This is a genomic window from Streptomyces sp. NBC_00464, assembly GCF_036013915.1.
In the GTDB taxonomy this organism is placed as follows: Bacteria; Actinomycetota; Actinomycetes; order Streptomycetales; family Streptomycetaceae; genus Streptomyces.
Window position 1 is genome coordinate 5,424,414 of sequence record NZ_CP107899.1, and the last position, 57,671, is coordinate 5,482,084.

At 71.0% G+C, this 57,671-nt stretch carries 44 protein-coding genes, 3 tRNA genes and 1 pseudogene (1 of these 48 only partly in view); 30 read left to right on the forward strand and 18 right to left on the reverse strand.

The genetic code is table 11. The features are described from left to right. The 6 genes from OG912_RS24360 to OG912_RS24385 all read left to right on the forward strand — a co-directional run. On the forward strand, nt 1-644 hold the 3' portion of the coding sequence (locus OG912_RS24360; RefSeq protein WP_327713529.1) for a Cof-type HAD-IIB family hydrolase. 172 nt of this gene lie to the left of the window's left edge; 644 of the gene's 816 nt are visible here — the last part of the coding sequence; the start codon falls outside the window, past its left edge; its stop codon occupies nt 642-644. Nucleotides 645-733: 89 nt separating this feature from the next. Continuing rightward, on the forward strand, nt 734-1,675 hold the full coding sequence (locus OG912_RS24365) for a sirohydrochlorin chelatase (protein ID WP_327711238.1): 942 nt from the start codon (nt 734-736) through the stop codon (nt 1,673-1,675). A 36-nt stretch (nt 1,676-1,711) separates the two neighbouring features. Next, the gene (locus OG912_RS24370) at nt 1,712-3,040 is read left to right on the forward strand and encodes a deoxyguanosinetriphosphate triphosphohydrolase (protein ID WP_327711239.1); all 1,329 of its coding nucleotides are present in this window, start codon (nt 1,712-1,714) and stop codon (nt 3,038-3,040) included. Nucleotides 3,041-3,193: 153 nt separating this feature from the next. Then, entirely contained in the window at nt 3,194-4,453 is a 1,260-nt protein-coding gene (locus tag OG912_RS24375; protein ID WP_326736076.1) for an NAD(P)/FAD-dependent oxidoreductase, read from the forward strand. A gap of 530 nt (nt 4,454-4,983) precedes the next feature. Next, nucleotides 4,984-6,891 (forward strand): DNA primase, encoded by a 1,908-nt coding sequence (dnaG, locus tag OG912_RS24380; protein WP_327711240.1) that lies wholly within the window; start codon nt 4,984-4,986, stop codon nt 6,889-6,891. A 245-nt stretch (nt 6,892-7,136) separates the two neighbouring features. After that, nucleotides 7,137-8,261 carry an RNA polymerase sigma factor gene (locus OG912_RS24385; RefSeq protein ID WP_443061015.1) on the forward strand — a complete coding sequence of 375 codons (1,125 nt, stop codon included), beginning with the start codon at nt 7,137-7,139 and terminating at the stop codon, nt 8,259-8,261. 43 nt (nt 8,262-8,304) lie between these two features. Here the strand turns inward: OG912_RS24385 and OG912_RS24390 are convergent, their stop codons facing one another. From OG912_RS24390 to OG912_RS24405, 4 genes are all read right to left on the reverse strand, one after another. Further along, nucleotides 8,305-10,236 carry an ABC transporter ATP-binding protein gene (locus OG912_RS24390; protein WP_327711241.1) on the reverse strand — a complete coding sequence of 644 codons (1,932 nt, stop codon included), beginning with the start codon at nt 10,234-10,236 and terminating at the stop codon, nt 8,305-8,307. Next, nucleotides 10,236-11,969, reverse strand: a complete 1,734-nt coding sequence (locus OG912_RS24395) for an ABC transporter ATP-binding protein (RefSeq protein ID WP_327711242.1) — start codon at nt 11,967-11,969, stop codon at nt 10,236-10,238. Before OG912_RS24395 ends, OG912_RS24390 begins: the two co-directional genes overlap by 1 nt. A gap of 169 nt (nt 11,970-12,138) precedes the next feature. Then, nucleotides 12,139-13,587 (reverse strand): FGGY family carbohydrate kinase, encoded by a 1,449-nt coding sequence (locus tag OG912_RS24400; protein ID WP_326736072.1) that lies wholly within the window; start codon nt 13,585-13,587, stop codon nt 12,139-12,141. A gap of 66 nt (nt 13,588-13,653) precedes the next feature. Continuing rightward, nucleotides 13,654-13,953 carry a YtxH domain-containing protein gene (locus tag OG912_RS24405; RefSeq protein ID WP_326736071.1) on the reverse strand — a complete coding sequence of 100 codons (300 nt, stop codon included), beginning with the start codon at nt 13,951-13,953 and terminating at the stop codon, nt 13,654-13,656. A 193-nt stretch (nt 13,954-14,146) separates the two neighbouring features. Between OG912_RS24405 and OG912_RS24410 the strand changes: the two genes are divergently transcribed. The 5 genes and pseudogenes from OG912_RS24410 (at nt 14,147) to OG912_RS24430 (ending at nt 15,348) form a co-directional block, all read left to right on the forward strand. Further along, nucleotides 14,147-14,219: transfer RNA gene (locus OG912_RS24410), tRNA-Asn, on the forward strand. Between the two features lie 5 nt (nt 14,220-14,224). Next, nucleotides 14,225-14,297 (forward strand) — tRNA-Asn (locus OG912_RS24415). A 256-nt stretch (nt 14,298-14,553) separates the two neighbouring features. Continuing rightward, a tRNA-Ile gene (locus OG912_RS24420) sits at nt 14,554-14,630 on the forward strand. A 157-nt stretch (nt 14,631-14,787) separates the two neighbouring features. After that, a pseudogene (locus OG912_RS24425) lies at nt 14,788-14,898 on the forward strand (hypothetical protein); the annotation flags it as partial. A gap of 39 nt (nt 14,899-14,937) precedes the next feature. After that, nucleotides 14,938-15,348 (forward strand): class I adenylate-forming enzyme family protein, encoded by a 411-nt coding sequence (locus OG912_RS24430; RefSeq protein ID WP_443061101.1) that lies wholly within the window; start codon nt 14,938-14,940, stop codon nt 15,346-15,348. 7 nt (nt 15,349-15,355) lie between these two features. Here OG912_RS24430 and OG912_RS24435 read toward each other — a convergent pair whose 3' ends face one another. Further along, a complete protein-coding gene (locus OG912_RS24435) occupies nt 15,356-16,786 on the reverse strand; it encodes a phytoene desaturase family protein (protein ID WP_327711243.1) in 1,431 nt (476 codons plus the stop codon). A gap of 505 nt (nt 16,787-17,291) precedes the next feature. On the opposite strand from OG912_RS24435, the gene OG912_RS24440 reads away from it, so the two are divergent. From OG912_RS24440 to OG912_RS24460, 5 genes are all read left to right on the forward strand, one after another. After that, nucleotides 17,292-18,119, forward strand: a complete 828-nt coding sequence (locus tag OG912_RS24440; protein WP_326736046.1) for a glycoside hydrolase domain-containing protein — start codon at nt 17,292-17,294, stop codon at nt 18,117-18,119. 224 nt (nt 18,120-18,343) lie between these two features. Then, on the forward strand, nt 18,344-19,531 hold the full coding sequence (locus OG912_RS24445) for a hypothetical protein (RefSeq protein ID WP_327711244.1): 1,188 nt from the start codon (nt 18,344-18,346) through the stop codon (nt 19,529-19,531). Then, nucleotides 19,528-20,208, forward strand: a complete 681-nt coding sequence (locus tag OG912_RS24450) for a hypothetical protein (RefSeq protein WP_326736044.1) — start codon at nt 19,528-19,530, stop codon at nt 20,206-20,208. Before OG912_RS24445 ends, OG912_RS24450 begins: the two co-directional genes overlap by 4 nt. Before the next feature lie 2 nt (nt 20,209-20,210). Beyond that, nucleotides 20,211-20,879: an RES family NAD+ phosphorylase gene (locus OG912_RS24455; protein WP_326736043.1), complete on the forward strand. Its 669-nt coding sequence runs from the start codon at nt 20,211-20,213 to the stop codon at nt 20,877-20,879. A gap of 21 nt (nt 20,880-20,900) precedes the next feature. Continuing rightward, nucleotides 20,901-25,016 carry a CHAT domain-containing protein gene (locus OG912_RS24460; RefSeq protein WP_326736042.1) on the forward strand — a complete coding sequence of 1,372 codons (4,116 nt, stop codon included), beginning with the start codon at nt 20,901-20,903 and terminating at the stop codon, nt 25,014-25,016. Here the strand turns inward: OG912_RS24460 and OG912_RS24465 are convergent. After that, the gene (locus OG912_RS24465) at nt 25,013-27,058 is read right to left on the reverse strand and encodes a caspase family protein (protein WP_327711245.1); all 2,046 of its coding nucleotides are present in this window, start codon (nt 27,056-27,058) and stop codon (nt 25,013-25,015) included. The genes OG912_RS24460 and OG912_RS24465 overlap by 4 nt on opposite strands. 177 nt (nt 27,059-27,235) lie before the next feature. On the opposite strand from OG912_RS24465, the gene OG912_RS24470 reads away from it, so the two are divergent. The 5 genes from OG912_RS24470 to OG912_RS24490 all read left to right on the forward strand — a co-directional run bounded on the left by OG912_RS24470 (nt 27,236) and on the right by OG912_RS24490 (nt 33,390). After that, nucleotides 27,236-27,694, forward strand: a complete 459-nt coding sequence (locus tag OG912_RS24470; RefSeq protein WP_327711246.1) for a hypothetical protein — start codon at nt 27,236-27,238, stop codon at nt 27,692-27,694. Between the two features lie 35 nt (nt 27,695-27,729). Then, nucleotides 27,730-29,511: a hypothetical protein gene (locus OG912_RS24475; RefSeq protein ID WP_327711247.1), complete on the forward strand. Its 1,782-nt coding sequence runs from the start codon at nt 27,730-27,732 to the stop codon at nt 29,509-29,511. Between the two features lie 226 nt (nt 29,512-29,737). Continuing rightward, on the forward strand, nt 29,738-30,373 hold the full coding sequence (locus OG912_RS24480) for a hypothetical protein (RefSeq protein WP_326736038.1): 636 nt from the start codon (nt 29,738-29,740) through the stop codon (nt 30,371-30,373). A gap of 100 nt (nt 30,374-30,473) precedes the next feature. After that, on the forward strand, nt 30,474-32,042 hold the full coding sequence (locus OG912_RS24485; protein WP_327711248.1) for an AAA family ATPase: 1,569 nt from the start codon (nt 30,474-30,476) through the stop codon (nt 32,040-32,042). 55 nt (nt 32,043-32,097) lie between these two features. Further along, complete coding sequence (locus OG912_RS24490; RefSeq protein WP_443061016.1) at nt 32,098-33,390, forward strand: MFS transporter; 1,293 nt, start codon at nt 32,098-32,100, stop codon at nt 33,388-33,390. Nucleotides 33,391-33,412: 22 nt separating this feature from the next. On the opposite strand, the gene OG912_RS24495 is transcribed toward OG912_RS24490, so the two are convergent. From OG912_RS24495 to OG912_RS24510, 4 genes are all read right to left on the reverse strand, one after another. Beyond that, the gene (locus OG912_RS24495; RefSeq protein WP_327711249.1) at nt 33,413-34,210 is read right to left on the reverse strand and encodes a VOC family protein; all 798 of its coding nucleotides are present in this window, start codon (nt 34,208-34,210) and stop codon (nt 33,413-33,415) included. A gap of 115 nt (nt 34,211-34,325) precedes the next feature. Then, entirely contained in the window at nt 34,326-35,675 is a 1,350-nt protein-coding gene (locus OG912_RS24500) for a carboxyl transferase domain-containing protein (protein WP_327711250.1), read from the reverse strand. Next, nucleotides 35,668-37,125 (reverse strand): acyl-CoA synthetase, encoded by a 1,458-nt coding sequence (locus OG912_RS24505; protein WP_327711251.1) that lies wholly within the window; start codon nt 37,123-37,125, stop codon nt 35,668-35,670. The genes OG912_RS24500 and OG912_RS24505 overlap by 8 nt, the downstream gene beginning before the upstream one ends. Before the next feature lie 183 nt (nt 37,126-37,308). Continuing rightward, nucleotides 37,309-38,523 carry an MFS transporter gene (locus OG912_RS24510; protein ID WP_327711252.1) on the reverse strand — a complete coding sequence of 405 codons (1,215 nt, stop codon included), beginning with the start codon at nt 38,521-38,523 and terminating at the stop codon, nt 37,309-37,311. 133 nt (nt 38,524-38,656) lie between these two features. On the opposite strand from OG912_RS24510, the gene OG912_RS24515 reads away from it, so the two are divergent. Beyond that, nucleotides 38,657-39,088, forward strand: coding sequence for an Lrp/AsnC family transcriptional regulator (locus OG912_RS24515; RefSeq protein ID WP_326736033.1), 432 nt, complete (start codon nt 38,657-38,659; stop codon nt 39,086-39,088). Here OG912_RS24515 and OG912_RS24520 read toward each other — a convergent pair. From OG912_RS24520 to OG912_RS24535, 4 genes are all read right to left on the reverse strand, one after another. Then, complete coding sequence (locus OG912_RS24520) at nt 39,066-40,649, reverse strand: GAF domain-containing protein (RefSeq protein WP_327711253.1); 1,584 nt, start codon at nt 40,647-40,649, stop codon at nt 39,066-39,068. The genes OG912_RS24515 and OG912_RS24520 overlap by 23 nt on opposite strands. Before the next feature lie 18 nt (nt 40,650-40,667). Further along, nucleotides 40,668-41,705, reverse strand: coding sequence for a rod shape-determining protein (locus tag OG912_RS24525; protein ID WP_327711254.1), 1,038 nt, complete (start codon nt 41,703-41,705; stop codon nt 40,668-40,670). A gap of 136 nt (nt 41,706-41,841) precedes the next feature. Next, nucleotides 41,842-42,420, reverse strand: a complete 579-nt coding sequence (locus OG912_RS24530) for a hypothetical protein (RefSeq protein ID WP_327711255.1) — start codon at nt 42,418-42,420, stop codon at nt 41,842-41,844. Then, nucleotides 42,417-42,857 carry a MarR family winged helix-turn-helix transcriptional regulator gene (locus OG912_RS24535; RefSeq protein ID WP_326736029.1) on the reverse strand — a complete coding sequence of 147 codons (441 nt, stop codon included), beginning with the start codon at nt 42,855-42,857 and terminating at the stop codon, nt 42,417-42,419. The genes OG912_RS24530 and OG912_RS24535 overlap by 4 nt, the downstream gene beginning before the upstream one ends. A gap of 129 nt (nt 42,858-42,986) precedes the next feature. Between OG912_RS24535 and OG912_RS24540 the strand changes: the two genes are divergently transcribed. The 6 genes from OG912_RS24540 to arfA all read left to right on the forward strand — a co-directional run bounded on the left by OG912_RS24540 (nt 42,987) and on the right by arfA (nt 49,457). Then, nucleotides 42,987-44,006 (forward strand): NADP-dependent oxidoreductase, encoded by a 1,020-nt coding sequence (locus OG912_RS24540; protein WP_327711256.1) that lies wholly within the window; start codon nt 42,987-42,989, stop codon nt 44,004-44,006. 90 nt (nt 44,007-44,096) lie between these two features. Then, nucleotides 44,097-44,525 carry an organic hydroperoxide resistance protein gene (locus OG912_RS24545; RefSeq protein WP_326736027.1) on the forward strand — a complete coding sequence of 143 codons (429 nt, stop codon included), beginning with the start codon at nt 44,097-44,099 and terminating at the stop codon, nt 44,523-44,525. Between the two features lie 210 nt (nt 44,526-44,735). Then, nucleotides 44,736-46,094 carry an extracellular solute-binding protein gene (locus OG912_RS24550; protein WP_327711257.1) on the forward strand — a complete coding sequence of 453 codons (1,359 nt, stop codon included), beginning with the start codon at nt 44,736-44,738 and terminating at the stop codon, nt 46,092-46,094. Further along, a complete protein-coding gene (locus tag OG912_RS24555; RefSeq protein WP_327711258.1) occupies nt 46,091-47,032 on the forward strand; it encodes a carbohydrate ABC transporter permease in 942 nt (313 codons plus the stop codon). Before OG912_RS24550 ends, OG912_RS24555 begins: the two co-directional genes overlap by 4 nt. Continuing rightward, a complete protein-coding gene (locus OG912_RS24560) occupies nt 47,029-47,898 on the forward strand; it encodes a carbohydrate ABC transporter permease (RefSeq protein ID WP_327711259.1) in 870 nt (289 codons plus the stop codon). Before OG912_RS24555 ends, OG912_RS24560 begins: the two co-directional genes overlap by 4 nt. A 41-nt stretch (nt 47,899-47,939) precedes the next feature. Beyond that, entirely contained in the window at nt 47,940-49,457 is a 1,518-nt protein-coding gene (gene arfA / locus OG912_RS24565; RefSeq protein WP_327711260.1) for an arabinosylfuranosidase ArfA, read from the forward strand. 57 nt (nt 49,458-49,514) lie between these two features. Here arfA and OG912_RS24570 read toward each other — a convergent pair whose 3' ends face one another. The 3 genes from OG912_RS24570 to OG912_RS24580 all read right to left on the reverse strand — a co-directional run bounded on the left by OG912_RS24570 (nt 49,515) and on the right by OG912_RS24580 (nt 53,876). Beyond that, nucleotides 49,515-50,249 carry a hypothetical protein gene (locus tag OG912_RS24570; RefSeq protein WP_327711261.1) on the reverse strand — a complete coding sequence of 245 codons (735 nt, stop codon included), beginning with the start codon at nt 50,247-50,249 and terminating at the stop codon, nt 49,515-49,517. Nucleotides 50,250-50,319: 70 nt separating this feature from the next. Continuing rightward, nucleotides 50,320-53,373 carry a hypothetical protein gene (locus OG912_RS24575; protein WP_327711262.1) on the reverse strand — a complete coding sequence of 1,018 codons (3,054 nt, stop codon included), beginning with the start codon at nt 53,371-53,373 and terminating at the stop codon, nt 50,320-50,322. Then, nucleotides 53,364-53,876, reverse strand: a complete 513-nt coding sequence (locus OG912_RS24580; RefSeq protein WP_327711263.1) for a DUF2690 domain-containing protein — start codon at nt 53,874-53,876, stop codon at nt 53,364-53,366. Before OG912_RS24580 ends, OG912_RS24575 begins: the two co-directional genes overlap by 10 nt. 300 nt (nt 53,877-54,176) lie before the next feature. Here OG912_RS24580 and OG912_RS24585 point away from each other — a divergent pair, with 300 nt between their 5' ends. Both OG912_RS24585 and OG912_RS24590 read left to right on the forward strand, forming a co-directional pair. After that, a complete protein-coding gene (locus OG912_RS24585) occupies nt 54,177-54,992 on the forward strand; it encodes an EI24 domain-containing protein (RefSeq protein WP_327711264.1) in 816 nt (271 codons plus the stop codon). A gap of 21 nt (nt 54,993-55,013) precedes the next feature. Further along, nucleotides 55,014-55,622, forward strand: coding sequence for a LysE family translocator (locus tag OG912_RS24590; RefSeq protein WP_327711265.1), 609 nt, complete (start codon nt 55,014-55,016; stop codon nt 55,620-55,622). 15 nt (nt 55,623-55,637) lie between these two features. Here the strand turns inward: OG912_RS24590 and OG912_RS24595 are convergent, their stop codons facing one another. After that, nucleotides 55,638-57,566: a flavin monoamine oxidase family protein gene (locus OG912_RS24595; protein WP_327711266.1), complete on the reverse strand. Its 1,929-nt coding sequence runs from the start codon at nt 57,564-57,566 to the stop codon at nt 55,638-55,640. Between the last annotated feature and the right edge of the window lie 105 nt (nt 57,567-57,671).

The following is a 57,671-nucleotide window of genomic DNA, read 5'->3' on the forward strand; positions in this document are numbered from 1 at the left end:
CGGCGGTCTGCAGCAACGGGGCCCTCGTGTACGACATCGGGACCCGCACCGTCGTCTCCTCCCGCGTCCTGCCCCTGACCACCGCCCAACGGGTGGCCACCGCACTGGCGGCGGCGGTGCCCGAGGTGGGCTTCGCCCTGGAGACCGGCAACCAGGTGCTGTACGAACCCGCCTACCGGCTCCGCATGTGCGAGGACGCCGGCGCCGAACTCCCCGTACCGTCCCTCGCCGACCTCTGGCTGACCGAGGCCCCCGTGACCAAGCTGCTCGCCTGGTCGGACCGGCTCGACGCCGACACGCTGCTGGCCGCCGCCCGGCAGGGCACGGGTGACGAGGTGCAGCTCACCCACTCGGGCGGGCGCGGACTGCTGGAGATCAGCGCGCCCGGTGTCACCAAGGCCGGCACCCTGGAGGTGCTCTGCGCCGCCCGGGGCATCGACGCCACCGAGGTCATCGCCTTCGGCGACATGCCCAACGACCTCACCGTCCTCGCCTGGGCGGGCACCGGCTACGCGATGGCCAACGCCCACCCGGCCGTGCTCGCCGCCGTGCCGACGCACACCGCCACCAACGAGGAGGACGGCGTCGCCGACGTCATCGAACGGCTCTTCGCCGCGCGGGTACAGCCGGAGGCGGCGACCTGACAGCGGTCAGGGGCTCCCGGTGAGACGGCGGAAAAGGCCCGTGACAGGCGCGCAACGACCCGGCAACCTGCGCCCGGCACCATCGGTCCATGACGGAGTCGGCACCGGAACGTCCCCAGGAGTCCCTGCCCCTCGACAGCACGGCGCAACTGTTGACCCGTATCACCGCACAGCTCGGCACCCAGCTCAGCCTCGTCTCCCTGAACGGAACCCGACGGCCCATGCACCGAACCCCGCAACAGCCCCCGCACAGCAACGTGAGCCCCCTGATGCCCGCCGCCCCCGCCCTCGTCGCCGTCGCGCACGGCAGCCGGGACCCGCGGGCGCTGCACACGGTGACGGGGCTCCTGGACCGGGTGCGGGAACTGCGGCCGGGGCTCGACGTCCAGCTCGGTCACATCGAGCTCAACGCACCCCTCCTCCCGCAGACCCTGGACGCCCTGGGGAGCGGCGAGGCGGTCCTCGTACCGCTGCTGCTGGGCCGCGGCTACCACGTGAAGCAGGACATCCCGGAGGCCGTCGCCGCCGCCCCCGCCCTGCGCACCCGCACCGCCGGTCCGCTCGGGCCGCACCCGCTGCTGGTCGAGGCGCTCCACGGCCGGCTCACCGAGGCCGGCTGGCTCCCCTCGGACGACGGGAACCGCAACAGTGCCGTGGTCCTGGCCGCCGCCGGTTCGCGGGACCCCGAATCGGCCGCCGACACCCGCCGCACCGCGCACCTGCTCAGCGAACGGCTCGGCGGGGTGCCCGTCGTGCCCGCGTACGCCTCCGCCGCGACGCCCACCGTGCCGGCCGCCCTGCGCGCGCTGGCCGCCCGAGGCCGCCGACGGGTCGCCGTCGCCTCGTACTTCACCGCCCCCGGACGCTTCGCCTCGGCCGCGGCGGACCGGGCGCCCTGGATCGCCGCCGCACCGCTCGGCGCCCACCCGGCCATGGCACGCCTGCTGCTCCACCGCTACGACCAGGCACGATCGGGCGGCGCAGCCGCGCACGAAACCCTGATGAACACACGTTTCCTGGCCACCGCCTGAGCCCACCTGTCAGCGCGGCCGATTACTGTCGTTCCCATGAACGGCACGGACGGCACCGACGGTACGTACGGCACACAGGACCCCGGCACGGCTCCCTACGGCGCCGCCGACGCCGAGCGGTGGGACACCGAACCGGACAAACGGCCCGGCCGCACCGCCTTCCAGCGCGACCGCGCCCGGGTGCTGCACTCCGCGGCCCTGCGCAGGCTCGCCGGGAAGACCCAGGTCGTCACCCCGGGCACCCGCAGCCACGTCTGGGACGCCAGCCCCCGGACCCGGCTCACGCACTCGCTGGAGTGCGCCCAGGTCGGCCGCGAACTCGGCGCCGCGCTCGGCTGTGACCCCGACCTGGTCGAGACGGCCTGCCTCTCCCACGACATGGGCCACCCACCCTTCGGGCACAACGGCGAACAGGCACTCAACGACTTCGCCTCCGACTGCGGCGGCTTCGAGGGGAACGCCCAGTCGCTGCGGCTGCTGACCCGGCTCGAACCCAAGCGCTTCGTACCCGACACCCGCACCGGCGAACTCGTCAGCGTCGGGCTCAACCTCACCCGCGCCGCGCTCGACGCCGCCACCAAGTACCCCTGGCCCCGAGGGGCGCACCCGACCGATCCCGGCTCGCCGAAATTCGGGGTGTACGAGGACGACCTGCCGGTCTTCCACTGGTTCCGCAAGGGCGCCCCGCAGGACCGCAAGTGCTTCGAGGCCCAGGTGATGGACTGGTCCGACGACGTGGCGTACTCGGTCCACGACTTCGAGGACGGGCTGCACGCCGGGCACATCGACCCCAACTGCCTCGACGCCGAGCCGGAGCGGCGCGAGATCTGGGCCGTCGCCATCGGGCGGTACGTCCCCGCGGACACCGACCCCCAGGAACTGTCCGACGCCCTGGACCGGCTCACCGGCCAGGACTGGTGGCCGCACGGCTACGACGGATCGGCCGTCGCCCAGGCCCGGCTCAAGGACGCCACGAGCCAGCTGATCGGCCGGTTCTGCCTCGCCGCGGAGACCGGCACCCGGCAGGCGTACGGCACCGGCCGTCTCGGCAGATACGGCGCCGAGCTCGTCGTCCCCCGCGAGGCGCGCAACGAATGCGCGGTCCTCAAGGCGGTCGCCGACCGGTACGTCATGCAGCGCGCCGAGCAGGAGGTGATCCGCGCCGACCAGCGCGTCGTGATCGCCGAGCTGGCCGCGGCGCTCACCGCCCGCGCCCCCGAAGGACTGGAGCCACAGCTGCGGGCGCTGTACGAGGCGGCCCCCGACGACCACTCCCGCAAGCGGGTCCTGGTCGACCAGATCGCCGCGCTGACCGACGCCTCGGCCCGCTCCCTGCACCACTCGCTCACCGCACGCCGCGGCTGAGGGAACCCCTGCTCCCGGTGTGCGGGCCCCGGCCGGCCCACCGGCCCATGATCACGGGGCGTGACCTGATCGGGTCACACCCTCTTTCGCCATCACGCTGCGTGCGGGACGCTCGCAGTTGGCGCCGCGCAGCAAGCACCGAGGAGGCATCAAGTGGTCGACGCACATCGGACGTTCGTCATTGTCGGCGGAGGACTGGCCGGAGCGAAGGCAGCGGAGACGCTCCGGTCGGAGGGTTTCAGCGGCCGGGTCATCCTGATCGGCGATGAGCGGGACCACCCGTACGAACGCCCGCCGCTCTCCAAGGGGTACCTGGCAGGAAAGGAGGACCGCGACAGCGTCTTCGTCCACGAGACGGCCTGGTACGCGGGCGCAGACGTCGAGCTCCACCTCGGCCAGCCCGTCACCGCGCTGAACCGCGAAGCCCGTTCCGTGGAGCTCGGCGACGGCACCGTCATCCACTACGACAAGCTGCTCCTGGCCACCGGCGCCGAACCGCGCCGCCTGGACATCCCCGGCACGGACCTGGCGGGCGTCCACCATCTGCGCCGCCTCGCCCACGCCGACCGGCTGCGCAACGTGCTCGCCGCACTCGGCCGTGACAACGGCCATCTGGTGATCGCGGGCGCCGGCTGGATCGGCCTGGAGGTCGCGGCGGCAGCCCGCGGATACGGGGCCGAGGTCACCGTCGTCGAACCGGAGGCGACCCCGCTGCTCAAGGTGATCGGCCCCGAGCTCGGCCAGATCTTCACCGACCTGCACAGCGACCACGGCGTCCGCTTCCACTTCGGCGGCCGCCTCACCGAGATCGTCGGCCAGGACGGCATGGTCCTCGCCGTCCGTACCGACGACGGCGAGGAACACCCCGCCCACGACGTCCTCGCCGCGATCGGCGCCGCCCCGCGCGCCGCCCTCGCCGAGGCCGCGGGCCTCGACATCGCCCCGCGCGCCCAGGGCGGCGGCATCGCCGTGGACGCCTCGCTGCGCACCAGCGACCCGCACATCTTCGCGGCCGGAGACGTGGCCAACGTGGCCCATCCACTGCTCGGCGCCCGGCTGCGGGTGGAGCACTGGGCCAACGCGCTGAACAGCGGGCCTGCGGCGGCCCGCGCCATGCTCGGCCAGGACGTCTCCTACGACCGGGTGCCGTACTTCTTCTCCGACCAGTACGACCTCGGCCTCGAATACTCGGGCTGGGCGCCGCCGGGCAGCTACGACCAGGTCGTGATCCGCGGCGACGCGGGCAAGCGCGAGTTCATCGCGTTCTGGCTGAAGGACCACAAGGTGCTCGCCGGGATGAACGTGAACGTGTGGGACGTCACAGAGACCGTGCAGGAGCTGATCAAGGCCGGCCAGCCGGTCGACCCGGACGCCCTGGCCGACCCGTCGGTGCCGTTGGATTCCCTGATCTGACCGGTTACCCGGGTCCTGGGCTGGTGGTTCCGTCCTCAAGCGCCGGACGGGCTTGGGTGCGGGTGCCCCGCGTTGCGCTGTGCCCCGGTGGGTGGGGGTCCGGGGCCCCTCCGGGGCCTCTCCTCGGACGACGAACGTTCCGCGGGTACGCGAACGACCCGGGTATCTGTTCGTCGTCCTGCGGGGACTCCCCTGCACGGCCCCGAACCCGGCCGCCCCGCGTCTGCGACAGCACTATCGCCGGTGTGCAGACGCGACCGAGACCGGGTGGGGGCGTGCAGGGGAGTCCCCGCAGAAAATGGCGTACGACCCGGGTCCCCGTTCGTCGTCGGGTGCACACGCCATTTTTGAGGAGTCTCCCCGGAGGGCCCCCACCCCCACCCACCGGACAGGGGCGCCCCGCGGGGGACCCGCACACAAGCCCGTCCGGCGATTGAGGACGGAACCCCGCACCACGGAACCCCGCACCCAGGAACCCCGCACGCGCCCGCCCGGCCGAGGTTGTCGTAGCTCACCCGTAGACTTCACTCGTGGCAGGCAGGATCAATGACGACGACGTGAAGGCGGTCCGGGACGCGGTCCCGATCGACGCCGTCGTTTCCGAGTACCTCCAGCTGCGCAACGCGGGCGGTGGAAACCTCAAGGGCCTGTGCCCCTTCCACGACGAGAAGTCCCCCTCCTTCCAGGTCAGCCCGAGCAAGGGTCTCTTCCACTGCTTCGGCTGCCAGGAGGGCGGCGACACGATCGCCTTCGTGCAGAAGATCGACCACCTGACGTTCGCGGAGGTCGTCGAGCGGCTCGCCGCCAAGGCCGGCATCACCCTGCGGTACGAGGAGGGCGGGTACAACCCCTCCCACCAGCGCGGTGAGCGGATCAGGCTGGTCGAGGCGCACAAGGCGGCCGCCCAGTTCTACGTCGAGCAGCTGGACGGCCCCGAGGCCGAGATCGGACGCAAGTTCCTCGCCGAGCGCGGCTTCGACCAGGCGGCGGCCGAGCACTTCGGTGTCGGCTACAGCCCCGCGGGCTGGGACCACCTCACCCGCTATCTGCGCGGCAAGGGCTTCAGCGACAAGGAACTGATCACCTCCGGCCTCTCCCAGGACGGCAGGCGCGGCCCCATCGACCGCTTCCGCGGCCGGCTGATGTGGCCGATCAGCGACACCTCCGGCGACATCGTCGGCTTCGGCGCCCGCAAGCTGCGCGACGACGACAACGGCCCGAAGTACCTCAACACCCCCGAGACGCCGATCTACAAGAAGTCCCAGGTGCTGTACGGCATCGACCTGGCCAAGAAGGACATCGCGAAGTCCAGCCGGGCCGTCGTCGTCGAGGGTTACACGGACGTGATGGCCTGCCATCTCGCCGGGATCACCACCGCCATCGCCACCTGCGGCACGGCGTTCGGCGGCGACCACATCAAGATCCTGCGCCGCCTCCTGATGGACAACGGCAGCGCCCGGGTGATCTTCACCTTCGACGGTGACGCGGCCGGCCAGAAGGCCGCCCTGCGCGCCTTCGAGGACGACCAGAAGTTCGCCGCCGAGACCTACATCGCGATCGCCCCGGACAACATGGACCCGTGCGACCTGCGCCTCGCCAAGGGCGACGAGGCCGTCCGCGACCTGGTCGAACCCCGCACCCCGCTCTTCGAGTTCGCGCTCCGCCAGATCGTCGCCCGCTACGACCTGGAGACCCCGGCGGGCCGCGCCGCCGCACTCGACGAGGCGGCCCAGGTCGTCGCCAAGATCAAGACGGGCAGTGTGCAGCGCGAGGTCGCCGTCCAGCTGGCCGGCTTCGTCGGCATCCTGGACCAGGAGTACGTCGTGCACCGGGTCAACCAGCTCGCCCAGTGGGCCCGCGGCCGGGGCGGCGACCGGGGATCCGCGCCGTCGGGCGGGCGCGGCGGCTCCCGGCACCAGGAGATCCAGGCGCCCGCCGCCTCCTCCGGCCCCGCGCTCAACCTCCGCAGCCCGGCCCACCGCACCGAGCGCGAGCTGCTCAAGCTCGCCCTGCAGAAGCCCGCCCTGGTCTCCCCGGCCTTCGACGCCTACGGGATCGACGAGTTCACCGCCCCGCCGTACGCCGCGGTCCGCCAGTGCATCGCGGAGGCGGGCGGCGCGGAGCTCGGCGTCCCCGAGACCCGTGAGTACCTCGTCCAGGTGCTCGACGCGACCCCCAACGACACGGTGCGCAAGCTCGTCACCGAGCTCGCGGTCGAGGTCTTCCGAGGCAAGTCCATCGACGAGACCTACGCGGGCGAGCAGCTCGTCCACGTCCGCCTGCGCGCCGTCGACCGCCGGATCAACGAGGTCCAGGGCAGCCTCACCCGCCTCGGCAGCAACGTCGCCCCGGACCACCTGGCCGCCGCGCAGAACGAGGTCTGGGTCCTCCAGCAGTACGCCCAGTCCCTGCGCAACAACGGTGCTGCCGCGCTCTGACGCCGCAGCACCGCCCCCGCCCCGGTAATCACCCGGTCACGGAACGAACTCAGAAAGTCCCCGCACGCCCCTCGTGGCAGCTGTGTGTCGTACCCCACACTGGGTGGCGGTGCTGGACCGACCGGTCATGGAGGGACGCCGCCCCTCGGTTACCTGTCGGCCTGAGTCATCGGAGCGCGGCCGGCCCGCCGAACGGTGGTCCTCCATCCCCGCGTTCCGGCAGCGATCACCTGGAGGTCGCCCCCGTGCAGACCCGGACCGTGACCGAAACCGAGCGTGTCCCGGCCATCCCCGCGCAGTCCCGGGCCGTGCGTCATCCCGAGGCCGCGGCGGATCCGCCGACACCCCTGACCGCCGTGCAGAGCCCGCCCGAAGCGCCACCGGACCCGCCCGAGGCCGTCATGGAGGAGCCGGAGCGCCCCGAATCGCCGGGGCCGCGCAGCCGCCCGGACACCGGCGGACCGTCGTCCGACCTCTTCCGGCAGTACCTGCGCGAGATCGGCCGCATCCGGCTGCTCACCGCCGCCGACGAGGTGGAGCTCGCCCGCCGCGTCGAAGCCGGCCTGTTCGCCGAGGAGCGCCTGGCCCGCACCCCGGACCCCGACACCCGCCTCGCCGTCGACCTGGACCGGCTCGTGGTCATGGGACGGATGGCCAAGCGCCGCCTCATCGAGGCCAACCTCCGCCTCGTCGTCTCCGTGGCCAAGCGCTACGTCGGCCGTGGACTGACGATGCTGGACCTGGTCCAGGAGGGAAACGTCGGGCTGATCCGGGCGGTCGAGAAGTTCGACTACGCCCGCGGCTACAAGTTCTCGACGTACGCGACCTGGTGGATCCGGCAGGCCATGTCCCGCGCCCTCGCCGACCAGGCGCGGACCATCCGGGTCCCGGTCCACGTCGTCGAACTGATCAACCGCGTCGTCCGGGTCCAGCGCCGGATGCTCCAGGAGCGCGGCTACGAGCCGACGCCCGAGGAGGTCGCCGAGCAGCTCGACCTGACGCCCGAGAGGGTCGGCGAGGTCCTGCGCCTGGCCCAGGAACCCGTGTCCCTGCACGCCCCGGTCGGCGAGGAGGACGACGTCTCGCTCGGCGATCTGATCGAGGACGGGGACGCCGCGTCCCCCGTGGAGTCCGCCGCCTTCCTGCTGCTGCGCGAACACCTGGAAGCGGTGCTCTCGACCCTCAACGAGCGCGAGCGCAAAGTGGTCCAGCTGCGCTACGGGCTGGCCGACGGGCGGCCGCGCACGCTGGAGGAGATAGGGCGGATCTTCGGTGTGACCCGCGAGCGCATCCGGCAGATCGAGTCCAAGACCCTCAACAAACTGCGGGACCACGCCTTCGCCGACCAGCTCCGCGGCTACCTGGACTGACACGCACACACGGGCAGGTCCGGGCAGCCGCGGGAGCCACCGGCTAGTCGACCTCGGCGACCGCCTGCGCGAACTGGGCCGCGTACAGCCGGGCGTACGCGCCCTTGGCCTCCAGCAGCTCGTCGTGCGTGCCCTGCTCGACGATCGACCCGTTCTCCATCACCAGGATGACGTCGGCATCCCGGATGGTGGAGAGCCGGTGCGCGATCACGAAGCTCGTACGGCCGTGTGCGAGACCGGCCATCGCCTTCTGGATCAGCACCTCGGTACGGGTGTCCACCGAGCTGGTCGCCTCGTCGAGCACGAGTATCACCGGGTCGGACAGGAACGCCCGCGCGATGGTGATCAGCTGCTTCTCGCCCGCACTGACACCCGATCCCTCGTCGTCGATGCGTGTGTCGTAGCCGTCGGGCAGGGTGCGGATGAAGCGGTCGGCGTGGGCCGCCCGCGCCGCCTCCTCGATCTGTTCACGGGTGACATCGCCCGAGGCACCGTAGGCGATGTTCTCCGCGATGGTCCCGCCGAACAGCCAGGTGTCCTGCAGGACCATGCCGATTCCCGAGCGCAGGTCGTCGCGCGACATCTTCGCGATGTCGACCCCGTCGAGAGCGATCCGGCCCCCGGTCACCTCGTAGAACCGCATCAGCAGATTGACCAGCGTCGTCTTGCCGGCGCCGGTCGGGCCGACGATCGCGACCGTGTGGCCCGGCTCGACGCTCAGCGACAGGTCCTCGATGAGCGGCTTCTCCGGGTCGTAGCGGAACGACACGTTCTCCAGGGACACGCTGCCGCGCAGCTCCCCGGGGAACTCGGCCTCGCCCTTCGCCGGGTCGGCGTCCTGCTCCTCGGCGTCCAGCAGCTCGAAGATCCGCTCCGCCGAGGCGATCCCGGACTGCACCAGGTTCGCCATCGAGGCGACCTGGGTCAGCGGCATGGAGAACTGCCGCGAGTACTGGATGAAGGCCTGCACATCACCGATCGACAGGGCGCCCGATGCGACCCGCAGCCCGCCGACGACAGCGATCAGCACATAGTTCAGGTTCGACACGAACATCATCAGCGGCTGCATGATCCCGCTGTTGAACTGCGCCTTGAACCCGGCCTCGTACAGCGCGTCGTTCTGCTCGGCGAAGTCCCGCGCCGACTCCTCCTGCCGCCCGAAGACCTTCACCAGGGTGTGCCCGGTGTACATCTCCTCGATGTGGGCGTTGAGCTTGCCCGTCACCTTCCACTGCTGGACGAACTGCGGCTGGGAGCGCTTGCCGACCTTTGCCGCCACGACCACCGACAGCGGCACCGTCACCAGCGCGACCAGCGCCAGCAGCGGCGAGATCCAGAACATCATCACGAGCACGCCGACGATGGTCAGCAGCGAGTTGATGAGCTGCCCCATCGTCTGCTGCATCGTCTGCGAGATGTTGTCGATGTCGTTCGTCGCCCGGCTCAGCACCTCGCCGCGCTTCTGCCGGTCGAAGTACGACAGCGGCAGCCGTGACAGCTTCGTCTGAAGGTCCTCGCGCAGCTGGAAGACGACCCGGTTGATCACCCGGATCGACAGTCGCGTCGACACCAGCATCAGCAGCCCGGCACCGACGTACACGGCCAGCGCCACGAGCAGCACGTGGCCGATCGCGTCGAAGTCCATGCCCTGCCCCGGGGTGAAGTCCACCTTGGAGAGCATGTCGGCCAGACCGCTGTTGCTCCTGCGCAGGCCCTCGACGGCCTGCTCCTTCGTCGTCCCCGCGTCCATTCCGCGGCCGACGACACCGGCGAACACCAGGTCGGTGGCCTTGCCGAGGATCTTCGGGCCGACCACGGAGAGCGCCACGCTCAGCGCGACGGCCACCAGCATCACGTACAGGGTGGCCTTCTCCGCCGCGAAGCGCTTCAGCAGCCGCTTCGACGAGCCCTTGAAGTCCATGGACCGCTCGGTCGGCGCCCCGCCCGCCATCATGCGTCCACCAGGCCCGGCCATTACGCGGCCTCCGCTTCCGTCAGCTGCGAGAGAACGATCTCCCGGTATGTCTCATTGCCTTCCATCAGCTCGTGATGGCTGCCGGAACCGACGACGCGGCCCTCGTCCAGCACCAGGATCCGGTCGGCGTCGCGGATGGTGGACACCCGCTGCGCGACGATCACCACCGTCGCCCCCCGGGTCTCCCGCAGCAGCGCCGCGCGCAGCGCCGCGTCCGTGGCGTAGTCCAGGGCCGAGAAGGAGTCGTCGAAGAGGTAGATCTCCGGCCGCTGCACCAGCGTCCGGGCGATCGAGAGCCGCTGCCGCTGACCGCCGGAGACATTGGTGCCGCCCTGCGCGATCGGTGCGTCGAGCCCGTGCTCCAGACCCTCGACGAACTCCTTGGCCTGCGCGATCTCCAGCGCGTGCCACAGCTCCTCGTCGCTCGCGTCCGGATTCCCGTACCGCAGATTCGTCGCGACCGTGCCGGAGAAGAGATACGGCTTCTGCGGGACCAGACTCACGGTCTTCGCCAGCAGCACCGGATCCAGGGTCCGTACGTCCGTCCCGTCGACCAGCACCTGGCCGTCCGTCACATCGAACAGCCGGGGTACGAGGCCGAGCAGCGTCGACTTCCCGCTGCCCGTCGACCCGATGATCGCGGTCGTCTCGCCGGCCCGCGCCACCAGGTCCACCGAGCGCAGCACCGACTCCTCGGCACCGGGGTAGCGGAAGTCCGCACCGCGCACCTCCAGATGTCCCTGGGCGGCGAGCTCCCGCACCGGGTTCACCGGGGGCACCACGCTGGACTCGGTCTCCAGGACCTCCTGGATGCGCTCGGCGCAGACCTCGGCACGCGGCACCATCATGAACATGAAGGTGGCCATCATCACCGACATGACGATCTGCATCAGATAGGACAGGAACGCCGTCAGCGCACCGATCTCCATCCCGCCGCTGTCGATCCGGTGCGCACCGAACCAGACGACGGCGATCGACGACACGTTCACGACCGTCATCACGGTCGGGAACATCAGCGCCATCAGCCGGCCCGTGGACAGTGCCACGTCCGTCAGCTCGGTGTTGGCGCCCCGGAAGCGCTCCTCCTCGTAGTCGTCGCGCACGAAGGCGCGGATGACCCGGTTGCCGGTGATCTGCTCGCGCAGCACCCGGTTCACCGTGTCGAGCCGCTCCTGCATCGTCCGGAACAGCGGGCGCATCTTCCGCACGATGAGGCTCACCGCGATGCCGAGTACCGGCACCACCGCGAGCAGCACCGCGGACAGCGGGACGTCCTGGCCGAGCGCCATGATGATGCCGCCGACGCACATGATCGGCGCCGACACCATCAGCGTGAACGTCATCAGGGCCAGCATCTGGACCTGCTGCACGTCATTGGTCGTACGGGTGATCAGCGAGGGCGCACCGAACCGGCCGACCTCGCGCGCGGAGAACGACTGCACCCGGTCGAAGACCGAGGCCCGGACGTCACGGCCGAGCGCGGACGCGGTGCGGGCGCCGATGTAGACGGCCCCGATGTTGCAGACCACCTGGGCGATGCTGACGACGATCATCACGCCGCCGTACTGGACGATGTAGCCCGTGTCCCCCTGGACGACACCGTTGTCAATGATGTCCGCGTTCAGGGTGGGCAAGTAGAGAGTGGCGCAGGTCTGCAGCAGCTGGAAGACGACCAGCAGCGCGATCGGTTTCTTGTACGGACCGAGATAGGCCCGCAGGAGTTTTATGAGCACGCGTGTCTCTCGGAGTCGGCGAGGTCGGGAGTCGACCCATTTTCGGACACCGCCCACCGGGACCGCGAACGTTTTTATTCAAGTCCAGGTCAAAAAGCAGACCGGGTCCACAATTTCTCGGGCCCGGAGCCCGCCACAGGGCCCGGACCCGTCACCGAGGGCATTCGCCTCAGCGCGCGGCGGAGTCGAACGCCCCCGGGTGGATCTGGTCCCGCGTCGCCACGTACTGCTGGCGCACCGCCTGGCCGACCGACAGCTCGTCGCCGGGCTCCAGCACCTGCGCCGCGGCCCCCTGCCAGGCCGGGGGAGTGCGGGCGTCCAGCGACCCCTGGGAGACACCCAGCGCCCAGGCCGCCTGTCGAGCCGCACCCAGCGCCGCGTACTGCGCCGGCTGCGGTACGACCACCTGGGTGCCCAGCAACGCGGGCGCAAGCCCCTGCACGGCCGGCAGCTCGGCGGCGGCGCCCAGCAGGAACACCCGCCGCACCTCCACCCCGCGGCCGCGCAGCACGTCCAGCGCGTCGGCCAGCGAGCAGAGCATCCCCTCGAACGCCGCCCGTGCCAGATGCTCCGGCTTCATCGACTCGCGCCGCAGTCCGCTCAGCGTCCCGGCGGTGTGCGGCAGATTCGGGGTGCGCTCACCCTCCAGATACGGCAGGAGTACGAGCCCCGAGGAACCCGGCGTCGACTTCAGCGCCAGCGCCGAAAGCTCCTCCAGCCCCTCCACCCCCAGCATCTCGGCGGTGCCGCGCAGCGCACGTACCGCGTTCGACGTGTGGACCACCGGCAGATGCATCCCGGTCGCATCGGCGAAGGAGGTGATCATGCCCGTCGGATCGGCCAGCGCCTCATGGTGCACCGCCATCACCGAACCCGAGGCCCCCAGCGACACCACGGCGTCACCGACCGCGACCCCCAGTCCGAACGCCGCCGCCATCGTCTCGCCCGTACCCGCGGAGATCAGCAGCCCCTCGGGCGTCGTGCCCGCCGCGTCGGACGGGCCGAGCACCTCCGGCAGCCCGGCCTGATGGCCCAACGCGAGCTCCACCAGATCCGGCCGGTACGACTCGCTGCCCGCCGACCAGTAACCCGTACCCGACGCGGCGCCCCGGTCGGTGGTCCGCCGGGCCGGCCGGCCCAGCAGCTGCCACACCAGCCAGTCGTGCGGCTGGAGCACGGCGGCGACCCGCTCCGCCATGTCCGGCTCGGTCCGCGCCAGCCAGCGCAGCTTCGACACGGGCTGCGCGGCCTGCGGCACCGACCCGACCGCCTCCGCCCACGCCTGCCGCCCGCCGAGCCCGTCGATCAGATCGGCCGCGGCGACCTGCGCCCGCCGGTCGTTGCCGAGCAGCGCCGGGCGCACGAGATTGCCCTGTCGGTCCAGCGGCACGAGCCCGTGCTGCTGCGCCGACACACCGATGGCCTGCACCCCTTCGAGGAGCCCGCCGCCGGCGGCCTCACCGAGGGAGAGCAGCCACGCCTGAGGGTCGACCTCGGTGGCCTTCGCGTCCACGGGATGTGCGGCGTATCCCTGGCGCAGTACGGCACCCGTGTCCGTATCGCAGACCACGATGTGCGTGAAGGCGGAAGAACTGTCCAAGCCGGCGACTATGCCCATACACAGATTCTGCCGCACCCCCGGAGGTTTCCCGACCGGTGGTGCGGCAGACATGGCGAAGGGGGCTCAGGTGTTGGTCGTTCCCCAGTCGTCCTCACCGTTCGTCCCGCGCCCGCGCAGCGACCGCACCCGGTCGGCCACCGACGCCGGCACCTTGTCGCCGACCTTCTCGCCCACCGCGTGGGCCGCCTTCCCGGCGAACTGGCGACCGCTCTGGGCCGCCGTCTCGCAGGTGTTGCGCACGGCCGGGTTCTGGGCGAACTGGCGTGCGGACTTCTTCAGCTGCTCGTAACGCTCCCGCCCGGCACGCGTGCCGAGCACGTAACCGAGGGCCACTCCGGCGATGAACGTGAGCCGGTACCGCATGGCTGCCACCCTTCCTTCGCTCCGTCTTCGCTCCGTGCGACGTGTGCTGCTCGCCTACCCGCAGGCGCCCGAGATCACCCCGGGCGATACCGATTGGCAAAGCACCCCCCTGCTTGCGCTAATGTATGTGTCGCAGCGAACGCGCGCCGCCCGGCAGCAGCCAGGGAGGTACGTTCGAGGCAAAACGCAGCAATCCCCTGTAGCTCAATTGGCAGAGCAGCCGGCTGTTAACCGGCAGGTTACTGGTTCGAGTCCAGTCGGGGGAGCGCGATCCCCTGTAGCTCAATTGGCAGAGCATTCGGCTGTTAACCGGAGGGTTACTGGTTCGAGTCCAGTCGGGGGAGCGGAACGGAAGAGGACCCCACGGGGTCCTTTTTCGTGTGCCCGGACCCGTCCCGCGAGGCGTCGGTCGGGGGTCCGCTTCGGTGGTGCGCGTGAGGCTCGTGGGACTCTTTCGCGTCAACTTCGCGTCACCCGGAACCGGGCAGCGAGCAGCGCGGTCTTCATGGTCACGAGTAGCCGGGCACCCGCAGCGAGAGATCGTATGACCGGCTATGCTGCGGCAGACGGCGCGTACACATGTACGCGCCACGCCGAAACGGGGCGGTAGCTCAGCCGGTTAGAGCAGCGGACTCATAATCCGTCGGCCGTGGGTTCGAGTCCCACCCGCCCCACCACAGCAGAAACGTCGCGACCTGTGGAAACGCCCGATTGGTGAGTCGTCGGGCAATCCCCGGCCGGCTTCAACCCCGAGTGGTGGACGACGGCCGCTGATCGCAGCGCCATCAAGTCGCCGTTGAAAACCGCCTCGCGCTCGAACATGCGGACGCCGCGGGCCACTGTCTGCCGTACACCGCGGTGCGGCTGTCCGACCCCGCCACCGGGGTTCCGGTCACCGCCCCCGGCACCGACGGTGAGATCTGGGCGCGCGGTCCGCAGGTCTTCCATGGGTACTGGAACAACGCCGAGGCGACCCGCCGGGCCATCGACGAGGCCGGATGGTTCCGCTCGGGAGACATCGGGCGCCTCGACGGGCAGGGCCTGCTGTATGCGGTCGGTCGGCTCAAGGGCGTCATCATCAGCGGCGGCGAGAACATCTACCCCGCCGAGATCGAGAACGTTCTGGCTGACTGCCCGGGCGTGCGCGAGGCGGCCGTCGTCGCCATGCCGCACTCCCGGTGGACCGAGACGCCCGTCGCCGTGGTGTGCCCCGAGGGCGATGAACCGCTCTCCACGGCGGACGTCCGCGCCTTCGCCGGCGGCCGGCCGGCCCGCTACAGGACTCCGACCGCGGTCATCCTGCGCGACACCCTGCCGCGCAACGGCAGTGGCAAGGTCGACAAGCCGGCCCTGCGCGCCCGGCTTCTCGCTTCGGGAGCCACCACCGGGGAGTGAACCGCGCTCACCGCGTGCGGCGCCGGCCGTCCAGGTAGCGCAGGGCGGAACGGGCCGCGTGCCGCCCGCACATGCCGTGGACGCCGGCGCCGGGCGGGGTGGCCGCCGAGCACAGGAATACGCCCGGCACACCGGTGCGGTAGGGGTCGAGGGCCGGTCGCGGGCGGCACAGCGTCTGCCACGGGGTGTTGGCGCCGGTGAGGATGTCGCCACCGACGTAGTTCGCGTTGCCCTGTGCGAGCGCCTCGGGCGGCGTCACCGCCATGCCCACCACCCGCTCCCGGAACTTCGGGGCGAACCCTTCGATCTGGCTCAGCACCCTCTCGGTGGCGTCGCCGCGGTAGCCGGCCGGTACGTGTGCGTACGCGTACACCGGCTTCACGTCGCCCACGGCCCGCCCCTGGTCGGCCAGATACTGCTGGCCGACCAGTACGAACGGACGCTCGGGCATCCGACCCCGCGCCACCAGCCGCTCGGCGTCGGCGATCTCCTCCAGCGTCCCGCCCAGGTGCACGGTCCCGGCCCGGCGGCATGCCTCGCCGGCCCACGGGACACCGCCCTCCACGGCAAGGTCCACCTTGAACGCGGCCGGGCCGTGCCGCCAACGCCCGTAGGCGCGCCGCACCCGCGCCGGCATCCGGTCGCCCAGCAGGGCCGCCGCCGAGGCAGGGGCGAGGTCCAGCACGATCGCCGCGGCCGAGGGCAGCTGGGCCAGCGACGTGACGCGTACTCCCGTCTCGACCATGCCGCCGAGCTCGGCCAGCCGGGAGACCAGCGCCCGCGCGATGGACTGCGAGCCGCCCTCCGCGACCGGCCAGCCCCAACGGTGGCCCGCCGCGATGTGCACCAGCCCGATGGCGCTGCTGACCGGCCGGTCGAGCCGGGAGAAGGTGTGTGCCGCGGCGCCGGCGAACAGCGCGCGGGCCGGCGCGGTCCGCCACCGTCGGGCCAGCACCGTGGCGGGCCACAGGGCCGACAGCCCGAAGCGGGCGAGCGCGACCGGATGCGCGGGACGGTGCAGCACGGGGGCGAGGATGTCCGTCGCCAGGTCCGCGAAGGAGGCCGTGAGGGGCTCGAACAGCCTGCGCCAGGCGGGTCCGTCGGGCCCGAGGCGCGCCGCTGTGCCGGTCACCGAGCGCTCCAGCGCCGCCTCCCGGCCGCCGTCCAGCGGGTGAGCCAGGTCGATCTCGGGGAACGCCCAGCGCAGGCCGTGCCGTTCGTGGTCGAACGAGCGGAAGAAGGGCGAGCTGACCCCGATCGGATGGACGCCGGAGCAGTGGTCGTGCAGCAGCCCGGGGAGTGTCGCCTCGCCGCTGCGCATCCCGCCGCCGGCCTCCTGCCGGGCCTCCAGCACAGTGACCCGTACGCCCTGCTCCGCCAGCGTCACCGCCGCCGCGAGTCCGTTGGGGCCGGAACCGACCACCACCGCATCGACCACGCGTCAACTCCACTTTGGTCAGGGATTGCTGACGGTTCGCCAGCTGCCCGACCAGCATGGCACAACCCGTACCGGCGGCAGTCGCTACCTGCCAACTGCACCAGGCGCACCGGATCGGTGCCGGCAGACCCAGGCCTGCCGCCCGGGCTGGCCGCACCGCACCGCACTGCATCTCCATCGGAGGTTTGGCCATGCCGAGATTCCGCGCCCTCGATCCGCTGCTGCTGCGGATCGCCACGAATCCCGCAGAAGATCCGACCGCCTCCCGGCACGCGGTCCGGCTGGACGCGGGGTTCCGGCCGGCGTCCGCGGACGAGATCGTCGACCACCTGCGCGCGTCGGCTATGGTGCGATGCGCTTCGGACTTCCGGAGCGCGGATGCCGCGCGACAGTGCGCGCGTGCGCCGCACCAGGATCGCGGCGGGAACCTGTCACCTATTCCCGTCGGCCGCCGTCCGAGGGTGCGCCGGATGCGGCCGTGAGCCGCACTGAATGGGGTGGGGAATTGTCCAGACATCGGCTGTCCAGAAAGAGCCGTTACATCGCCTGGGCGACAGCGGGGGCTGTCGTCGTCGCAGGTGCCGGGATTGCGGCACAGACGTCCATGGCGGCCACCGCCTGGCCGGCACAGAAGACGTACACCGGCCGGGCTTTCGACGCCTGCACCGCGCCCTCGCTCAGCGCGATGAAGGCGTGGCACACGGGGTACTACGGCGCAGCCGCCGTCTACATCGGCGGGAAGAACCGTGGCTGCGCCCAGCCCAACCTGACCAGGTCCTGGGTGAAGTCGGTCAACGCCACCGGATGGAAGCTCATCCCGCTCTACGTCGGCGCGCAGCCGCCCTGCCAGAAGAGCGCGAACCGGGAGAGGTTCACCTCGGCCACGGCCGCCTCCGTCGGAGCGAGCAACGCCAAGGACGCGATTGCCAAGGCATCGGCGCTCGGCATGAAGGCCGGCAGCCCCGTCTACCTGGACATGGAGCCGTACAGCATCACCGACAAGGCGTGCAACGACGCTGTCCTGACGTACGTGCGCTCCTTCACCAGGACACTGCGCAACGCCACCTACCGTGGCGGCTTCTACGGATTCAGCAGTTCCAGCGCCAAGGCCATCGCCACCGCCACGAACAAGACGGACCTGCCGGGCAACCTCTGGTACGCGCTGTGGGACAAGAAGAACACGACGACCACGGACTGGCCGTGGAAGCCGACCCAGTTCACCAACCACAGCCGCGGCCACCAGTACATGGTCAACAGCAAGGAAACCCGCGGCGGCTACACCATCACCGTCGACCGTGACGCATGGGACGCCCCGGTCGCGATCATCGGCTGATGGTCCGGCCGGCCTGCGGGTGCCACGTGTGGTTGTTCTGTGTACGTCCAGGAGTCGCCGTCCTCCGGTAAGTCGTGCCGTCGATCAGCGAGAACGTGGCGCCCCAGGCGGGCCCCTGCCCGGAAGTGACCGGCGAACGACCAGGGTGCGCCCAGCCCGGTCTGTCCAATGGAGGGAGCGAACGGGCTTGTGATGCGGTGAGCGCCGGTGACACTGTTGCCGCCATGGCGCCCTCCCTTCCCTTACCCGAACACGATGCGGTACTCGCGGAGGTGCGGATGGTGAGGCGGGCCGGGGTCGTCGGGCTGCGCTCGCTCAGCATCCCCGAGCTCTCCCGAATAGTGGGCGGGCAACGCTCCGACGGGGCTGCGACGAGTCCCGCCACGGTCGAGCAGCTGCTGCGCACCGCCGTCGCGGGCATCGGCGGGGGCTCCTTGCAGACCGCGGCCGAGTACAGCCTCGGACTTGCCGGTGGCACGAGGGACTGGCCGGCGGCCGACCGCCGCCGCCGGGCCGCGCAGGTGTACGGGGTCAGCATCGAACGGTTTCGCAAGCACCACGAGTTGATGGTGCTGGGACAGGTTGTCGAACGGATACTCCTCATCGCCGGTGCGGCCGGGAACGCAGGGGTACCCGCTGGCGGAAGCCGCTCCGATGCCGATGCCGATGCCGATGCCGATGCCCGGCCGGTGGGGCTCGCCGCCACGCACCGCACGCTTCATCCGCTCGTGCACGGCCGTCGCGTCACCGTGACGGTGCACGCCCACTCCGTCGAGCTGCTGCGGGACATCGACGTCGTGGTCTCCCCGTCCAACACCCACTTCGAGCTGCCCGCCCCATTCAAGTCGTCGGTCGCTGCCACCCTGCGACGCGCGGGAGCACGCAAGGACCCTGCGGGGGGACTCGTCGAGGACTGCGTGCACGACGAGTTGCGGGGGTGGGCCGCCCGGAACGGAATGCTGGGCCGGGCGGCCCTGCCGGGAACCGTGGCCGGCACCTCGGCCGGTGCGCTGACGGAGCAGGGGGTGCGGCGGATCTACCACGTGGCCGTGGCCGTCCCGCGCCCCGACAGCAATGATTACGATGTCCCGCCCGCGGTCGTCAGCCGTTCCGTGGCCGCCGCCTTCGCCCTCCTCGCCCAGGAGTCCGCCGAGGCGGACCCGCCGCTCCTCTCCATCTGCCTGCCGCTGCTCGGCGCGGGGCGCGGTGGTCTCGCGCTGCTGGAGAGCTTCGGTGCCGTGTGGCCCGTCGTCGAGGCCGAACTGGCCCGCGGGGCTCCGTGGGAGGTCCACTTCGTGCTGCGCAGCCAAGCGAAGGCGGACCTTGTCGAACGGCTCCTTTCGGGCGGACGTACCGGTGGGCAGGGGGCGCCGGTGAACAGCGGAGCGCCACGGAACAGGGAGCGCCAGTGAACCCGTACGCCGTGCTCGCCGCTGCCGCTGCGCAGTGGGAGCGGATCTCCGGACAGCTCGGCCCCGAGCCGCGGGAGCGGCTTGCCGCGTTGCTGGGCCGGATGCGCCGCGACGCCCGGGACCAACAGTCCGGTCGGCGGCGGTACGAGGCCGCGCTGGGTGCCGTGGAGCTGCTCGCCGATGGACTGCCCGAGCTGTTCGGCAGTGAGCAGCAGGCGCGATTGACCCTCATGGAAGCGGTCCCCGACGCCGGCGTGGAGGAAGCCACCCACCTGGGCTTCAGCGCCGAGGACCTGGCCGTCCTGCTGATCGACGGGCACCGGATGGTGGGTCCGCTGCTGGGTCCGGTGCGTGAACGAGCCCTGGCAGCTGCGGCGTTGGACGTGGAGACCGTGTTTCTGGCTGGTACGGATCCATATGCGCCGGGGCTGATCCGGCTGAGCGGCCGGGGCGGCGCCGTGCGGCTGCCGGCTTTCCAGTTCGCCGCGGACCACCGGCCCCGGGCGATCGCGCTGGGAGTCAACGAGATCCTGGCCGCGGACCGTGACCCCTGGGGTGCGGCGGACTGGTGGCTTTCCGTCAACGGCTGGCTCGGCGCCCGCCCCGAAGCGCTCATCGGCACCGTCAGGGAACAGCAACTCATCGATACCGCACGACTGTTGACTGAGCAGGAGTAGCCGTGCCGAACTACCGCCCGCCGACCGGCCTGTCCGGGACCCCCACCAAGGTCGAGTTGGCCGCCGATACCCTGCTGTACCGGGTGCATGCCGCACACCGGGCCCCGGACGGCTTCAACCCGGTCCCGGCGCACTGTCTGTACGGGGGCGGACGTTTCGACTCGACCGCCTGCGACCGGTACGGATATCTCTACGCGGGTCTCGGGCCGGCGACCGCCGTCTGCGAGACATTGCTGCGCGGCATACCGTTCGACCCCTCGGGCGGACCGCGCCTGGTCCCACGCGTCGCGGTCGCGGACCGCCGGCTCTCCACACTGCGGCTGACCACCGACGTCACCGTGATCTCCCTGACCACCGCCGAGGACCTCGCGGCTGTCCATCAGGACAGCTGGCTGGTCCAGACGGAGGCCCACGAGTACGCGTACACGCGCGACTGGGCCCACTGGATCCGCCGCCACACCGGCCCTTGGGCGCAAGGGCTCGTCTGGGCCTCGAAGCGGGAGCCCGGCGACCGCACCGTGGTCCTCTTCGGTGATCGCTGCCCGCCGGACGTGCTGGAGGCCACAGCCGGCGACCCGGTGGACTTCGGAACGCCGGAAGGCGAGGAGTGGCTCAACTCGGTGCTGCAGCCCTACCGAGTCCAACTGCCCCCGACCGACGTCCGTCCCTGATGTCCGGAGAGGAAGTGCCGTATGTCCCCAGAGGCCGCGACAGCACACGCGGTGGCTGCGGAAGCCGCCTACCGGAGCTACTGCGAGACCTTCGAATCCGAGCTGCTCACCCGGGCGACCGAGGAGTTCGAGCAGGCATTCGAGGAGCCCGGATCCGACGGGGATTGGGCCGTATGGCGTGTCATGTTCGGTCATCTGCGCTGCTTCCAGTACGACGAGGCACCCTCGGCGCCGCTGTTGCGGCACACCTGGAATCTGCTGAGCGAGGGCCTCGACGCCCTGCCGGACGACGACGGTGAACAGGACGGAACCCGCACGATCGCACACCTCCTGCTGGCGAACTGCTCAGCCCTCCGCTACGACGCGAGCCGGGGGAGGAGCGCCGAAGCGCGTACGGCGCTGCTCGACGAAGCGATCCGGCGGCATGCCGAGGCCGAACCGTGGGCACGGACCCCGGCGGAGGATCCGTCCAGCGAGCTCGGCACCCTGCTCGCCGTTCACCGGGTTCAGGGGCGTCTCCTCCTGGAACGCCACCGGCTGACAGCCGACCTGCGGGCCGCCGAGAGCGCGGTCACGTACCACCGAGCCGTGCTGGCCGTGCCGCCACCTGTGGATGAACTCCCGGTCAGTTGGTATGAGTTGGGCCTGGCCTTGTTCGCGTGCGGAACGGGTGCCCCGGACCGTGCCGCGCTGGAGGCGGCACAGGAGGCGTTCGAGACCGCGTTCACCCTGGCCCGGGGTGCGGAGGCCAGTACCGAGCCCTGGTTCCGGGAGGCGGAGATCCGGCTGGCCGCCGTGCACTGCTGGATCTGGGCGACATGGCAGGACCGGGTCCACGGCGACGCCGCGATTGCGGCCGTGGACCGGCTGCTGGCCGAGCAGGGTTCGGAAGAGCGGCTGGAGCCCCTCTTCCGGCACCTTTTCGCGACCGTGCTCTTCGAAAAGGGGGGAAGAGAGACCGACGGGGCGGAGCAGGACCGGGCCATAGCCATGATGCGGCGGCTGGTGCGGGAGGCGCCGCCCGGCCCGGACGCCGCGAAGACTCAGCGGCTGTTGCTGCTGGCCGGCTTCCAGCAGACCCGCTACTACCACGATGAGGATCCGGAGCGGGCCAGAGAGGCCGCCCGTGCGGCGACGCTTGCCCTGGCCCAGGATCCGGTGGACCCCGAGATGGCCGGCCCTGCCCGGATGCTCCAGGTCTGGGGACGCACGATACTGGACCACCGCGGATTGCTGACGCCCGAGGACGAGAAGGCCATTCCCGCCGTCACTTCCGAGGAGGCGCAAGCTCTCGTGGCGGAGATGGCGGAGAAGATCGGGAACGGCAGCCTCCATCCGTTCCAGGGCGATACACACCCTGACTTTCCGGGGCTGGTCGACGGGCTGCTGGGGCGGAAACGCAAGTCCAGCGACTTCGCTCTTCTGTACGGGTCCTGGTGCGGGATGGCGGCAGGGAGCAGTCGTGCGCGCGTCGCGTTGTACCTGCTGACGGGGTTCCTGATGGTGGATCTGGACGGGGCGGTGATCAGCGAGGAGCGCCGGGACACGCTCATCGAGGCGATGGTGGAGACGGACAAGGACGACCAGGTCTGGCAACGCCGCGCCCACCGGGCCGCAGCCTGGGCGCTGCTCCAGTACGAGATGCGGGGCCGCGGACGCGGGACGGACGAGGTGGCCGCCCACCTCGAACTGGCGGGGCTGGGCGGATCGACCGGCGGTGACCCGGACGACTTCGAATCCGGGCTCCTCGGCATGATGGCCCGGCTGCACCGGGGCCAGGCGGACGGGGCAGTCGATGACCTCGAAGCGGCGGGCGATATCCAGCGGATACTGCGGGACAACCCCGCAGTGCCGGCGCACCTGGCAGCGCTGATCGAGGCCCAGCAGGTGTCCTTCCAGGTGCGGGAAGCCGTCCGGCGGGGAGACCTGGCGGAGGTGGACGAGAGCATTGTGCGGGTGGGTGCCATTCGCGACGGACTGGCTCCGGACGATCCGGCCAGGTCGGAGCTGTGGGTGTTCCTGAGCAACATGAGCATGAGACGTGAGGCACTCGCCGTACAGCTCGACAAGCCGCCCTCGCCGCTGCCGAACGTGCCCACCGTCGAAGAACTGCGCCACGACAGCGCACCCTTTCCCCGTGGTCACCGTGCCTGGATCCTGGGCGACAGTGGTGCGAGCCGGCTGACCGTCGCCTGCCTGAACGGGGACCTGGACGTGCTCGCCGAGGCGCTGGAACTCATCGGAGAGGCACGTGAGCTGGCGGAGCCGGATCTCAGGGCGCGCCTGAGGTACACCGGTCTGCTGGCTGCCACCCATGACGCGATGGCCCGTATGCACCCCGACAGCGGGCCGCGTGAAGCACATCTGGATCTCGCGATCGGTTTCTACGAGGAGTGTTACGCGGGCACGGGCGGACCCGAGCAACCGACCCACTCGGCCGCCGCGCTCGGGCTGGCCCGTGCCTGCCGGGAGCGGGCCTCCCGCCGGCCGCGGGGGGCTTCCCGAGACCGGCAAAGGGCCTTGGCCCTCGGCCTGGACAGCCTGCGTGGATACACCTGGGCCGCGCTCCTTCAGTCCGCCACCGCCCACGCCGCGCAGGCGGTGGCCCAGTCCACCGCCGAAGCGCTCGAAGTCGCCTCCTGGGCGCTGCAGGAGGGTGCGCTCGAATCCGCTGTGGAGGCGCTGGAAGCCTGCCGGGGCCTTTCCCTGCACGCCGCCACCACCTCCAGGACCGTGCCGCATCGGCTTGCCGCCGCCGGTCTCGACGAACTGGCCGATGAATGGCGTGCGGCCGGATCGGGCGCGGGTGATGAGGGCGTGCTCGGCGATGTCGGTGCGGGGGACGTACCGAGCGCGCTGCGCCGCAGAGTGCTCACCGCCTTGCGCGCGGACGCGACCGAGGCCGGTGACCGGCTGCTGGACCCGCCCGGCATCGCTGCCGTCGCCGAAGCGCTGCGCGCGCTCGACCGGGACGCGTTGGTCTACCTGGTGCCGCAGTCGGAGGACGGGGGCGGCGCGGCCGTCGTCGTCACGGCCACCGGTGAGGTGCACGCCCTGCCTCTGCACGGACTCTCCGAACAGGCCGCCCCGCTCGCGGACTACGCTCCGGCCTCCGGCGGTGCGCGGGATCTGGGGCCGGTGCCCGGGGCGCCCGCCGGCCCCGGTCCGGCGGCTGCTGCGGCGGTGGGCGGGACCGAACTGCGCCGCCGGCTCGACCGGTTGTGCGGCTGGGCGTGGTACGCCGCCGTGCGGCCGCTGCTGGACGCGTTCAGTGCGCCCGGCCGTCCGAACCGTCTGCCCAGGCTCGTTCTCGTACCCATGGGACGACTGGGACTCGTACCCTGGCACGCCGCCTACCGGACGGCCGACGGAGGGCGTCGTCGCTACGCGCTGCAGGACGCCGACTTCTCGTACGCCGCGTCGGCCCGGCTGCTCTGCGAGGTCGCGGCCAGGCCCGCCGCCGCGCAGGCCGGGGATGCCCTCGTCGTCGGCGATCCCACCGGGGACCTGCGGTACGCGGGAGAGGAGGCGGATGCCGTCCAGCGCCTGTTCTACCCGAGCGGGACGTTCCTGGGGCGGCGCAGCGGCGAGGCGGCGGGCGGTCCCGGGACACCGGCCGAAGTGCTCGCCTGGCTGCGGGGGAGCGGCAGCCGGAACGGGGTGCTGCATCTGGCCTGCCACGCCTCTGTGGCCGGCAACGCCCGGCGCAGTGCGGGACTCTCCCTGTACGGCGGCACCCTGTTCGCCGAGGACCTGGCCGGTGCGGCGGGCGGGACGGATTCCGGCGGTCCCGCCCTGGTGCTGCTGGCGGCGTGCCGGAGCCATGTCTCGGGACATGGGGACAACGAGGCGTTCACGCTGGCGACCGCGTTCCTGGTGGCGGGCGCCCGTTCGGTGGTGGGCTCGCTGTGGCCGGTGCCGGACGAGGCGACTTCCGTACTGATGCTCCTGACCCACCATTTCCTCCGCCGTGAAGAGGAGCCCCCCGCAAGGGCGCTGAGGAGGGCGCAGCTGTGGATGGCGGGGGTGCGGCAGCAGCCGCCCGGCGGTCTCCCGGCCGAACTGGCCGCGCGGGCGGCGCGGGTGGATCCGGACGACCTGAGCGCATGGGCGGGATTCACGCACCTGGGCCGTTAGTGGCCGTCCGGGTGCTTCGGCACGACGGTGCGCAGCGCGATCGTGCGCGACGTCCAGTGGCCGGACGGCCGGGCGGCGACCCCGTACAGGTCTCTGGAGTACGGGCCCGGCTGTGCCTGCGAGAAGCGCAGCACACCGTCCCGGTCGTCCGTCCCGGACATCCGCGAGCCGGCGGGCCGCGCTGCCCAGGCGGGCAGATGGAACGGCACCGTGTTGAGTTCGCACTCAGCGACGATGAGCTTGAGCCAGTCCCTCGCCTCTGCCCCCGGCACCGGCGCCTGCCCCGCAGGCAGGGAGAAGTGCACGGGCTCCCCGTCCAAGGCGTGGCCGGTGTGCCCCGGTGCGATGAAGTGCCCCGGGTAGAGGGCCGTATGACTGCCGTAGCCGTCCGACAGGTCGAGCAGCAGGCACCACAGGGCACGGTCCGGAGAGCGGTTGTGCAGACGTACGGAGAGGAGCGGCGGCTTCGGCTCATTGCGGCGGTCGACGTCCCCCGGCGCGTACGCGCAGACGATCTCGCCGCTGCCGTCCGGCACCAGGGGCCGGTCGGAGGGCGCGCCCCAGTGGCCGATCTCGACCCTCACCAGTCCGTCGAGCGGAGACGGGCGCGGGGTCAGGTCCCGCAGCCGGTGCCAGCGCGTCAGATGGGTCAGACAGTCGGCGATCTGCCGGGCGTCCCCGGGGGCCGACAGCGGAAGGGGCGCGACGAAACGGCTGCCGTCGCGGCGCAGGACGTGGACGGCGGATCCCCGTATCGCAAGGCGGAAATGCAGGTCGCCCGCCTCCCGGGGGTCGGAAACCTGATGCAGGAGCGGAGAGGGGCCGCCGCCGGGACCGGCGGTGGCGAGCGCCTTGCGCAGGGCCTCTTCGAGGCTGCCCGCAGGCCCCGCCGCCGATGGGCCGGCGGGGTCGATCGTGACCGTGGCGGCGGGCAGGTTCAGCGCGGTGAGCGCCACCGGGTAGACCTGCTCCGGTGCCGGAATCCAGCCCACCGGATCGACCAGGGTGCGGTCCGGCAGCACTGTACGAGCGGTGAGCACCCGGCCGGGTGCCGTGGGCACGGACCCCGTGTCCGCGGCACCCGGCCGTATGCGCTCAGTCTCCGCCGGCCCTTCGTCCACCGCGGTGAACTCCGCAGCGGCGGCTCCCGCCGGGGTGTCCTCGCGCAGTCCGTGCCCGGCCCCGCAGTCGACCTCCCAGCCCGCCGCCCCGTGGCGCAGCAGATGAGCGCTGGTCCTTCTCGCGGTACCGTCCGCAAGGAACGGTGTATCTGCCGTTCCGCCCAGCCCCGGCGGGAAGAGGACCGGTTGCTGGAGGCCGCCCGAACACTGCACCCGGGCATCGGCGGCGGACAGCACCTCCCGGTAGGTGACGCCCGCCCGAGTGTCCCGGACCACGTCGAGCACCGCACGGGTGAACACTCCGTGCCGGCGTCCCTCGAAGTAGGCCTCGTGCGCGGGCTGGTCCGCCCGGCTCGCCGCCAGCAGCAGCACCTCACCCCCGGCCGGCGGAGCGACCGGACGCGCCGGGACGGCGTCGCGCGCCGACTCGGGCGCCGTGATCGCCCACGCGCTGCTGAAGGGCGCGTACCTGGCCGTCAGCACCGTCTCGCGCGTCGCTCCGCCGGAGAAGCAGCAGTCGAGAACCGCCACGACATGGGCGCCGCGTGCGGCGACCTCGTCGAGCAGTACACGCAGCCGCTTGTCCGGCAGCAGACCGTCCGCGCAGACCAGGGCCTGGTTGTGCCCCGTCGCCTCGATCAACAGATCCGCGCCGTGGGCCCGTTGGCGGGTGCCGTGCCCGGAGAACCAGAGCAGCGCGGTGTCGCCGGGACCCGCTGCACCCAGCCGGTCCAGAATGCCGTGCTCCACCGCCTCGACGGTCGCTTCCCGGTCCAGCAGCACGTGCACGGCCGGCTCGGGCGTGCGTCCGTCCAGCAGACGCCGGACCCCGGCGATGTCGTTGAGACAGCCGCCCAGCGACGGGGCCATGAGCGGCGGGTAGTCGTCAATGCCCACCAGGAGTGAATGAATCGTCGTCATACCGGAAAGTCTGTCAGCCCGGCCGGTGCGTGATGGGTGTGTCGATGGTCGTCAACTGGCTCTATCCAGGGCGTAGATGGGGCGCGAGTGTCTCGATGGCTCGATCCGGCCGCACGATGGAGACGGGTTCAATATTCTACGGATCCGATCGACTGCGCAGCTGTGAAACGGGGGCACATGGCGTACATGGAGCGGCGCCGGCGACTTGACACCGTCGGTGCCCCGGACGGCCTGAACGCGATGTCCGGGGGACCGGAACCGTCCCACGCCACCGCGCACGGCCGCTACCTTCCGCGTTCGCGCGCGCTGCGCGACGCCATGGTCGCGCTGGACAGCGGAATCGACGAGGCGCAGGCCCGCCATGTCATCGACGGGATCTGCCGGGAGTACGAGTCCGTCCACGGCGGTCTGCCGCTCGGGTTCCTGGCCCGTTGCCACCTCGGGCCGCCGTTCGTCGACCACCAACTGGCCCTCGACCACACGATCGTGCGTCACTTCGCGCCCGCTGACACATTGCCGCAGCCCTTCGCCGCAGCCCGGATGCTGGCCCGTTCCGGGCGCTACGCGTACATCGAGGTCTACAGCGACGGACTCGCCATCCCGGTACTCGCGGACGGCACCTGTGTACGTCCCTGAAGGGCTGTTGGTACGGGCATGATCGGAGACTGCGAATGAACGACATCGACTACACCCTCCGCCACAACGTGCAGCAGGTCGGCCACCAGGTGGAAGCACTACGCGAACACGTCGCCGAGGTGTCGGGTCAGATCGAAAACGTACGGGCCGTCCAGGAGGCGGCACGGACTGAACTCCAGCAACTGCGAGTCGACTTCCATGAGTATGTGCGCATATCCGAGTTGACTGCCAACATCCAGCGGGCGGAAACCCGTATCGGCGCCTTCCAGGACCAGGTCGACCACGAATTCGGCCATTACAAAGGGGTGCGACGCACTGCCGTGGGCATGCTCCACGCCTTCGATCTCGGCCTGGTGACCGAGGACACCGTGCGTACGGTCAGTGAGCAGCTGATGATCCAGACCCCCCGCTACTGGCTCGCACCCGCACTGGTCGCCCTGGCCTCCTGGTCGGCCGACGATCCGCGGTTGTGCGAGCGGAGTATTGAAGAGGCCTTCCGCCGCGCACCGGACCGCACCTCGCTCTTCTTCGCCCTGGTGCTGCGCCGTCAGAATCGGGCCGATGGCTCGGCGCGCTGGCTGCGTCACTACCTTCTGGCGCAGAATCCCCAGGAGCTGGGCAGGGAGTTCGCCGTCATCCTGGAGGCCGTCGCCCAGGGCGCCTTCGGGCCCGCGGGCCGTGATCTGCTCGGCCGGTTCCTTGACCGGTGGCAGGGGATGATGGCGGACGGAGTCGAGCACGGGGAGACGCAGGACGCGCAGACCCGGCGGTGGCGCACGGAGATCGACTCTCTGCGAGCGCCGTCCGCGGCGTCGGAGTTCCCCCAGCTGGCCGCCCTGTCTCCGCAGTGGCCCGCCCTCGACTCGGTGCTGTCCGGAGCCCGAACCCAGCAGCGGCTGCTCGACAAGTACCGCACCATTCTGAGTCACCGGTCCGCGCCCGCACAGCGCATGGAGGACGCCGTCGACGACATCCTCGACCTGCTGGTGTCGGAGTACGACGACGAGGAGCTGCCCCTGCGCCGCGAACTCGCCTTCAACCGGGCCGTCGTCGCACACGGGGGTGACCTTCCTGCCGCCACCGCGGCCATGAGCGCCGACGTGGCCGTGCACTCGGCGACGGTCGACATTCTGACGCTCCAGACGGCCGCCGCGCTCACTCCGGCGGCGATCGGCGTCTCGGAGGACACCAGGCGGCTGGCCGTCGGTGCCTGCCGGGAGTGGTTCTTCCGCGCGCACACCCAGTTCAGCCGTGACTACCGGCTCGCCGTCCCGCAGGACGTGGAGGCCCAGTTCCACACCGATCACACCGTGGGCGCGCAGAACTTCCGTCTGCCGCTATGGACCGGCTCGTTCCTCCGGCCGCTGGCGGAGCTGGAGGAATCCCTCGCCGCTCACTGGGACCGCCACACTGCGGGATATGTGCAGTCGCTCGGATACCCGCTCCTGCGGAAGTCCGTACCGGCCCTGCTCGTGGTGGTCGGCATCCTGCTGGGCGTGGGGCAGTTCAGTGTCCGGGCTGCCCTGATCGCAGGGGCGGTCGTCGGCCTGGGGTGGGGGCTGCGCATGTACCTGCACGCGCGCGCCGCTCTACGACTTCAGCAGCAGGCCCGCGAACTGCTCGGACACGCGAAGGCCGACTCCCTGCTCCGGCTCCGTGCGACCTCGGCCGAACTGTCCGACTGGAACGCGCGATACGAGGCCGAGGACGCGGTGGAGACGGCCTGCGCCGAGCTGATCGCCGCGCTCGGCACCACGACCGACAACGGCTCACCGTTCGGTGGACGTGTCGTCTCGGGAGAGGGCCCACAGGTATGACACCGGATGAGGCGACGACGGACGGCTCCGGCGCCACCCGGCACCGCCCGCCCTGGGCGGAACCCGGCCCGGAAGACGGTGGCGCGCCGTGGGCGGCCACCGCCGCCCGCCCGGCGGGGCGACGGGCAACGCAGCGTGTGCGTCGTGTGGTCGAGGGGCTGCCGGAGTGGGACCCGATGCCACCCGGCGAGAGCCTCGTGCGCCGGCCCGGCACTGGGGAAGGAACGTGACCGGATTCTGGGGCGACGGTGGGCCCTACGCATCCTGGGGGCGAGCCTTGCGGGCGTGGGCGGGGGAAGAGTCCGCGGACCTGGCCGCACTGCCGCCGCTGAGGCGCGAGGAGTTCGCCGCGGAAACGTGGCAGCGCTTCATCCGTCAGGTCCTGGATGCCGTCGACACGAGGCTCCTGGCGTGGGCGCGCCGCTTCAAGGACGCGTACCAGGAAGCTGAGGACGAGTTCTCGGCCGGCCGGGAACTCACCCAGGCCAGAGCCGGGCTGCGGTCCATCCGCACGCTGGTGGACCACCCCGGGCTGCCGCACGAACTCCACTGTGCCCTCGATGAGTTGTTCGCCCAGCACATCCGCTCGCTGCAAAGCCAGCTGGAGCACTCACTGGAACAGCTGACACGTTCCGGCACCGATCCGGCATGGGTGGAGCTGCGACTGCGAACCCTGCGCGACAACGCCTTCACCGCGATGCTCGATGCCCCTCCTGCCCCGTCCCCCGAACGGCCCTCCCGCTTCTCGCGACTGCGCAGGCCCCGGCGGTCCCCCGCATCCATGGAGGCCGGCCCCCGGACCGCGGATCACTGGTCGACGGACCCGGGCACAGCGCCGGGACGTCGCATCGTGCCGGACTGAGCACGCAAGTCCGGGCACCCGTACGACGCGCTCGCCGCCCCTCACACGGGCGTGTCTCCCCTCCTCCCTCCGTTCCCTCCCCACTACTCCGAAGGCCGGTATGCCGAACTACGCCGAGAGCCTGGTCCACCTCGACAGTTACGTCTCCGCCCGGGTACCGGTGATCACGCTCCGCACGGCCGAACAGCAGCGTGCCCTGCGACTGCTCCGCGAGGCCGCAGGCCGGCCGAGCCGCAGCAACATGCCGTTCTGGATCTACACCAGGGCGACCGGGCTGCGCGACCTGCGCACCCATGCGGCCGTTCACGACGACCGGTCGCTGACCGGGGCCATGGAATTCGCCGCCTCGCAGTTCGCCGCACGGGCCAATGCCACCCTGATTCTCGTCGACCCGCACGACGTCTCCTCGGACACACCGGCCGTCCGTCACATCGCGGAGCTGGCCCGCCTTGCGGAGAACAACATGGGCAGCGTTGCCCTGGTGTCCGACACCCCGGTGTGGAGCGGACTCCAGCGACTGGGGATGGGCCTGATGCTCGACCTGCCGGACGCGGAGGAGATGTACGGGATTCTCAGCGGATTCCTCACCGATCACCGGGGCCGCTTCCCGATCGAGTGGGACGAGGACGATGCCCGTCGCGCTGCCGAGTTCCTTTCGGGTGCCACCGAGTCGGAGTGCGTCAACCTCATGGCGACCGTCGCGGCGAAGGGATCCGTACGGAAGGAGGACGTGCTGGCTCTGGCCCAGGCGAAGGACCAGATCTTCAGCGACATCAGCGGGCTCGAACGCGTCCACCTCAAGGATGCCGACTACCGGGTCGGCGGGCTGACCAGCCTGAGGTCCTGGCTGCGGCGACGGAACCAGCTGATCCATTCCGACCTGCGGCATACGAACCTGCGCCCGCCCCGCGGGGTCCTGCTCGTGGGGGTACCCGGCTGCGGCAAGTCCCTGTCGGCCAAAGCGGTGGCGCAGGAGTGGCAGCTTCCCCTCTACCGGCTCGACATGGCGAGCATCCATGGAAAGTACTGGGGCGAGTCCGAGGGCAACATGCGGGCCGCGCTGGAGACCGCCGACCGTGTGGCGCCCTGCGTGCTGTGGATCGACGAGATCGAGAAGGGGCTGGCCGGGGGCGCCGGAGAAGTGACAGGGGTGGGCCAGCGGGTCATCGGGCACTTCCTGTTCTGGCTCCAGGAGTCGCAGTCCAGATCGTTCGTGGTGGCTACCGCCAACGACGTACGCAGCCTGCCGCCCGAGCTGCTGCGCAAGGGGCGTTTCGACGAGCTGTTCTTCGTCGACCTGCCCGATCCCGAGGACCGCAAGGAGATCATCGAACTGTATTTCGGCCGCTATCTGGGCCAGGCCCCGGAGCCTGCAGAGCTGGAGCGGCTGGTCGATCTGTCCGAGGGTTTCGCCGGCTCCGACATCGAATCGGCCCTGCACGACGTGGGTGCCGAGGCGCTGCTGGACGGCGGGGTGGAGAATCTGAGGCCGTCCTTCGTCCAGGACACCTTCGCCAATACGGTTCCGATGATCAGGGTCAATCCGGAGCGGATCGAAGAGATCCGCGCCTGGGGCCGGGAGCGGGCGGTGCCTGCTGGGCGCGCCCCTCTCGCCTCGACACCGGGTGCCGCGGGCGCGGGCCGCCGCATTCTGCTGATGGGCGACTGAACCCGGCGGCGCCGGCTCGATCCACTCCCGCCGGAACCGGTCGTTACCATTCCCCGTGACCGAATCCCTGACCGAACCGACGGAGGCGGCCGGCGAGCCGGCTCCCCGGTCCCGGATATTCGCCGACCTGACCCCGCTGCGAACCTCCGCCGACTACCGGCGGCTCTGGTTCGGGAACACGGTCTCCTGGGTCGGGCAGGGCATGACGTCGCTCGCCGTCTCGCTCCAGGTGTACGACCTCACCGGCTCCGCCTTCTCCGTCGGGCTCATCGGATTCTGTTCGCTCGTGCCGCTGGTCGTCTTCGGGCTGTACGGCGGAGCCGTCGCCGACACCGTCGACCGGCGCAAGCTGGGACTGGCCAGCGCCTTCGGGTCGTTCCTGCTCTCGGCGGGGCTCGTGACGGTCACCGTGGCCGGGGTGGAACAGGTCGGGCTGCTGTACGGGGTCGTCGCCCTCCAGGCCGTCTGCTTCGCACTCAACTCGCCCGCCCGCAGCTCGATGATCGCCCGCCTGCTGCCGGCCGAGCAGCTGCCCGCCGCCAACGCGCTGAGCTCCATCACCAGCACCACGGGCATGCTCGTCGGGCCGATGCTCGGCGGGCTCATCGTCGGCTGGTGGGGGTACCGGGCCGCGTACGGCGTCGACGCGGTCACCTTCACCGCCTCGCTGTACGCGATGTGGCGGCTGCCCTCGATGCTGCCGGAGCGGGGTGAGGAGAAGGCCGGGGACACGAAACGCGCCTCCGTCATGGACGGGCTGCGGTTCCTCGGGACCCGGCCCAATCTGCGGATGACCTTCTTCACCGACATGTGCGCGATGGTGCTCGCACAGCCGCGCGCGCTGTTCCCCGTCGTCGCCGGGCTCTGGTACGGGGGTGACGCGAAGACCACCGGACTGCTGGTCGCCGCCCCGGCGCTGGGGGCGTTGCTGGGCGGGGTGTTCTCCGGCTGGCTGGGGCGGATCAGGCGGCAGGGGCTCACGGTGCTGTTCGCCGTCGCGGGCTGGGGCACCGCCATCGCCGTGTTCGGGCTGACCCGGCAGCTCTGGCTCGGGCTGGTCTTCCTGGCCCTCGCGGGGGCCGCCGACACCACGTCCATGGTCTTCCGCAACACCATGCTCCAGGCCGCCGTGCCCGATGAGATGCGGGGCCGGCTCCAGGGCGTGTTCATCGTGGTGGTGGCGGGCGGCCCGCGGCTCGGGGACTTTCTGGCCGGGTCCGTCGCCGACCTGACGTCCCCGGGCCTCGCCGTGACCGGCGGCGGGGTCGCGTGCGTGGTCGCGGTGACGCTGCTGGCGCTGCGGTGGCCCGGGTTCGCGCGCTACGACGCGCGCAAACCCGAGGCCTGATCCGGCAGGGCGGGGCGACCGGTCAGGAAACGCTCTCGATCTTGGGCATGTCGCCCCCGGTCGTCGCGCCGTCGATCAGCGAGAACGTGGCGCCCTGCGGGTCGGTCAGCGCGGCGAACCGGCCGAAGGGCATCGTCATCGGGCCGAACCGGAGTTCCGCTCCGAGCGACTTCGCCTTCTCCACCGCGGCGTCGCAGTCCGCGACCCCGAAGTACACGTTCAGATGCGGCGGCACCTCGGGCGGGAACTCCTCCGTCATCTTCATCCGGCCCAGGACAGGGTCCGCGCCCAGGTCGTACAGCGTGAAGTCGACCGCGTCGTCGACCATGCGCTTCACCCCGTAGCCGAAGACCGCCGGGAAGAAGGAGTCCGCCTTCTCCGGCTCCCGGGTGAAGATCTCGGCCCAGCTGAAGGCGCCGGGCACCGCCCGCGCCTCGAAGCCCTCATGGGTGCCCGCCTGCCACACCCCGAAGGCCGCACCGCCCGGGTCGCTCGCCAGCACCATCGTGCCGAACTTACCGACCTGCATCGGCTCCACCAGGACCGTGCCGCCGTTCTCGCGGACCGCGGCGGCAGTGGCTGCCGCGTCCGGCGACGCCAGGTACAGACACCAGGCGGCGGGCACGTCCTGGCCGGGCATGGGCGGCATCAGGGCGGCGACCGCCTTGCCGTCCACGTAGGCCTGCGTGTAGTTGCCGAACTCGGGCAGCGAGTCGCCGTACGTCCAGCCCAGCACCTCGCCGTAGAAGCGCTTCGCCCCTTCGAGGTCGCCGAACGTCGCGTCGGCCCAGCAGGGTGTGCCCTTCGGCTCTGCGGCCATGACCGGTCATCTCCTCAGATGCGAATGGTGTGAATGGCGTGAATGGCGTGAATAGTGCGAATGACCCCTCTGACACGCTAACCACCTCTCGCCCCTCCTGCGCGTCGGACACGGGTCAGTGCCCCGGCCGGGCCCGCCGTACGACCGAGCGGGCGACGCCCAGGTCCACCAGGTCCTGCGGGCGCAGCCGCAGCTGGTCGGCCGTGGCGTGCACCCGGTCCGGGGCGCGCTTCAGGATCGCCGCGGCGAGCTCCGGGGCGATGACGGAGAAGTAGCTGTCCGCGGTGACATGGGTGTTGCCCGGCGCCGCCAGAGCCAGCGCCCCGCCCGAGCCGCCCTCGCCGATCACCAGGGTGGTGACGGGGACCCGGGCCGCCGCCACCGCCGCGAAGGCGTCGGCGATGGCCGCGCCCGCTCCGGCCCGTTCCGCCGCCGCGTCATTGGCCGCGCCCGGGGTGTCGACCAGGGTCAGGACCGGGACCCCGAGCCGGTCGGCCAGCCTGATCACCCGGGCCGCGGTGCGGTATCCGGCCGGGCGGGTCGCCGTGCCGCACTGCGCCACGTAGGCGACCGGCTCCCCCTCGTGCAGCCCGAAGCCGCACAGCAGCCCCGGGTCCGTGCCGCCGCAGCGGTCCCCGTTCAGCGGGAGCCGGAGGCCGAAGTAGGCGTCCAGATACGCCTCGGCGTGCGGCCTGGCCGCGGACCGGGCCCGGAGCACGGCGTCCCAGCCGGTCCGGGGGAGCCCCGTCGTGGTGAAGGCGGCCGGGACCGGGGCGGGGGCCGGCGGGGTGTCGCGGTGGGCGAGCAGCCGGAGCCAGTGGCCCACCGTGGCCGGCAGCTCGCCGGGCGGGACGACCGCGTCGATCTGACCGGCCGCCAGCTGGCCCTCGGCGGTGTAGGCACCGGGGTCCGCGTCGGCCGGCCGCACCCGGGAGCCGGCGAACCCGACCTGCGCCCCGGGCAGCGCCAGGATCACATCGGCGCCCGCCCCCAGGGTCGCCCAGCCGCCGCCGGTCGTCGGGTCGCGCAGGACCGCGAGCTGCGCCGGCCCGGCCGCCCGCAGCCGGGCCGACGCACGGGCCACCCGGTGCAGCTGGGTGAGCGCGATCATGCCCTCCTGCATGCGGCTGCCGCCCGTCGCGATGAGCGAGACGAGGGGGAGCCGCCGGACTGCGGCCTCCTCGTAAGCCGCCTCCAGCCGGTCGCCCGTGCGCTCCCCGAGCGAGCCGCCGAGGAAGCCGAACTCGAAGGAGATCAGGACGCAGGGGTGCCCGCCGACCGTGGCGGTGCCGTGGACGACGGACTCCTGCTCGCCGGTACGGGCGGTGGCCCGGGCCCGGGAGTCGGCGTAGCCGGACCAGTCGAGCGGTCCGTCGGGCGCTGCGCTTCCCGTGGGCGCGGCGGACTCGGCGAAGTCCGCGGTGAGCGCGGCGATCGCCTCCCGGGCCGTCAGCCGGTCAGCCATGGAGGGACCGTTTCATGATCTTGCCCAGCTCGTTGCGCGGCAGCGCGTCCAGGTAGCGGACCGTGCGCGGGCGCTTGTGCGGGGAGAGCTGGGTCGCGACATGGTCCGCCAGCTCGGCGGCCGAGGGCGGGGCGGCGGGGTCGGCCGGCACCACCCAGGCGACGACCTGCTCGCCCAGGTCCGGGTCCGGTTCGCCGGTGACGGCGGCCTCGCGGACGCCCGGGTGGTCCAGGAGCGCGTTCTCGATCTCACCGGCGCCGATCTTGTGCCCGCCGCTCTTGATGAGGTCGGTGGCCTTGCGGCCGACGATCCGTACATACCCGTCGGGGTCGAGAGTGGCCATGTCGCCGGTACGGAACCAGCCGTCGGCGGTGAGTGCCGCGGCTGTGGCGTCGGGGCGGTTCAGGTAGCCCGTGAAGAGGTTCGGGCCGCGTACCTGGATCTCACCGATGGACGCGGGGTCGGCGAGCGGGGTGCCGTCCTCCTCGACCAGGCGGAGTTCGACGCCGAGGAGCGGAGCGCCGACCGTGCCGGGGCGCGGTTCGCCGTCGGCCCGCACGCCCGTGTTCATCAGGGTCTCCGTCATGCCGTACCGCTCGATGACCCGGCGGCCGGTCGCGGCCGCGATCCGTTCGTGGTCGTGGACCGGCAGCGCGGCCGAGCCCGAGACGAGCAGCCGGGCCCCCGCGAGCGCCTTGGCGAGACCATCGGACGCCGACGGGTCCGCAAGCGCTTCCGCAAGCCGGTGGTACATCGTCGGCACACCGAACAGCATCGTGCCGCCGGAGCCCAGTTCCCGGGCGACGCCCTCGGTGGAGAACCGGCCGAGGTGGCGTACGGAGCCGCCTCGGCGCAACGGGCCGAGGATGCCGAGGATCAGGCCGTGCACATGGAAGAGCGGCAGGGCGTGGACGAGGACGTCGTCCCCGGTCCACTGCCAGGCGTCCTCCAGTGCGTCCAGGGAGGCGGCGATCGCCCGGCGCGGCAGGACGGCTCCCTTGGGCGGGCCGGTGGTGCCGGAGGTGTATACGACCAGGGCGGGGGACTCGGGGGAGGGTTCGGGGAATTGCTGGTCTGTGGGGGCCGGGGCCGCTACGGACACGTCCAGCCGTCGCAGCCCGGCCAGCGCGGGCGGCAGTACGTCACCGGGCGCGGCCAGCACGGTCGAGGGCGCGCTGTCGGCGACGATGTGCGCCAGTTCCCGCTCGCCCGTCTTCGGATTGAGCGGCACGGCGGGTACCCCCGCCCGTAGTGCGGCGACCACCGCGACCACGGTCTCCGGGGCCGGGGTGGCCCAGACCGCGACCCGTCCGGCGTCGGCGATACGGACCGCGAGCGCATCCGCCGATGCGGCCAACTGGGCGTAGGTGAGGGCGATTTCGCCGAAACGGATGGCTTCGCGGGAAGCCGCCGGACCGGCCGTGTCCTGGAGTGCAGGCAAGAGTGGCATCACGCCGCGAAGCCTAATTCGGTGAATCCTCGAGAGCCTGTGAATCCAGGACTGGTCGGCCCTGGACGCCGTACGGGACAGCGCCACCGTCCTCGTGCAGACCACCGACCACCAAGGTCGGGCACTTCGGCGGGATCTACGGAGGGGAACAACGCGCTCGACCCGGCCATCGGCAACGGTGCCTCAGGCGTCCCGCTGGATGTTCCGCATCCGCCCGTACGCGTACACACAGCCCGCCAGCGCCAGGTCCGACAGCAGCATGAAGCCGATCGAGTACGAGCCCTTCGAGCTGTAGATCGCCCCCATCACCAGCGGTGGCACGAACCCGCCGAGGCCGCCCATCGCGCCGACGATGCCGGTGACACTGCCCACCTTCGCCTGCGGTGTCACCTGCGAGACCAGGGCGAAGACGCTGCCGCTCGCGGTGCCGAGACCGGCCGCCATGACGAGCAGCGCGATCGTGCCCCCGGGCACCAGCTTCGGGTCGAAGGCCTGGACGATCGCCATCAGGGCGGCCACGCCGAGCGCCGCCGAGGAGACCAGGGCCGGGTGCATCCGGTCGGAGAGCCAGCCGCCGATCGGCCGGAAGATGACCGTGACCAGGGCGAACCCGGCAGCCTTCGTGCCGGCGTCGGTCGGCGAGAGCTCGTACCAGGTCTTCAGGTACGTCGGCAGATAGACGCCGAACGCGACGATGCCGCCGAATCCGATCGCGTACAGCGCGGACAGCTCCCAGGTGACCCGCAGCCGCCCCGCCGCACCCAGCCGGTGGGCCAGCGTGTCGGTCGGCACCTGCCGGCCGGGCCGGTCGCTGATCAGCACCGCCGCCAGGGCCGCGAACACCACGAGCGCGCCGGCGACCACGAGGAACGGCAGGTTGTCGCCGTGCTTGGCGATCCGCGGGGTGAAGTAGCCCGACAGCGCGACGCCGCCCATGCCCATGCCGAACACGCCGAGCGCGAGGCCGCGGTCGGCGGGCGGGAACCAGGAGTTGACCAGGGGGATACCGATCGCGAACGTCGTCCCGCCCAGCCCCAGCAGAAAGCCCACGGCCAGCATCGCGCCGTAGGAGTCCCTCGCCGGGATCAGCAGCAGCACCGGCACGATCGTGAGCGCCGAGACCAGCGGGAACATCAGCCGCGCACCGTACTTGTCGGTGAGCGCGCCCACCGGGATGCGGCCCAGCGAGCCGACCAGCACCGGCACGGCGACCAGCAGGGACTGCTGGAACGAACTCAGACCGAGCCGGTCCTTGTAGTCCGCGGACATGGGCGCGATCAGGTTCCAGGCCCAGAAGGTGAGCGCGAACCCGATCGTGGCCATCACGAGGTTGCGGTAGGCCGCGCCGGAGGGCTTCTCCGCGGCCGGGGCCGGTGACTGCTTCGCTGCTGTGTCCACACAGTCAGTCAAGGGCGCGGGCGGGCGGTGAGCCCGTCGGGATACTCCGAACGAGGGGCCCGCGACAGCGGCCCGCCATGGGTCGCCGACGTCTCCGCAGTCGCGATCGGCCCGAAGCTGGGACAATCGCGGTATGGACCGTCTGGACAGGGAAATCCTCGGCGTCCTCCAGGAGGACGCGCGGATCTCGTACCGCGATCTGGGGACACGGGTCGGGCTCAGCGCCAACGCGGCGGCCGACCGGGTGCGCCGGCTGCGCCGGGACGGCGTCATCCGCGGCTTCACCGTGATCATCGACCCCGCCGCCGACACCAGGACCGGCCTCGTCGTCTTCATCGACGTGACCCTGCGGACGGACACCACGAACGAGGTGTTCGAGCGGGCGGTGCTGACCCTGCCCGGAATCACCGAAGTGGTGCATGTGACGGGCGGGCACGACTACCTCGTACGGGCCACGGCCGCCGACACCGCGGCCCTGGACGGACTGCTGCGCCGGCTCAAGCGCGAGGCGGGCGTCGCCCACTCCAGCACCAGGATCGCGCTCAGAGCGGCGCCTGCCAGATGACGGTCGGCGCGCGCGAACCGTCCGGTTCGCGCCCGTCGTCGGCGACCGAGAGGCGGACCCCGGACCGGCCGTCGGGCAGCGTGGCCGTCGCGTCCACCTCCACCTCGATCGCCGACACCCCGGGCCGCCGGTGCGCCGCCGCCAGCGCACCCCGCAGCGCGGCGAGCAGCTGTCCGTCCACCGGATCGCGCACGAGCGAGTCCACCGCACCGGTGAAGTGCACCGAGGGCTGGAACCCGAGCACCGCGGCCGCGCCGCTGGTCTCCCGCAGCACCCGGCCACGGAAGGTGGTGGGGGCCTCGGCGGGCGGCTGCTGAAGGGCGAAGATGGCCGTCCGCACTTCCTGGATCGTGGAGTCCAGCTCGTCGACGGCCCGCCCGAGCAGCTCGTCCGTGTCCTCGGCGCCGGCCCGGCGGCGCGTCGATTCCAGCATCATCTCGGTGGCGAAAAGACGCTGGACGACGAGATCGTGCAGATCGCGGGCGATCCGGTCCCGGTCCTCGTACACCGCGAGCTGCTCGCGGTCGTGCTGGGAGTCCGCCAGGACCAGCGCCAGCGCGGCCTGCGAGGCGAACTGGGAGGCCAGCAGCCGGTCCACGTCGGTGTACGGGCGGGCGCCGCGCCGCCGGGGCAGGGCGAGGGTGCCGATGAGCCGCCCGCCGCTCTGCAGCGGCAGCATCATGCTGGGCCCGAAGCGGGACCGTACGGGTGTGGTCATCCGGGGATCGGTCGCCGAGTCGTCGATGAACACCGCCTCGCCGCCCAGCAGCTGGACCAGGACGGGGGAGCCGGGGGCGATCGCCGTGCCCACCAGACCGGCCGGGTCCTCCAGCGTGGACGCGACGACGATCTCCATGCCGCCCGCCTCGTTCGGCTGGAGGATCACTCCGGCCGACGCGTCGCTGAGGATTCTGGCCCGTTCGGCCACGGTCATCAGGGCGTCGGAGGCGTTCTCGCCGGTCAGCAGCGTGGTGGTGACCGCGGCCGCGCCCTCGATCCAGCGCTCCCGCTGCCGGGCGCTCTCGTACAGCCGGGCGTTCCCGATCGCGATGCCGGCCTGCGAGGCGAGGACGCGGAGCAGCGTCATGTCGGTGTCGGTGAAGTGCCCGGTGTTCTTCTCGGCGAGGTAGATGTTCCCGAACACTCGGTGGTGGACGCGGATCGGGGAGCCGAGGAACGAGTGCATCACGGGGTGGCAGGGCGGCACACCGACGGAGCGCGGATCGGTGGTCAGGTCGTCGGAGCGCAGCGGCTGCGGGTGTTCGACGAGCGCCCCGAGCAGGCCCGTGTGCCCGTCGGGGAGGTCGCCGATGGCCGCCCGCTCGCTCTCGGTCATGCCGGTGACGAACAGTTCGCTGATCTTTCCGCTCCCGGGGTCCAGGACCCCGAGCGCGCCGTAGCGGGCCCCGGTGAGCGCGGTGGCGGTGTCGATGATCTGCTGCAGGGTGGCCCGCAGTTCGAGGGCGGTGCCGACGCGCAGCACGGCCTCCAGCAGTGCCGGCAGCCGCGGTGACTGCGGGACACCGCGGCTGGGCGTCTCGTCGCGCGGTTCGTCGGTCATCCGCCGGGCCCGGGGGACTCAACCGGCGAGCGGATCGAGAACCATGGGGCTGATCTTGCCCTCCATCATGGCCCCGAGCCCGAGGACCGAGCAGACGTCGGGCCGCTCGGCGATGTGCACCGGCATGCCCGTCGCGTCGCGCAGCATCTGGTCCAGGCCGGGCAGCAGCGCGCTGCCGCCGACCATCATGATCCCGCAGTCGGCGAGGTCGGCCACCAGATCGGGCGGGCAGTCCCGCAGGATCTTGCCCAGGCCGTCGAGGACCGCGGTCAGCGGGCGGTGGATCGCCTGCCGCACCGCGGCGGTGTCGACCTGCACGGAACGGGCCAGGCCGGTCGCCACGTCCCGGCCGTGGATCTCGGTCACCGAGGGGCCGTACGGAGTCAGCCCGTTGCCGCTGAGCGCCAGTTGGAGGGGGCGCACGGACTGGCTCGGCAGCATCAGCTCGTGGAACTGGCGCAGGTGCTGGATCACCGCGTGGTCGATCGCGTCGCCGCCGATGGGGATGCGTACCGCGGTCACGATCGAGCCGAGCGAGAGCACCGCGATCTGGGTGGTCGCGGCCCCGCACACCATGATCATGGTGGCGGTCGGCTGCTCGACCGGCAGTCCGCAGCCGACGGCCGCCGCGATCAGGGTGTCGACGAGCTCGACCCGGCGGGCCCCGAGGCCGACCAGCGTCTCGACGGCGGCGCGCTGGGCCAGCGGATCGCTCTCGTGCGGGATGCAGGCGGCGGCCCGCAGTCGCGGCTTGCGGCGCAGCTGGCGGCGGAGCTTCTCGCCGAGCAGATGGCGCAGCATGCGCTGGGCCATCTCGATGTCGACGACGGTTCCGCCGGAGACCGGGCGGGCCACCCGGATGTAGTCGGGGGTGCGGCCCGTCATCTGTTCGGCGAGCGCGCCGACGGCGATGAGTGAGCCCGTACGGGTGTTCACGGCGGCGACGCTCGGCTCGTCGACGACGAGCCCGAGCCCCTTGACGTACACCCGGGTACGGGCGGCCCCGAGGTCGACGGCGACATGGCAACGGCGCAACTGCTCAAGGCTGACGGTCACGGCAGGTTCTCCCGAGAGCGCTGATGGGGGACCGACGGGCAGCCGGTTCTCTTCGAATCGTGCGCCGTTCGGGGGCTTTGTGCGCGCTGGGATACGCCGTAGGGGGTACGGACCTGACGGCTCGTCGGCCGACGTCTCAGGTGGCCGGCGGGCCGGGGAGCAGTCGCTGGAACAGCCCCCAGGTGAACTCGGCGACGTACGGGGTGCCGGTGGCCGCGTCGGTGATCGCGAGGGCCCAGCGGGTCGGCGCGCTGCCCTCCATCGGACGGGCCGGCGCGAAGGCGCGGGCCACCTCGTTCACGGTGCACGACCAGGGGCGCAGCTCCTCTGCCGGGCCGAGTACCGGGGCGGCCGCGCCCGGGGCCCGGACCAGCCACTCGTTCCACACCACGCCGCCCGGCGCCACCATCACCTCGAACCGCAGGTCCGGCCAGAGCGGCACCGGCCAGAACAGTGCGTCGCACTCCAGGTCGCCGATCGTGCGGCGCAGGGACGCCTCGGGCTCGCCGAGCACCGAACGGTAGCGGCGCAGCGCCCCTCGCCCCCGGGGTGCCCGCGTCATGGCCTGCCAGCGGCGGTTGGCCTCGCGCATCTCGGCGAGGGTGGCGCTCAGTTCGTGCCGGGCGTCCTCGACGAGGCCGGGCTGGTGGTCGGCCATCCGGCGCAGCAGGACGAGCTGGAACTCACGGGGGCCGAAGGGGGCGGCAGTGGTCATGGGGCCAACGGTTCCATGCCCAGCATCCGGCGCAGCAGGTCCCGCAGCACCGCGCGCTCCGTGTCGGAGAGGCCGGCCAGGGGCTCGCGGGCGAAGTCGAGGGAGGTGCGCAGCTCCCGGGCGGTCCGGGCGCCCTTCTCCGTGGGGGCGGCCAGTTTCACCCGCCGGTCGGCCGGGTCGGGACGCCGCTCCACCAGGCCGCGCGCTTCCAGCCGGTCGACTATGCCGGTCACGTTCGACGGTTCGCACTTCAGCTTCTGGGCGATCCGGCGCATCGGCAGCGGATCGAGGGAGAGGAGCCCGAGGACCCTGGCCTGGGCTCCGGTGAGGCTGTGGGCGGCGGCGGCCTGCTCGTACTCCTCGTAGTAGCGCGCCACGACCGCGCCGATCAGCTCGACGACTTCGAGGGTCAGCGGGTCCGTACGGGGGGTGGCCATGACACCCAGGATAGCGGGTTACTTGACAAGGTGAAATATCCAGGCGCATGGTTGTTTCACATCATGAAGCTTTTCTGCTCCGGCCGAACGGCTTCCCGCACCCCTAGGCATCGAGGAGACCCCGAGCCCATGTCTGCAACTCTTCCCACGTCCAGCCGTGAATGGCACCTCGTCGCCCGTCCGCACGGCTGGCCGAAGGCCGAGGATTTCGCACTGCGTGAGGCGCCGGTCACCGCTCCCGCCGAGGGCCGGGTCCTCGTCCGCAACCTGCACTTCTCGGTCGACCCGTACATGCGCGGCCGGATGAACGACGTGAAGTCGTACACCCCGCCCTTCAAGCTGGACCACCCCATGGAGGGTGGTGCGGTCGGCGAGGTCATCGCGTCCGACGCCGAGGGCTTCGCGGTCGGCGACCACGTTCTGCACGGTCTCGGCTGGCGCGAGTACGCCGACGTCCCCGCCAAGCACGCGGTGAAGGTCGACGCCTCCCTCGCCCCGCTCTCCGCCTACCTCGGCGTGCTCGGCATGACCGGGCTCACCGCCTACGCCGGCCTGTTCGACGTGGCCTCCTTCAAGGAGGGCGACGCGGTCTTCGTGTCCGGCGCCGCCGGTGCGGTCGGCAGTCAGGTCGGCCAGATGGCGAAGCTCAAGGGCGCCTCGCGCGTCATCGGCTCCGCCGGCTCCGACGAGAAGGTCAAGCTGCTCGTCGAGGAGTACGGTTTCGACGCCGCCTTCAACTACAAGAACGGCCCCGTCGCGCAGCAGCTGCGCGAGGCCGCCCCCGACGGCATCGACGTCTACTTCGACAACGTCGGCGGCGAGCACCTCGAAGCGGCGATCTCCTCGTTCAACGTGCACGGCCGCGCGACGATCTGCGGCATGATCGCCCAGTACAACTCGACCGAGCCGACTCCCGGCCCGCGCAATCTCGCCCTCGTCATCGGCAAGCGGCTGCGTCTGCAGGGCATGCTCGTCGGCGATCACGCCGATCTCCAGGGGCAGTTCGTCCAGGAGGTGGCCGGCTGGCTGGCCTCCGGCGAGCTGAAGTACAACGAGACCGTCGTCGAGGGCATCGAGAACGGCTTCGAGGCGTTCCTCGGTCTGCTCCGCGGTGAGAACACCGGGAAGATGGTCGTCTCCCTCGGCTGAACCGCCCGTCGGGGCACCCGTTAGGCTCGCCCCAGGCCGTCGCGATCGTGGGCGCGAGTCGCGGCGCATCAGCAGGAGGAATCCTCAAGCATGACCATTCAGGACATAGCCGTCGCGTACACCGCCGTCGCCACCGCTGAGAACGGCCGTGACGGCCGGGTCTCCTCGGACGACGGCAAGCTCGACGTAGTCGTCAACCCGCCGAAGGAGATGGGCGGCAGCGGCGCCGGCACCAACCCGGAGCAGCTCTTCGCGGCCGGTTACAGCGCCTGCTTCCAGGGCGCGCTGGGTGTGGTGGCCCGCCAGGAGAAGGCGGACATCTCCGGATCCACGGTCACCGCCGCGGTCTCCATCGGCAAGACCGAGGCCGGCGGCTTCGGTCTGGAGGTCGCGATCACCGCGACCGTCCCGAACGTCGACACGGCGACCGCGCAGGCGCTCATCGAGAAGGCGCACCAGGTGTGCCCCTACTCGAACGCCACGCGCGGCAACATCAAGGTGGCGCTCTCGGTCGTCTGACCGTCCGCACCGCCCGTACGCAGCCGAGGGCCGCACCCCGTGAGGGTGCGGCCCTCGGCCGTTTCGCCGACCCCGCCCAGCGCACTCTCGTTCGATATTCCGGACATTGTTCGGAATTCTTGCGCGACCCATTGACGCGCAAGCGCTTCGATTTTACGGTCCGTTCGAAGTTACGGGCAGCATTCGATATTTCGAATAGTGAGGGCGGGCATGGGACGACCTGGCCTGAATCGCAGGCAACTGATCACGGGGCTGGGCGGGGCGGCCGTCGCCGGCAGCTTCGGCTTCGCGGCGCTGGGAAGCGGTGCGGACGCCCTCGCGTCGAGTGCCGCCACCCGGGTCCGCTACTGGAACCTCTTCAGCGGCGGCGACGGCTACAACATGATCGCGATGCTGGATGCCTTCCGTAAGGAGCACCCCGACATCGACGTGAAGGACTCGACCCTTCAGTGGGGCAGCCCGTTCTACACCAAGCTCGCCATGGCGGCGGCGGGCAACCGCGCACCGGACCTCGGCGTCATGCACCTGGGCCGCGTCACCGGCTTCTCGCCGGGCCGCCTCCTGGACCCCTGGGACGTCGGCCTGCTCGCCAAGTACGGCGTGAAGGAAGCCGACTTCAACCCCGCGCTGTGGAAGCGCGCCGTCATCGACGGCAAGCTGTACGCCCTCCCGCTCGACATCCACGTCCAGCTCTGCTTCTACCGAAAGGACGTGCTGGGGAAGGCCGGCCTGCTCGGTGACGACGGGCGGATCGTGCCGGTCACGTCCACCGACGAGTGGTTCGACGTGCTCAGGAAGGCGAAGAAGGCCACGAAGGACGGGCTGCAGACCATCGGCCTGTGGGCCAACGACCAGAACTTCCAGTGGTGGTTCTTCGTCGCCTTCTACACCCAGCTCGGCGGCACCTGGTTCAACGCCGCCGACTCCGACGTCACCTTCGACACCGACAAGGCCGCCCAGGTCCTGGAGTTCATGCGCCGGCACATCACCGACGGGTACTCCGACCCGGGCTACGCGGGCGCCGCCGGGGCCGAACAGTTCCTCAACGGCTCCCCGTTCTGCTGGGAGGGCAACTGGTCGGTGCCGGTGTTCTCCGGGGCGAAGATCGAGTACGGCGCGACTCCGCTGCCGCCCGTCTTCGGCAAGCAGGCCACCCACGCCGAATCGCACTCCTTCGTCCTGCCGCACCAGTCCGGCCGCGGCGGCGACGCCAACGAGGCCGCCCACCGACTCGCCGCCTACGTCGTCAAGCACGCCCAGCAGTGGGCCGCCGGCGGGCACATCCCCGCCTACACGCCGACGCTGTCCACGGCCGCGTACCAGCAGCTCGAACCGCAGAACGAGTACGCCGGGGCGATGGACCACCAGGCCACCGAGCCGAAGGTGTGGTTCGCGGGCTCCACCGGCATCCTCGCCCAGCGCGTCGGACCGATCGCAGCCTCCTCGATGCTGGGCTCCGCCAAGCCGGAGGCCGCGGCCCGCCGTATGAAGAGCACACTCGCCGAGCTCCTCGCCATGAAGAACCCCATGGACGGCCGAACCGCAGCGCAGGCAGGTGCGGCCGCATGACCACGACCACCCCGCAGACCGTCCTCGCACCCACCCGCGCCAGGACCGCCGCCGAAACCGCCACGGCCCGCCGCAAACAGGGCCTCCAGCACGGGGGCTGGTTCGTCGCCCCGTTCCTCGTCCTGTTCGCGCTCTTCGTGATCTGGCCGCTGCTGCGCGGCATCTACCTCAGCTTCACCGACGCCAACATCTCCGGCGACGGCGCGGGCTTCATCGGCCTCGACAACTACCGCGAGGCCCTGCACGACCAGCTGATGTGGGACGCGCTCGGCCACAGCGCCTACTTCACGCTCCTCGTCGTACCGTGCATCACCGTCCTCGCCTTCCTCCTCGCGATGCTCGCCCACCACATCGAGCGCGCCCAGTGGCTGTGGCGGCTGTGCTTCTTCATCCCGTTCCTGCTGCCGTCGACCGTCGCGGGCAACCTGTGGCAGTGGCTGTTCAACCCCGGTACGGGCATGGTCAATTACCTCTTCGGCCTCGAAACGCCGTGGCTGACCGACAAGTCGTACGCGATGCTCGCCGTCGTCCTCACCACCCTGTGGTGGACGGTCGGCTTCAGCTTCCTGCTCTACCTCGCCGCACTGCAGGGCATCCCCGCGCACCTCTACGAAGCCGCGAAACTGGACGGCGCGAACGCCTGGCACCGCATGGTCCACATCACCCTGCCCATGCTGCGCAACATCACGGGTCTCGTGATCGCGCTGCAGATCCTCGCCTCGCTCCAGGTCTTCGACCAGGCCGTCGTGATCCAGGACTTCGGGCCGGGGCCGGAGGGGTCGACCCGCACCTTCGTGCAGTACACGCTCGAAGAGGGCTTCACCAGCTACCGCGTGGGCTACGCCTCCGCCATCTCCATCATCTTCTTCGTGATCATCGCGGCCGTCGCCCTCGCGCGGATGTGGCTGCTGCGCAACCGTGAGGAGGGCGCCCGATGACCACCGACGCCGCACAGACACGTATCAAGTCCCGTCCCCGCAGCGCCTGGTCGCCGAGCCAGATCGTGCTCACCCTCATCGGCGCAGCCGTCTCGGCCGTCTTCCTGGCACCGCTCGCCTGGGCCCTTTTCACCTCCCTCAAGTCGGAGACCGAGGCCGTCGAGGTGCCGACGCACTGGCTGCCGGAGGACTGGACGGGCCAGGCGTGGAAGGCCCTCTTCGAGACCGGCAACATCACCAACTGGTTCGTGAACTCGCTCGTCGTCTCGGTGTGTGTGACCGCGGTGGTGCTGCTGGTGAGCGCCCTCGCCGGATACGGCTTCGCCCGCACCGAGTTCAGGGGCAAGACGGTCCTGATGGGCGTGGTGATGGCGGGCCTGATGGTCTCGCCCGCCGTCCTCGGCGTCCCCCTGTTCACCACCGTCCAGCAGATGGGCATGGTCGACACCTACTGGGGCATGATCCTGCCGCAGTGCGCGCCCGCCGCGATGGTCTACATCCTCTACAAGTTCTTCCAGGGCATCCCGAGAGAGCTGGAGGAGGCCGCGTTCATCGACGGCGCCGGCCGCTGGCGGGTGTTCTTCACCATCATCGTGCCGCTGTCCAGGCCCTCCCTGTCCGCGGTCGGCATCTTCACCTTCATCGCGTCCTGGAACAACTTCCTGTGGCCGTACATGGTGACCAACAACCCCGACCTGATGACCATGCCGAACGGCATCGCCACCGTCATGAACTCCTACGGCATCCAGTGGGCCCAGCTCATGGCCGGCGGACTGATGGCGGGGCTTCCGCTGATCATCGTCTTCGTCTTCTTCCAGCGCCAGATCGTCAGCGGCGTCGCCCACACCGGCCTCGCAGGCCAGTGACCCGTACCGAGACACGTACCGACACCACCCCGAAGGAAGTCATGACCCGCACCGCCCGCTTCACCCTCGACCCGGCCTTCACCGTCGGCGATGTCGACCCCCGCCTCTTCGGCTCGTTCGTGGAACACCTCGGCCGCTGCGTCTACGACGGCATATACGAGCCGAGCCACCCCTCCGCCGACGAGGCGGGCCTGCGCACGGACGTCCTGGACCTGATCCGCGAACTCGGCGTCACCGCCATCCGCTACCCCGGCGGCAACTTCGTCTCCGGCTACCGCTGGGAGGACAGCGTCGGCCCCGTCGAAGAGCGGCCGCGCCGCCTCGACCTCGCCTGGCGCTCCACCGAGACGAACCGATTCGGGCTCTCCGAGTTCATCGCCTTCTGCAAGAAGATCGGCCCGCAGGCCGAGCCCATGATGGCCGTGAACCTCGGTACCCGGGGCGTCCAGGAGGCCATCGAACTCCAGGAGTACGCCAACCACCCGTCCGGCACCGAACTCTCCGAGCGCCGCATCGCGCGCGGCGACAAGGACCCCTTCGGCATCAAGCTGTGGTGCCTGGGCAACGAGATGGACGGCCCCTGGCAGACCGGCCACAAGACCGCCGAGGAGTACGGCCGGATCGCCGCCGAGACCGCCCGCGCGATGCGGCAGATCGACCCCTCCGTCGAACTCGTCGCCTGCGGCTCCTCGGGCCGGTCCATGTCCACGTTCGCCGCCTGGGAGGCGACGGTCCTCGCCGAGACCTACGACCTCGTCGACTACGTCTCGCTGCACGCCTACTACGAGGAACTCGGGGGCGACCGCGACTCGTTCCTGGCATCGGCCGTGGACATGGAGTCCTTCATCGAGGACGTCGTCGCCACCTGCGACCACGTCGGGGCGCGGCTGAAGTCCACGAAGAGGATCAACCTCTCGTTCGACGAGTGGAACGTCTGGTACATGGCCCGCAGCCAGCAGGAGGCCGAGGCGAACCCCCTCGACTGGCCCGAGGCACCCCGCCTGCTGGAGGACAACTACTCGGTCACCGACGCCGTCGTCTTCGGCACCCTGCTCATCGCCCTGCTGCGCCACGCCGACCGGGTCACCGTGGCCTGCCTGGCCCAGCTGGTCAACGTGATCGCCCCGATCATGACCGAGCCCGGCGGCCCGGCCTGGCGCCAGACCACCTTCTTCCCGTTCGCCCAGGCGGCCCGCCACGGCAGGGGCCAGGTCCTGGACGTCCGGGTGGACTCACCCACCTACACCACGGCGAAGTACGGCGAGACGGACCTCCTGCACGCCACCGCCGTCCGCGACCCGGAGACCGGCGCCGTCACCGTCTTCGCGGTCAACCGCAGCCAGTCCGCGACCCTCCCGCTCGAAGTCGCCCTGCACGGCTTCGACCTGACGGGGATCGCCGAGCACCAGGTCCTCGCCGACGCGGACCCGGACGCCCGCAACACCCTCGACGAGCCCGGACGGGTCGCCCCGCACCCGGCCGACGGCACGGTGCTCGACGGGGGAGTGCTGCGGGCCACCCTGGAGCCGATGTCCTGGAACATGATCCGCCTCGTCTGAACCGGCAGAGCCGGGGCAGATAGCCGCACCCTGGGGCTTCGTGCGAGCCCCAGGGTGTCAGTGCGTGTCGCCGGTGGCCTCGCCCGTACCGAAGACGTACACGAGGTAGGCCGGCTCCCTCCCGGGGAGCGGGTACTCGCGGAGGTACGTCGCCGCCGGCCCCGACCGGTACAGCGGGCTGTCGACCAGGGCCCCGGCCTTCTCGTACGCCGTGTCGACCCGGGGTGTCATGCCGTCCAGCCAGGCGGCAGCGCCCTTCGGGTCGGCACCGGGGTGGTCGATCCCGGCGCAGTCGCGCAGGAAGCGGGCACGCTCGGGCGCATTCTTCGGAGTGGTGCAGGTCACGGAGTCGAGATCGCCGGAGAGCGTCCAGACGGCCGCGACGGTCAGTGCGGAACTGCCGGCGGAGGTGCCCGCAGAATGCCAGACCGGCGGCGCTGCGTCGCCCGCCCGCACGTCCACCTTCTCCCGCGGCCTCATGGCGATGTGCCAGCTCTTCGCGAGACGGTCCAGGAACGCCCGGCCGGTGTAGCCGGACGCCAACGGCACGGCACGTCTGCCCTGGGGGATCTTGTCCCGGGTGGCGGGATTCGAGGGCCAGTCACTCAGGTCGGTCGAGGTGGTCAGGGGCGAGGGGGTGCTCGGGCGCGCGGACGCCGGGGCGGTGGGTGCGACCCGAGCGGTTTCGGGTGGCGTGGCCGGGGTGTGCGAGGACGAGCAGGCCGACAGGAGGGCGGCGGACAGGGCCGCCACCGAGACGGCGTGCGCCGCGCGGGACCGTGACGGGGGCAAGACGAACTCCATTCGATGAGGTGCAGGGCCGGGGTGGTGCCGTCCCGGCGGGGACGGCACCACGGTCACCTCACTCGTCGAAGCAGGTGCCGGTCGAGGCCGCGGAGACCGGGACCAGCTTCACCGCGTCGTAGGCGACGTCCGCGTCGCCGGTGTAGTCCGATCGGCTCGTGTTGTCGGCCTGGATGTTGGCGCCCTCCCAGAGTTTGAGGGTGCCTAGGGCAGCCCATACGTCCTGACCGTTGCTTTTGGAGGCCTGGTTGACACTGCAGGTGTGGCTGGGTTGCGCGCCTGCCGTGTTCATGCCGACATTGACGGTGTACGGGACCACGGCCTGCGCGCCGTGGTTCGGCAGATGCACGTAGATCGCGTACCGGCGACCGGGCGAGCCGGAGAACGGCAGCAGGGACGCTTCCGGTGTCCAGGTCGCCGTGACCGTGTGCCACAGGTAGTTGGTGTGGGTGGCACTGTTGGGGTAGGCGTGGGTGAACCAGACGTGGCCGTCGTAGCCCGCACCCAGCTGGTGCAGGTCGATCGGGGCGATGTCCCCGGTCGCACGCCAGGTGCCGTCGCTGCGGTTCATGGTGAAGTTGTCGCCGAGCCGCAGCTTGAACGTGCCCGACATCGTTGTCGAATCCTTGCACCCCTGGGTGTTGTCAGCCGGGACGGGCAGGTCGTCGATGAGGAGGGTGCCGTCGGCCATCCCGACGTTGTTGCACGGGCCGGCGGCGTACTGCCGGTCCAGTGCGGGCTCGCCGCTGCCGAGCGCGTACACGAGGTTCTCCTTGGAACCTGTGGTGTCGTCCATGCCGCCGCCCCAGCTGACCGATCCGTTCCACCAGCAGCTCTCGTCCTCGGCCGGGCACGGGTCGCTGCCGGAGGAGGCCCCGGGGTCGCAGCTGTTCGTACCCTGCGTGCAGTAACTGCGGTAGTTGGTATTGAGGTTGAGCTTTCCGCTGACGCCGACGCCTCCGGTGGGGAAGAGCGGCAGGGCGTAGGAGGGCTCGGCGTCGTACGTGCGCTGCGGGGTCTCCGCCCAGCCCATGATCTTCTCCTCGTACGGCCAGTTGGCCGGGTGCGCGGCGTCGTCGTACGAGTCGCGGAGGAAGGGGGCCCGGTCGGAGGGGTAGTTGGGGTTGGCCGGGTTGTTGTACCAGCCCAGGCCGGTGCGCCCGCCGTTCTGGGAGGAGTCGGTGTAGACGCCGCTGTTGTATCCCCACAGAGCCATGTACCAGTTCTCCACGTAGGTGGAGTTGCCGGTGTTCACGTTCATGCCGAGGGACTTGAGCTGGTTCCACGTCTTGCTGAGGATCTGGACTCCGGCGGCGATGTTGGACGCGTAGTCCGTGGCGATCGCATACGCCTCGGTCGGGTTGTACGGATTGGGCTTCGCCTCGTTCATACCCGAGGTGACCTGGGCGATGCCGTAACCGCAGTCGGCCACGGCCCCGTTGGGGTAGTAGTGGATGCTGTCGGTGTTGCCGAAGTAGTCCCCGAGCAGCGGATTGCCGCCGTCGCCCGGGACGGAGTGCCAGGACGCCTGCTTGAAGTTGGACTCCTGCGCGAGGATTCCGAGCATCACCTGGGCGGGGACGGTGCCGCCACCGGTCAGGGCCACACGCGGGAAGAGGCCGTTGGGGGTGTACGCGACGCTGCCGGTGCCGAGATAGTTCGCCGGACGGGTGACCGTGAGGTCACCGTGCACGGCCTGGTCGACGGCCCACTCGACCATGTTGGTGCTGGGCTGCAGCGCCTGCCCGTGCGGATCGTTCCGCTTGACCAGACAGTTCGAGTAGTGGGAGCCGGTGTTGGGCTCGTCGGGGACGAGGCCCGTGTAGGCCAGCTCGTCCTTCTCCAGCTCCAGGTTCGGGCCCGTCTCCCGCTCCACGTCGTCGGCGGCTTCGGTGACGGTCGCCTCGGCCGTGACCACGTCGGTGGAGGCCGGGGTGTTCGTCGCCGTGGCGAGCACGGCCACGTGGATGCGCCCGGCTCCGGACCCCGAGGGGGAGCCGATGGCCGAAGTGATGCCCTTGAGCTCGTCGGAGGCTACCGACGTGGTGAGCAGATGGCCTTGCCGCGAGGCCGCCACGGGCTTGTCGGGGGCGTCCGCCTTGTGGAGTCCGGGTGCCTTCGCGGTGTCGACGCCGGATACCGCGCCCGCGACCAGGTCGCCGTCGCCGCGCGGAAAGAGCCCGAGCTTGCCGAGGGGCGCGCTGCCGAGCCGCGTCAGCTTCCCGCTCCGGCTGTCCAGGCGGTGCAGCTCGTCCTTGCCGTGCGCGACGAGGGCCAGGTCGATCGCGCCGCCCTCGGAGGGTGCCAGGGCGAAGAGCCGGCCGGGGAGTGCGGCGACGGTGTCGGACGTGCCCTGGGACTTCCCTGCTGTGGCGAGTCTGACCAGCCGGCCGTCGATGACTCCGAGGTCGCCGTCGGCGGTGGGCATCGGGTTGGTGAACTGGCCCTTGACCGTGGTGGTGCGGAGCGTTCTTCCCGACGCGGCATCGACGTCGAAGACCTTCGTGGTGCCTTCCCGCGAGTCGCCCACGGCGCTGCGGGTGAAGGTCACGGTGTCGCTCTCGCCGCAGCCGGGCGAGAAGTAGGCGAGCTGGACACCGGTGACCGATCGGGTGACCTTGCCGCTGGTCAGGTCGACCACCGCGGCGAAGGCCCCGTGCTGCATCAGCGAGGGCTTGTTCGCGGCCGTCGACGGCGCGTAGACGGCGGCCGCGTAGCGCCCGGATCCGGTGGTGCAGGTGTAGCCGGTCCACGGGCCGATGCCGTTCAGGCCGGCTTGGGTGAGGTTGGCGATCTCCCGGTAGGCGAACGAATCGGCCTCGTCCGCCACCAGGATGTGGAAACCGGCGGAGTCGCCCGTGCCGGTCACGGCGCGGTCGGTCGAGTCCTGCCAGCTCTTGCCCAACTGGCTCTCGGGCGAGGTGAACAGGCGCCCCTGGGTCTGAGGTGCCGCGGCGGCCGTGGTGCCGGCCACGCCGATCGCTCCGGTGGCGGGAAGCATTCCGGCGGCAAGGGCGACGCAGGACAGGAAGGCGGTTCTGGCCGTCAGCCGAAGCGCCCGCGGGCGGCGGCCCTCCGTACGCGCGGCATTGCTTGTTCTTCTCAACGCCATGGTGTGCACGCTCCGTTGGTTCCCTGGGTCGAGCTCTCCGGCGCCGGGTCGTGGTCCTCGCTCAGGTCGCTGAAGCAGCCCTTCGCCGAGTAACTCGTCGGAACCATGGGGGTGGCCAGGGCGACATTGGTGCTGTCGACGAGTCCGCCCGAATAGGACGCCTCGCTGCCGCCGAGCTGGGGAACGTAGAAGATCGTTGCGTACTGCTGGTACAGGCTGGTGTTCGTGGGGTCCACGGTCACCTTCGCCCAGGTGGCCCCGCAGGTGGCGGAGTGGAAGAGCTTCACGGTGACGGCCACCGTGCCTGACGGCGGGTCGTCCGTCTCGCTCACCAGCTGGGCGTCCCAGTCGCAGCCCATGGTCACGGGGTTCTTGCCCATGCAGGTGATGCCCTGGCAGGAATCCGCCGCGGCGGGTGTCGCAAGGGACAGTGGAGCGGCGCAGGTCAGGGCGAACGTCAGGAGCAGGGCTCGGCGGATATGTGCACGTCTTCGTCTGAGCATGAGGTCCTCGGTCCATGGATGATCGATCCATGACAGGGTCTGCGTCGCTCCTCACGGCGACAACCACGGTTTGCTCAAGGAATCCTCAAGGCTGTTCCGGGCCGCCGACGTGCGAACTCCCAGGTGAATCAGGAGATTTGCAGATACCTCGCAGATTGCAAAAATGGATGCTTGGTCGGGGCATCCATATCTAAAGTGGTCGTCTTCGCCGACGTGGGCCCGGTCCCAGCAGGGCCCACGGAGCTCGCCGTGCGACTCCCCGTTGCGCTGACACCACACTCGATCTCGTACGCTGACGTCATGCGTGATCTCGGGGCGGGCCTCGGCTATCTGATCAAGGGGCAGCGCTGGGTCGCCCGGCACGGCAAGTGGTTCGGCATCGGGCTGCTGCCCGGCCTGATCACCCTCGTCCTGTACGCGGGCGCCCTCGTCGGCCTCGGCTACGGGGCCGACGACCTGGCGGACTGGGCGACCCCCTTCGCCGACGACTGGTCCTCGCCCTGGCTCGGCCTGCTCCGCACCACTCTGACCGTGCTGGTCTTCGCCCTAGGCCTCTTCCTGGCCGTCATCACCTTCACCGCCGTGACCCTCCTCGTCGGACAGCCCTTCTACGAGTCGCTGTCCGAGGAGGTGGACCGCGCCGAGGGCGGCGAGGTCCCCCGGTCGGGGCTGCCGCTCTGGCGGGAGCTGTGGATCTCCGCCCGCGACAGCGCGCGCATCCTGGTGCGCGTCGCGCTGTACGCGGTCGTGCTCTTCGCCCTCGGATTCATCCCGGTCGCAGGCCAGACCGTCGTCCCGCTCCTCGGATTCTGCGTCACGGGCTACTTCCTCGCCGAGGAACTCACCGCCGTCGCCCTCCAGCGCCGCGGCATGGTGCTGAGGGACCGGCTCGTCCTGCTGCGCGGCCGCCGCCTGCTGATCCTCGGCTTCGGCGTGCCGCTGGGGCTCGCCTTCCTGGTCCCGTTCGTCGCCGTCTTCCTGATGCCGGGGGCCGTCGCGGGGGCGACCCTGCTGGCGCGCGACCTGGTGGGGGAGGACACGGACGACGAAGCGGACGACGGGCGGGACCCGGGAGCGGTAACCTCCCCGTTGCCGAACGGCCTCAACCAGGACTGAGGAAACGGGGGTTACCCACCCATGACCGAGATGATCGCCGTCGCCGTCATCACCGTCCTCGCTGTCATCAGCCCGGGGGCCGACTTCGCGATGGTCATCCGCAACAGTTATCTCTACGGCCGGAAGACCGGACTCCTCGCGGCCACCGGAGTCGCCGCCGGCGTCCTCGTCCACGTCACCTACACCATGCTCGGCGTCGGGCTGCTGATCGCGTCCTCGACCACCCTGTTCACCGTGATCAAACTGGCGGGCGCCGCGTACCTCGTGTACATCGGGTTGCGGACGTTCTTCGCCCGCAGCGACCTCGGCGTCGACCTGGAGACGAAGTCCGGCCTGAGCCCGCTCGGGGCCCTGCGCACCGGCTTCCTCACCAATGCGCTGAACCCCAAGACCACCCTTTTTGTCGTGTCGACCTTCACCCAGGTCGTCGGACCGGGAACCGGCCTGTGGCAGCAGGCCGGCTACGGGCTCTTCATGTCCGTCGCCCATTTCGGCTGGTTCGGCCTGGTCGCGCTGTTCTTCTCGCACGCCCACCTGCGCACCGCGATGCTGCGGTGGCAGAAGGTCCTCAACCGGGGGATCGGATCGGTGCTCGTCGGGCTGGGCGTCACTCTGGGCTTCGCCCACTGAGCCCCGCTGCGGGGCTCAGCTCGTGTGGACCTCCAGCGCCGTGCGGACCGCCGACTCCAACGCCCCTTCGATCCAGGCGGGCTTGACGGACGTGTGGCAGCCGGCGAAGTGCAACGGCCCCTCGACCGACCGCACATCGGCGAGCAGTTCGGTGTGCTGGCCGGGCAGCAGGACGGCCGCCTCGCCGTACGCGTACGGGTCGCGCATCCACGACTGGGTGGCACCGGCGCCCGTGTAGAAGACCTCGATGCGCTGCCCGTACACGTCCTGGACCCCGCCCAGGGCGTGCGGGTAGCGCTCGTCGTCGTCCAGGGAGTCCCACTTCAGGGCGTCGTCGGCCCAGCTGTACGAGGCGAGGAGCACCCCGCCCCTGCTCCCGTCGACCGGGTGGGAGGGCTGGTACATGAAGCGGTTGGCGTTGTCGGTGACCGATCCGCCGCCGATGACATGGGCCGCCTCGGGCTGGTTGCGGGCGGTCGCGCGGTACGCCGCGTAGTGCACGCGCTGGTTGGGCGGAATGTGTCCGGACGGTACGGAGGGGTGCGCGCCCAGCAGCGAGCCGTCGGCCGGCGCCTTGCCGAGCCGGTACTCGTCGTACAGACCGGGCCGGATCTTCTCCAGCTCCTCCTTCCAGTGCTTCTCCTCGAACTCCCACCAGCGGCGGCTGAATTCGAGCAGCACCTTGGTGGCCGTGTCGTAGTGGACCTCGGTGATCGCCCGCCGCTTGCCGTACGAGAGCGGCGGCGTGACCGGGACGTGCCGGAGGCCGGAGAACGGCACGGTGACGATCGCCCGGTCCCCGGTGAAGGTCTCCCGTACGACCTTGCCGTCCCGGCCCTCCGACACCGTCTCGACCCGGACGCCGTCCTCCCCGTGGCTGATCCTGGCGGCCCGGCGGTCCAGCCGCACCAGGTCCTTGACCCGTGCGTACATCGCGTCGGCCAGCGTCGCCGTGCCGTCCGGCAGCTCGTAGAACGCGGTGTCCGGGCTGATCAGGGAGGCTCCGATGAAGCTGTGCACAAAGGCGAGCGGCAGCCGCGAGGTGAGGTTCTCCACGGTGCCGATGAGGTCGATGGTGCGCTCGTCGAGCTCGGCCGCCTCGGTCAGGAAGCGGAACATCGACCAGTGGCCGTACTTCTGGATGACCCGGGCCCAGCCCTTGACGAGCTCCGAGCCCTCCTTGCCCTCGAACTCCTTGCGTACGGGGGCGAAGGCCTCCCGCACGATGGTCGACGCGGTCTTGTCCTCGAACTCCGCGGGAACCCCGAAGGACCGGTTGACCGCCTGCGGCCTCTGCGCGTAGTCCGCCTTGCGCACCCGGATGCCGTTGACGTGGATCCAGGTGTGGTTGGCGGGCTTGCCCGCGGCGTCGACGTCGACGAGGTGGAAGCGGCGGCGCTTCAGCTCGAAGCTGTCCATGAGCCCGGTGACGAGCGGGTGGCTGTCGGGGATCCGCATCGCCCCGGCCTCGGCGTACTGCTTCGGGTCGGCGAAGGGGGACTTCGCGTTCTCGTGGCCGCCCGTGCGGAAGGTCTTGATCCGGCCGCCGACCCGGTTCCCGTTGGCCTCGATCACGGTGACGGTGTGCCCGGCCTCGCGGAGCAGATGGGCGGCGGTGAGCCCGGCCGGTCCCGCGCCGATGATCAGCACCTTCTTCGGGTCCTTGCCGCTGCGCGGCAGGCCCTTGGTGAGCAGGACGTCACGGTAGTGCGGCACCAGCGACTCGTCCTGCTCGTCGCGTACGAGGATGGCGCGGGCGACGGTCAGGCAGGCGTTCCAGTCGGAGCCGGGGGCGGCGGCCGGGGCCGTGAGGGAGCTGGACGATGCGGCGTCAGCCCTGGTCACAGCAGTGGTGGCAAGAGCGGCGGCACCTGCGGCGGCACCCGCGATCATGGTGCGCCTGGAGGGCAGGCCGGAGGTCGGTTCGGCAGGCTTGGAAGTCATGCGGCCACCCTGAGGGGCGCGGAAAGGGGCGCATTACGCGGACGCGCGTAGATCATCCGGAAATCACCCGCAGGTGACGCTTAACGATCTTGTATTATCGGCGTT

Bases quoted from the DNA above. Each gene is read 5' to 3' on its own strand.
- OG912_RS24365 (WP_327711238.1), top strand. From the start codon at position 734: ATGACGGAGTCGGCACCGGAACGTCCCCAGGAGTCCCTGCCCCTCGAC.
- OG912_RS24370 (WP_327711239.1), top strand. From the start codon at position 1,712: ATGAACGGCACGGACGGCACCGACGGTACGTACGGCACACAGGACCCC.
- OG912_RS24390 (WP_327711241.1), bottom strand. From the start codon at position 10,236: ATGGCCGGGCCTGGTGGACGCATGATGGCGGGCGGGGCGCCGACCGAG.
- OG912_RS24400 (WP_326736072.1), bottom strand. From the start codon at position 13,587: ATGGGCATAGTCGCCGGCTTGGACAGTTCTTCCGCCTTCACGCACATC.
- OG912_RS24405 (WP_326736071.1), bottom strand. From the start codon at position 13,953: ATGCGGTACCGGCTCACGTTCATCGCCGGAGTGGCCCTCGGTTACGTG.
- OG912_RS24445 (WP_327711244.1), top strand. From the start codon at position 18,344: ATGGCGCCCTCCCTTCCCTTACCCGAACACGATGCGGTACTCGCGGAG.
- OG912_RS24460 (WP_326736042.1), top strand. From the start codon at position 20,901: ATGTCCCCAGAGGCCGCGACAGCACACGCGGTGGCTGCGGAAGCCGCC.
- OG912_RS24465 (WP_327711245.1), bottom strand. From the start codon at position 27,058: ATGACGACGATTCATTCACTCCTGGTGGGCATTGACGACTACCCGCCG.
- OG912_RS24470 (WP_327711246.1), top strand. From the start codon at position 27,236: ATGGCGTACATGGAGCGGCGCCGGCGACTTGACACCGTCGGTGCCCCG.
- OG912_RS24475 (WP_327711247.1), top strand. From the start codon at position 27,730: ATGAACGACATCGACTACACCCTCCGCCACAACGTGCAGCAGGTCGGC.
- OG912_RS24485 (WP_327711248.1), top strand. From the start codon at position 30,474: ATGCCGAACTACGCCGAGAGCCTGGTCCACCTCGACAGTTACGTCTCC.
- OG912_RS24495 (WP_327711249.1), bottom strand. From the start codon at position 34,210: ATGGCCGCAGAGCCGAAGGGCACACCCTGCTGGGCCGACGCGACGTTC.
- OG912_RS24500 (WP_327711250.1), bottom strand. From the start codon at position 35,675: ATGGCTGACCGGCTGACGGCCCGGGAGGCGATCGCCGCGCTCACCGCG.
- OG912_RS24505 (WP_327711251.1), bottom strand. From the start codon at position 37,125: ATGCCACTCTTGCCTGCACTCCAGGACACGGCCGGTCCGGCGGCTTCC.
- OG912_RS24515 (WP_326736033.1), top strand. From the start codon at position 38,657: ATGGACCGTCTGGACAGGGAAATCCTCGGCGTCCTCCAGGAGGACGCG.
- OG912_RS24520 (WP_327711253.1), bottom strand. From the start codon at position 40,649: ATGACCGACGAACCGCGCGACGAGACGCCCAGCCGCGGTGTCCCGCAG.
- OG912_RS24530 (WP_327711255.1), bottom strand. From the start codon at position 42,420: ATGACCACTGCCGCCCCCTTCGGCCCCCGTGAGTTCCAGCTCGTCCTG.
- OG912_RS24535 (WP_326736029.1), bottom strand. From the start codon at position 42,857: ATGGCCACCCCCCGTACGGACCCGCTGACCCTCGAAGTCGTCGAGCTG.
- OG912_RS24540 (WP_327711256.1), top strand. From the start codon at position 42,987: ATGTCTGCAACTCTTCCCACGTCCAGCCGTGAATGGCACCTCGTCGCC.
- OG912_RS24545 (WP_326736027.1), top strand. From the start codon at position 44,097: ATGACCATTCAGGACATAGCCGTCGCGTACACCGCCGTCGCCACCGCT.
- OG912_RS24550 (WP_327711257.1), top strand. From the start codon at position 44,736: ATGGGACGACCTGGCCTGAATCGCAGGCAACTGATCACGGGGCTGGGC.
- OG912_RS24555 (WP_327711258.1), top strand. From the start codon at position 46,091: ATGACCACGACCACCCCGCAGACCGTCCTCGCACCCACCCGCGCCAGG.
- OG912_RS24560 (WP_327711259.1), top strand. From the start codon at position 47,029: ATGACCACCGACGCCGCACAGACACGTATCAAGTCCCGTCCCCGCAGC.
- arfA (WP_327711260.1), top strand. From the start codon at position 47,940: ATGACCCGCACCGCCCGCTTCACCCTCGACCCGGCCTTCACCGTCGGC.
- OG912_RS24575 (WP_327711262.1), bottom strand. From the start codon at position 53,373: ATGGCGTTGAGAAGAACAAGCAATGCCGCGCGTACGGAGGGCCGCCGC.
- OG912_RS24580 (WP_327711263.1), bottom strand. From the start codon at position 53,876: ATGCTCAGACGAAGACGTGCACATATCCGCCGAGCCCTGCTCCTGACG.
- OG912_RS24585 (WP_327711264.1), top strand. From the start codon at position 54,177: ATGCGTGATCTCGGGGCGGGCCTCGGCTATCTGATCAAGGGGCAGCGC.
- OG912_RS24590 (WP_327711265.1), top strand. From the start codon at position 55,014: ATGACCGAGATGATCGCCGTCGCCGTCATCACCGTCCTCGCTGTCATC.
- OG912_RS24595 (WP_327711266.1), bottom strand. From the start codon at position 57,566: ATGACTTCCAAGCCTGCCGAACCGACCTCCGGCCTGCCCTCCAGGCGC.